The 57,671-nt window shown below is 47.7% G+C and carries 46 protein-coding genes, 11 tRNA genes and 1 rRNA gene (2 of these 58 cut by a window edge); 6 read left to right on the top strand and 52 right to left on the bottom strand.

The window, feature by feature from the left end; all coding sequences use genetic code 11:
* The 9 genes from smpB to MKY97_RS00900 form a co-directional block, all read right to left on the bottom strand.
* Nucleotides 1–359, bottom strand: the 5' portion of a protein-coding gene (gene smpB, locus MKY97_RS00940) for an SsrA-binding protein SmpB (RefSeq protein WP_342553708.1). The gene continues 124 nt to the left of window position 1, outside the view; 359 of the gene's 483 nt are visible here — the first part of the coding sequence; it begins with the start codon at nucleotides 357–359; its stop codon lies off the left edge, out of view.
* Between the two features lie 269 nt (nucleotides 360–628).
* Nucleotides 629–3,442, bottom strand: coding sequence for a ribonuclease R (gene rnr, locus MKY97_RS00935; RefSeq protein ID WP_342553707.1), 2,814 nt, complete (start codon nucleotides 3,440–3,442; stop codon nucleotides 629–631).
* Nucleotides 3,443–4,042: 600 nt separating this feature from the next.
* The gene (secG, locus tag MKY97_RS00930; RefSeq protein WP_111270229.1) at nucleotides 4,043–4,276 is read right to left on the bottom strand and encodes a preprotein translocase subunit SecG; all 234 of its coding nucleotides are present in this window, start codon (nucleotides 4,274–4,276) and stop codon (nucleotides 4,043–4,045) included.
* A 269-nt stretch (nucleotides 4,277–4,545) separates the two neighbouring features.
* The gene (gene eno / locus MKY97_RS00925; protein ID WP_123066178.1) at nucleotides 4,546–5,832 is read right to left on the bottom strand and encodes a phosphopyruvate hydratase; all 1,287 of its coding nucleotides are present in this window, start codon (nucleotides 5,830–5,832) and stop codon (nucleotides 4,546–4,548) included.
* A 277-nt stretch (nucleotides 5,833–6,109) separates the two neighbouring features.
* Nucleotides 6,110–7,654 (bottom strand): 2,3-bisphosphoglycerate-independent phosphoglycerate mutase, encoded by a 1,545-nt coding sequence (gene gpmI / locus MKY97_RS00920; protein ID WP_342553706.1) that lies wholly within the window; start codon nucleotides 7,652–7,654, stop codon nucleotides 6,110–6,112.
* 1 nt (nucleotide 7,655) lies between these two features.
* Nucleotides 7,656–8,408, bottom strand: coding sequence for a triose-phosphate isomerase (tpiA, locus tag MKY97_RS00915; RefSeq protein WP_342553705.1), 753 nt, complete (start codon nucleotides 8,406–8,408; stop codon nucleotides 7,656–7,658).
* 33 nt (nucleotides 8,409–8,441) lie between these two features.
* Nucleotides 8,442–9,623 carry a phosphoglycerate kinase gene (locus tag MKY97_RS00910; RefSeq protein WP_342553704.1) on the bottom strand — a complete coding sequence of 394 codons (1,182 nt, stop codon included), beginning with the start codon at nucleotides 9,621–9,623 and terminating at the stop codon, nucleotides 8,442–8,444.
* A 149-nt stretch (nucleotides 9,624–9,772) separates the two neighbouring features.
* A complete protein-coding gene (gene gap / locus MKY97_RS00905) occupies nucleotides 9,773–10,780 on the bottom strand; it encodes a type I glyceraldehyde-3-phosphate dehydrogenase (RefSeq protein ID WP_154959906.1) in 1,008 nt (335 codons plus the stop codon).
* Between the two features lie 122 nt (nucleotides 10,781–10,902).
* On the bottom strand, nucleotides 10,903–11,928 hold the full coding sequence (locus MKY97_RS00900; RefSeq protein ID WP_342553703.1) for a sugar-binding domain-containing protein: 1,026 nt from the start codon (nucleotides 11,926–11,928) through the stop codon (nucleotides 10,903–10,905).
* Between the two features lie 494 nt (nucleotides 11,929–12,422).
* Here MKY97_RS00900 and MKY97_RS00895 point away from each other — a divergent pair.
* Nucleotides 12,423–12,497, top strand: a tRNA-Arg gene (locus MKY97_RS00895).
* 180 nt (nucleotides 12,498–12,677) lie between these two features.
* Entirely contained in the window at nucleotides 12,678–13,274 is a 597-nt protein-coding gene (clpP, locus tag MKY97_RS00890) for an ATP-dependent Clp endopeptidase proteolytic subunit ClpP (RefSeq protein WP_090924795.1), read from the top strand.
* A 268-nt stretch (nucleotides 13,275–13,542) separates the two neighbouring features.
* Here clpP and MKY97_RS00885 read toward each other — a convergent pair whose 3' ends face one another.
* From MKY97_RS00885 to MKY97_RS00855, 7 genes are all read right to left on the bottom strand, one after another.
* On the bottom strand, nucleotides 13,543–14,640 hold the full coding sequence (locus tag MKY97_RS00885) for a stalk domain-containing protein (RefSeq protein ID WP_342553702.1): 1,098 nt from the start codon (nucleotides 14,638–14,640) through the stop codon (nucleotides 13,543–13,545).
* Nucleotides 14,641–15,012: 372 nt separating this feature from the next.
* Complete coding sequence (locus MKY97_RS00880; RefSeq protein ID WP_342553701.1) at nucleotides 15,013–15,768, bottom strand: SIMPL domain-containing protein; 756 nt, start codon at nucleotides 15,766–15,768, stop codon at nucleotides 15,013–15,015.
* Between the two features lie 173 nt (nucleotides 15,769–15,941).
* Nucleotides 15,942–16,211: an HPr family phosphocarrier protein gene (locus MKY97_RS00875; RefSeq protein ID WP_342553700.1), complete on the bottom strand. Its 270-nt coding sequence runs from the start codon at nucleotides 16,209–16,211 to the stop codon at nucleotides 15,942–15,944.
* 151 nt (nucleotides 16,212–16,362) lie between these two features.
* Nucleotides 16,363–17,301 (bottom strand): DNA-binding protein WhiA, encoded by a 939-nt coding sequence (gene whiA, locus MKY97_RS00870; protein WP_342553699.1) that lies wholly within the window; start codon nucleotides 17,299–17,301, stop codon nucleotides 16,363–16,365.
* A gap of 6 nt (nucleotides 17,302–17,307) precedes the next feature.
* Nucleotides 17,308–18,294, bottom strand: coding sequence for a YvcK family protein (locus MKY97_RS00865; protein ID WP_342553698.1), 987 nt, complete (start codon nucleotides 18,292–18,294; stop codon nucleotides 17,308–17,310).
* A 13-nt stretch (nucleotides 18,295–18,307) separates the two neighbouring features.
* Nucleotides 18,308–19,207, bottom strand: coding sequence for an RNase adapter RapZ (gene rapZ, locus MKY97_RS00860; protein ID WP_342553697.1), 900 nt, complete (start codon nucleotides 19,205–19,207; stop codon nucleotides 18,308–18,310).
* Nucleotides 19,208–19,258: 51 nt separating this feature from the next.
* Nucleotides 19,259–20,209: an ROK family glucokinase gene (locus MKY97_RS00855; protein ID WP_123066169.1), complete on the bottom strand. Its 951-nt coding sequence runs from the start codon at nucleotides 20,207–20,209 to the stop codon at nucleotides 19,259–19,261.
* A 365-nt stretch (nucleotides 20,210–20,574) separates the two neighbouring features.
* Between MKY97_RS00855 and MKY97_RS00850 the strand changes: the two genes are divergently transcribed.
* From MKY97_RS00850 to MKY97_RS00835, 4 genes are read left to right on the top strand one after another with little or no spacing between them, the layout of a single operon-like run.
* The gene (locus MKY97_RS00850; protein ID WP_342553696.1) at nucleotides 20,575–21,489 is read left to right on the top strand and encodes an ABC transporter ATP-binding protein; all 915 of its coding nucleotides are present in this window, start codon (nucleotides 20,575–20,577) and stop codon (nucleotides 21,487–21,489) included.
* A gap of 1 nt (nucleotide 21,490) precedes the next feature.
* The gene (locus MKY97_RS00845) at nucleotides 21,491–22,228 is read left to right on the top strand and encodes an ABC transporter permease (RefSeq protein ID WP_342553695.1); all 738 of its coding nucleotides are present in this window, start codon (nucleotides 21,491–21,493) and stop codon (nucleotides 22,226–22,228) included.
* Between the two features lie 9 nt (nucleotides 22,229–22,237).
* On the top strand, nucleotides 22,238–23,377 hold the full coding sequence (locus MKY97_RS00840; RefSeq protein WP_342553694.1) for a sensor histidine kinase: 1,140 nt from the start codon (nucleotides 22,238–22,240) through the stop codon (nucleotides 23,375–23,377).
* Nucleotides 23,374–23,976, top strand: a complete 603-nt coding sequence (locus MKY97_RS00835; protein WP_342553693.1) for a response regulator transcription factor — start codon at nucleotides 23,374–23,376, stop codon at nucleotides 23,974–23,976. Before MKY97_RS00840 ends, MKY97_RS00835 begins: the two co-directional genes overlap by 4 nt.
* A 112-nt stretch (nucleotides 23,977–24,088) precedes the next feature.
* On the opposite strand, the gene MKY97_RS00830 is transcribed toward MKY97_RS00835, so the two are convergent.
* The 36 genes from MKY97_RS00830 to MKY97_RS00655 form a co-directional block, all read right to left on the bottom strand.
* Complete coding sequence (locus tag MKY97_RS00830; RefSeq protein WP_342553692.1) at nucleotides 24,089–25,120, bottom strand: AI-2E family transporter; 1,032 nt, start codon at nucleotides 25,118–25,120, stop codon at nucleotides 24,089–24,091.
* Nucleotides 25,121–25,285: 165 nt separating this feature from the next.
* Complete coding sequence (gene trxB / locus MKY97_RS00825) at nucleotides 25,286–26,245, bottom strand: thioredoxin-disulfide reductase (RefSeq protein ID WP_342553691.1); 960 nt, start codon at nucleotides 26,243–26,245, stop codon at nucleotides 25,286–25,288.
* 192 nt (nucleotides 26,246–26,437) lie between these two features.
* Entirely contained in the window at nucleotides 26,438–28,180 is a 1,743-nt protein-coding gene (locus MKY97_RS00820; RefSeq protein WP_342553690.1) for a tetratricopeptide repeat protein, read from the bottom strand.
* 201 nt (nucleotides 28,181–28,381) lie between these two features.
* Nucleotides 28,382–30,136, bottom strand: a complete 1,755-nt coding sequence (locus MKY97_RS00815; RefSeq protein WP_342553689.1) for a hypothetical protein — start codon at nucleotides 30,134–30,136, stop codon at nucleotides 28,382–28,384.
* Between the two features lie 142 nt (nucleotides 30,137–30,278).
* Nucleotides 30,279–31,232 carry a TIM barrel protein gene (locus MKY97_RS00810; RefSeq protein WP_342553688.1) on the bottom strand — a complete coding sequence of 318 codons (954 nt, stop codon included), beginning with the start codon at nucleotides 31,230–31,232 and terminating at the stop codon, nucleotides 30,279–30,281.
* Between the two features lie 54 nt (nucleotides 31,233–31,286).
* The gene (locus tag MKY97_RS00805; protein WP_342553687.1) at nucleotides 31,287–32,159 is read right to left on the bottom strand and encodes a carbohydrate ABC transporter permease; all 873 of its coding nucleotides are present in this window, start codon (nucleotides 32,157–32,159) and stop codon (nucleotides 31,287–31,289) included.
* A 75-nt stretch (nucleotides 32,160–32,234) separates the two neighbouring features.
* Entirely contained in the window at nucleotides 32,235–33,131 is an 897-nt protein-coding gene (locus MKY97_RS00800; RefSeq protein ID WP_145335912.1) for an ABC transporter permease subunit, read from the bottom strand.
* A gap of 102 nt (nucleotides 33,132–33,233) precedes the next feature.
* Nucleotides 33,234–34,811, bottom strand: coding sequence for an extracellular solute-binding protein (locus tag MKY97_RS00795; RefSeq protein WP_342553686.1), 1,578 nt, complete (start codon nucleotides 34,809–34,811; stop codon nucleotides 33,234–33,236).
* A 505-nt stretch (nucleotides 34,812–35,316) separates the two neighbouring features.
* Nucleotides 35,317–37,578 carry a helix-turn-helix domain-containing protein gene (locus MKY97_RS00790; protein WP_342553685.1) on the bottom strand — a complete coding sequence of 754 codons (2,262 nt, stop codon included), beginning with the start codon at nucleotides 37,576–37,578 and terminating at the stop codon, nucleotides 35,317–35,319.
* 276 nt (nucleotides 37,579–37,854) lie between these two features.
* Nucleotides 37,855–38,802: a ribose-phosphate pyrophosphokinase gene (locus MKY97_RS00785; protein WP_342553684.1), complete on the bottom strand. Its 948-nt coding sequence runs from the start codon at nucleotides 38,800–38,802 to the stop codon at nucleotides 37,855–37,857.
* Between the two features lie 87 nt (nucleotides 38,803–38,889).
* A complete protein-coding gene (gene hisJ / locus MKY97_RS00780; protein ID WP_342553683.1) occupies nucleotides 38,890–39,729 on the bottom strand; it encodes a histidinol-phosphatase HisJ in 840 nt (279 codons plus the stop codon).
* 14 nt (nucleotides 39,730–39,743) lie between these two features.
* A complete protein-coding gene (hisIE, locus tag MKY97_RS00775; protein WP_342553682.1) occupies nucleotides 39,744–40,490 on the bottom strand; it encodes a bifunctional phosphoribosyl-AMP cyclohydrolase/phosphoribosyl-ATP diphosphatase HisIE in 747 nt (248 codons plus the stop codon).
* Nucleotides 40,483–41,244, bottom strand: a complete 762-nt coding sequence (gene hisF, locus MKY97_RS00770; protein WP_342553681.1) for an imidazole glycerol phosphate synthase subunit HisF — start codon at nucleotides 41,242–41,244, stop codon at nucleotides 40,483–40,485. The genes hisIE and hisF overlap by 8 nt, the downstream gene beginning before the upstream one ends.
* 30 nt (nucleotides 41,245–41,274) lie before the next feature.
* Nucleotides 41,275–42,009 (bottom strand): 1-(5-phosphoribosyl)-5-[(5-phosphoribosylamino)methylideneamino]imidazole-4-carboxamide isomerase, encoded by a 735-nt coding sequence (gene hisA, locus MKY97_RS00765; protein ID WP_342553680.1) that lies wholly within the window; start codon nucleotides 42,007–42,009, stop codon nucleotides 41,275–41,277.
* A gap of 145 nt (nucleotides 42,010–42,154) precedes the next feature.
* Entirely contained in the window at nucleotides 42,155–42,781 is a 627-nt protein-coding gene (gene hisH / locus MKY97_RS00760; protein WP_342553679.1) for an imidazole glycerol phosphate synthase subunit HisH, read from the bottom strand.
* 3 nt (nucleotides 42,782–42,784) lie between these two features.
* The gene (gene hisB, locus MKY97_RS00755) at nucleotides 42,785–43,426 is read right to left on the bottom strand and encodes an imidazoleglycerol-phosphate dehydratase HisB (RefSeq protein WP_342553678.1); all 642 of its coding nucleotides are present in this window, start codon (nucleotides 43,424–43,426) and stop codon (nucleotides 42,785–42,787) included.
* The gene (gene hisD, locus MKY97_RS00750) at nucleotides 43,419–44,723 is read right to left on the bottom strand and encodes a histidinol dehydrogenase (RefSeq protein ID WP_342553677.1); all 1,305 of its coding nucleotides are present in this window, start codon (nucleotides 44,721–44,723) and stop codon (nucleotides 43,419–43,421) included. The genes hisB and hisD overlap by 8 nt, the downstream gene beginning before the upstream one ends.
* A gap of 134 nt (nucleotides 44,724–44,857) precedes the next feature.
* Entirely contained in the window at nucleotides 44,858–45,517 is a 660-nt protein-coding gene (hisG, locus tag MKY97_RS00745) for an ATP phosphoribosyltransferase (RefSeq protein ID WP_342553676.1), read from the bottom strand.
* 1 nt (nucleotide 45,518) lies between these two features.
* Nucleotides 45,519–46,712: an ATP phosphoribosyltransferase regulatory subunit gene (locus MKY97_RS00740; protein ID WP_342553675.1), complete on the bottom strand. Its 1,194-nt coding sequence runs from the start codon at nucleotides 46,710–46,712 to the stop codon at nucleotides 45,519–45,521.
* A gap of 579 nt (nucleotides 46,713–47,291) precedes the next feature.
* Nucleotides 47,292–47,834, bottom strand: coding sequence for a DapH/DapD/GlmU-related protein (locus MKY97_RS00735; protein ID WP_342553674.1), 543 nt, complete (start codon nucleotides 47,832–47,834; stop codon nucleotides 47,292–47,294).
* Nucleotides 47,831–48,487, bottom strand: coding sequence for a pyrophosphatase PpaX (ppaX, locus tag MKY97_RS00730; RefSeq protein ID WP_342553673.1), 657 nt, complete (start codon nucleotides 48,485–48,487; stop codon nucleotides 47,831–47,833). Before ppaX ends, MKY97_RS00735 begins: the two co-directional genes overlap by 4 nt.
* A 6-nt stretch (nucleotides 48,488–48,493) precedes the next feature.
* Complete coding sequence (gene lgt, locus MKY97_RS00725; RefSeq protein WP_342553672.1) at nucleotides 48,494–49,528, bottom strand: prolipoprotein diacylglyceryl transferase; 1,035 nt, start codon at nucleotides 49,526–49,528, stop codon at nucleotides 48,494–48,496.
* Nucleotides 49,529–49,704: 176 nt separating this feature from the next.
* Complete coding sequence (hprK, locus tag MKY97_RS00720; protein ID WP_342553671.1) at nucleotides 49,705–50,643, bottom strand: HPr(Ser) kinase/phosphatase; 939 nt, start codon at nucleotides 50,641–50,643, stop codon at nucleotides 49,705–49,707.
* Nucleotides 50,644–50,978: 335 nt separating this feature from the next.
* Nucleotides 50,979–52,103: a sn-glycerol-3-phosphate ABC transporter ATP-binding protein UgpC gene (gene ugpC, locus MKY97_RS00715; RefSeq protein ID WP_110898810.1), complete on the bottom strand. Its 1,125-nt coding sequence runs from the start codon at nucleotides 52,101–52,103 to the stop codon at nucleotides 50,979–50,981.
* Nucleotides 52,104–52,206: 103 nt separating this feature from the next.
* Nucleotides 52,207–53,406 (bottom strand): helix-turn-helix domain-containing protein, encoded by a 1,200-nt coding sequence (locus tag MKY97_RS00710; RefSeq protein WP_342553670.1) that lies wholly within the window; start codon nucleotides 53,404–53,406, stop codon nucleotides 52,207–52,209.
* Nucleotides 53,407–53,561: 155 nt separating this feature from the next.
* A tRNA-Lys gene (locus MKY97_RS00705) sits at nucleotides 53,562–53,634 on the bottom strand.
* Between the two features lie 7 nt (nucleotides 53,635–53,641).
* Nucleotides 53,642–53,727: transfer RNA gene (locus tag MKY97_RS00700), tRNA-Tyr, on the bottom strand.
* Nucleotides 53,728–53,738: 11 nt separating this feature from the next.
* Nucleotides 53,739–53,811, bottom strand: a tRNA-Phe gene (locus MKY97_RS00695).
* A 20-nt stretch (nucleotides 53,812–53,831) separates the two neighbouring features.
* Nucleotides 53,832–53,909 (bottom strand) — tRNA-Asp (locus MKY97_RS00690).
* 9 nt (nucleotides 53,910–53,918) lie between these two features.
* Nucleotides 53,919–53,994 (bottom strand) — tRNA-Thr (locus tag MKY97_RS00685).
* 5 nt (nucleotides 53,995–53,999) lie between these two features.
* A tRNA-Val gene (locus tag MKY97_RS00680) sits at nucleotides 54,000–54,075 on the bottom strand.
* A gap of 9 nt (nucleotides 54,076–54,084) precedes the next feature.
* Nucleotides 54,085–54,161, bottom strand: a tRNA-Met gene (locus MKY97_RS00675).
* A gap of 43 nt (nucleotides 54,162–54,204) precedes the next feature.
* A tRNA-Ser gene (locus MKY97_RS00670) sits at nucleotides 54,205–54,296 on the bottom strand.
* An 81-nt stretch (nucleotides 54,297–54,377) separates the two neighbouring features.
* Nucleotides 54,378–57,321: ribosomal RNA gene (locus MKY97_RS00665) — 23S ribosomal RNA — on the bottom strand.
* 207 nt (nucleotides 57,322–57,528) lie between these two features.
* Nucleotides 57,529–57,604, bottom strand: a tRNA-Ala gene (locus tag MKY97_RS00660).
* Nucleotides 57,605–57,625: 21 nt separating this feature from the next.
* A tRNA-Ile gene (locus MKY97_RS00655) sits at nucleotides 57,626–57,671 on the bottom strand; it runs 31 nt beyond the window's last position.

Raw genomic sequence — 57,671 nt, 5'->3', positions numbered from 1 at the left:
GCATAGCCATTACGGATATAGATCTTCAGCGGCACAATGCTGTATCCATCCTGCTTGGACAGTCCAAGCAGCTTATGAATCTGCACTTTATGCATTAACAACTTACGTGTGCGTGTTGGATCAATTGGATTATGCCGATTCCCTTGTTCAAAAGGACTAATATGCATATTGTGAATATGAATCTCACCGTTGCGAATCGTCGCAAACGCATCACCGATATTCGCACGGCCGTTCCGAAGAGACTTGATCTCCGTACCGGTCAATACCATGCCCGCTTCATACGTATCTTCAATGAAGTAGTCATGGGAAGCCTTTTTGTTCTGTGCAAGCACTTTACTCTGTCCATCATTCTTGCCCATGTCCTCACTCCTTCTTCGTAAAATAAACCCGTACCACGCTGTATCAGTACAGCATCCATGGTGCACCAAAACACCTGTGCCAGACCTTAATTGTAGCAAGGACGGCTGTTAAAATCAAGAAAGAGGCAGCCTCTGCCGCCTCCTCTCATTACCCTTTTCAGCTCATGCGAAACGGCATCCCATATTGATGGTTTGCAGACTTATTGGTACTGAAACGCGAGCAGAAACGATTAGATCAACCGATTTTGCCCGCAGCGTCAACTTGGCTCTTACTTCTTTTTCTTGCGTACAAAAGCTGCCGTACTGTTTCCAGCTCCGCCTTTGTTCTTCTTCCGCTTGCGACGCGGTGCTCCGCCTTCTTGCGCGCCGCCCGGTGTAGCATTATCGCCGATAAAAATACCGCTGGGTGAGGTGTTCTTACGTTTACCTCCACTTTTGCCACCTTTACCGCTGCCACCCTTACCGGATTTGAAGCTTCCTTCTCCACGGCCACTTCCATTCAGGCTGCTTCCCTGACTACGCTCACCTGATCCGCTATCCTGACCCGCTGGGGATGAGCTATATCCGCCCTTGCCCGAGCCAAAACCGAAGCTCACTGCACCTTTACCACGACTACCTGAAGCACCTGCTCCGGCATTTGCATCACTCGCACGACGTTCACCTTTAGGTCTGCCGCTGCCTTTACCAGCAAATCCACCCGCTGATGAGCCAGCACCTGCTCCGGCATTTACCGTTCCGCCACGCCCACCGCGAGCACCTTTACTATTGTCTTCTGCCGTTCTGCCCCCGCGGTCACGTTTACCGCCTGCACCTGCTCCGCCGCCTTTGCCGCCACGGCTTCCACCGAAGCCACCTTTGGCTCCGCCTCGGCTGCCTCCGCTACCAGGACGACCACCTTTACCACCGCGAGCACCACGATCGAAACCGCCATCACGTTCTCGGCGAGGTTTCATATCCACCATTTCAAAATCGATCGTATATTCTTCCATGCTTACACGGGCTACACGAATCTTCACTTCGTCACCGATGCGGAACACCTTGGAAGTACGTTCCCCAATCAAAGCCATATGCTGATCGTCAAAATGGTAGTAATCATCTGTCAGGGCACTGAGGCGAATCAAACCTTCTACCGTGTTCTCCAGCTCAATAAACATGCCAAAGCTGGTTACACTGCTGATGATACCTTCAAACTCTTCACCAACTTTGTCGAGCATGTATTCGGCTTTTTTCATTTTCTCCGTATCCCGCTCAGCTTCAACCGCTACACGTTCACGTTCCGAGGACTGCTGTGCGATATCCGACATGCGGCTTGCCAAGTACTCCTGACGGTTTTCAGGTAATGCTCCGTTATTCTCAATGACCTCTCGAATGACCCGGTGAATAACCAGATCGGGATAACGACGAATCGGAGATGTGAAGTGACTATAGAATTCTGCCGCCAGACCAAAGTGGCCCGACATTTCCGAGTCATATTTCGCCTGTTTCATGGAACGCAGCATCATCGTGCTGATGACTGTCTGCTCCTTCGTGCCGTTAATATCCTCGAGCAGCGATTGAAGCGCTCGTGGATGAACAGAATTGCCTCTTCCTTTGACATGGTGTCCAAAATTCGCCGCAAAGGCGAGAAAATTTTGCAGTTTTTCCTGATCTGGGTCTTCATGCACACGATAGATGAACGGCACTTTGAGCCAGTGAAAATGTTCAGCTACTGTCTCATTGGCTGCAAGCATGAATTCCTCAATGATCTGTTCCGCAATGGAACGCTCCCGTTTCACAATATCCACCGGTTTACAGTTCTCATCGACAATAATTTTGGACTCTTCAAAATCAAAGTCAACCGCTCCCCGGCGCATACGCATCGCACGAAGCTTCAAAGCAATCTCTTTCATCAAGTGGAAGTCATCCACCAAATCTTTATAACGCTCAAGCAGCTCCGGTTCTTCGCCTTCGAGTATTTTACGTACGTTAGAGTACGTCATACGTTCTTTCGTCTTAATGACACTTGTGAAAATATCGTGCTTCACAACTTTCATCTGATCGTTAAATTCCATCTCACAGGACAATGTCAGACGATCCACCTGCGGATTCAAACTGCAGATCCCGTTGGACAGCCGCTGCGGCAGCATCGGAATAACCCGGTCAACGAGATACACACTGCATCCACGGTTATACGCTTCTTGATCCAGTTTGGAGTTCTCACGCACATAGTAACCCACATCCGCAATATGAACACCCAGACGGTAGTTTCCGTTTGGCAGTTTTTCCACGTTAACGGCATCATCCAGATCCTTCGCATCCTCACCATCAATCGTAACGATGTTCAGACCACGCAGGTCACGGCGTCCCTGCTGAATAATCTCTTCATCTGTAATGGAATCCGGGGCTTTTTCCGCTTCTTCCATCACTTCTTCCGGGAAAGCTTCAGGCAGCTGATGCTTGCGAATGACGGACAAAATATCAATACCCGGCTCATCCTTGTGTCCCAGAATCTCAATAATTTCCCCCTCAGCTGCCGCACGGCCTTCCGGGTAACTGACAATTTTGGCAACGACCTTTTGTCCATCCACTGCACCAGCAAAATTCGTACGCGGGATAAAGATATCACGATTAATCCGTTTATCATCCGGAATGACAAATCCATACACTTCGTGGCTCTGGAAAACACCCACAACTTGTGTGATTGCACGCGTCACAATCCGTACGATCTCACCTTCAAGACGGCCACCGGACGGCCCTTGAGAAGTCACTTTGACAAGCACCGTATCTCCATTCATTGCACTTTTCATATCGTTCGCATGGATATATACATCCGGGTGTTCCCGATCTTCAGGAATAAGAAAAGCAAACCCTTTTGCATGCGCCTGCAGGCGCCCACGCACCAAATTCATGCGTTCCGGCATGCCATAGCGGTTGTTACTTGTGAGCAAAATTTGGCCGGATTCCTCCAGCGTATTCAGCATAATCAAAAAGGCTCGGAAATCAGCAGCATCTTCAATCTGAAAGTGCTGTTCCAGCTCCTGATAAGTCATTGGTTTATAAGCGGTCTCCCGCATGAAATCGAGTAATTGTTGTTCGGTTATCATTATTTTTCACCTCGGGAAACGTAAGAGTGTAGTCTGTTCTCTTCTCTTTATGTATCGGAATCCGTGCCGTATTCGAACAGATGCCATACGGTTCATTTGTTGATGAATTTCCGAATACCGCGGCCTTACTATCTCATACCCTAGTATACACGAATTCAATCCAGCCCATCCGTACCTGCTCAAAAAACAAAACCACCTTTAGCTGACTGCTGCTTCCAGCCTGACATTTAAGTATGGCTGTTTCAAACAGTTTATGCAGGGAGTACACTGCCCGATCTGATCGGGAACAGACTTTTTGGAAAAATCAGTACAATGCAAGAAGGTACCATTAGAATGCGCAGCGACTGGCAAGGACATGCCTGCCTTACTAAAGGAACTTTTATTAGTGAAAGGGGCATCGAACGGAGTGAGAAGTCAAACCAGTGTTTAGAGTTTTAGAGTTTACATGGAGGACTTCGGCGACGAACAGCATTGTTGTTTTGGTAAACTTTGGGTCAATAAAATTCTATTAAAAAACCTCCGTTTCTGCACGAAACGAAGGTTTATCCGTTAAGCCATTGGCTTCAGCTATTCGATTTGATTCGACGGCTTAAATCCAAGTTACTTGGAGACCACCGTAACAATAATAGCCAAGATCATAAATCCTGCACCCAGTACTACTGTTGCACGTTGCAAGAAAAGATCCAATCCGCGCGCTTTCGTTTTACCGAAAAGATGTTCCGCACCACCGGAGATGGCACCCGCCAAACCAGCGCTTTTCCCGTGCTGCAGCAATACTACAGTGATTAGACCGATCGAGAAAACAACGAGCAGCAATTTCAAAGCAATATCCATTCTTTCCACCTCCTACCCATGTGGGCATAACATCTCACCATAAAAACAGTTACTTTAATTGTAGCACAGCTGTGGTTGTACTACAAGTAGTACAATGCATGCGATTTCTATTTGAAATAGCCATCTTACAGCTTCTGAAAGGCATGCCATATCAAACTTTATCCACGTAATAACCTGCCTACTCATTAGACCCAGCCTCTTACCTGCTGCACCATCATCAAAAAAAGACAAGCCGGTACCCGGCTTGCCCGAAAAGCTGTGTAAACAGCTTATTTTTTGAGGTTGTAGAACCCTTTAAGACCATTGTATTGAGCAAGCTCATCCAATTGATCTTCGATACGAAGCAATTGGTTGTATTTTGCGATACGGTCTGTACGGGAAGGAGCACCTGTTTTGATTTGACCCGCGTTAGTTGCAACAGCAATGTCAGCGATTGTGCTGTCTTCGGACTCACCGGAACGGTGAGAGATTACAGCTGTATATCCTGCACGTTTAGCCATTTCGATTGCATCAAATGTTTCAGTCAATGTACCGATTTGGTTTACTTTGATCAGGATGGAGTTACCGATACCTTGCTCGATACCTCTAGCAAGACGCTCAGTGTTCGTTACGAACAAGTCGTCACCAACGAGCTGTACTTTGTCACCCAATTTTTCAGTGAGCAATTTCCAACCATCCCAGTCATCTTCGGACATACCGTCTTCGATTGTGATGATTGGGTATTTCTCAACCCATGAAGCCAGAAGGTCGACATACTCAGCGGAAGTGTAGGATTTACCTTCACCAGCCAAAGTGTATTTACCATCTTTGTAGAACTCGGTGGAAGCAACGTCCATACCCAGGAATACGTCAACACCTGGTTTGTAACCTGCTTTTTCGATTGCTTCGATGATTGTAGTGATTGCTTCTTCGTTAGACCCCAAGTTTGGTGCGAAACCACCTTCGTCACCTACAGCTGTGTTCAAGCCTTTGGAGCTCAGTACGGATTTCAGGTTGTGGAAGATCTCTGCGCCTACGCGAAGAGCTTCTTTGAAGCTTGGTGCGCCAACTGGCAGTACCATGAACTCTTGTACATCGATGTTGTTGTCCGCGTGCTCACCACCGTTGATGATGTTCATCATTGGTACTGGCAGTGCTTTTGCGTTGAATCCGCCCAAGTAAACATACAGCGGCAATTCCAGAGCGTCAGCAGCAGCACGCGCTACAGCCATGGATACAGCCAGGATTGCGTTTGCACCCAATTTACCTTTGTTTGGCGTACCATCCAAAGCGATCATCAATTTGTCGATACCCAGTTGATCCAACGCATCCATACCGATAACTTCTGGAGCGATGATTTCATTTACGTTTTTAACAGCTTGCAGAACGCCTTTACCGAGGTAACGGGATTTGTCACCATCGCGAAGCTCAACAGCTTCGTGGGCACCAGTGGATGCACCGGATGGAACGATTGCGCGTCCGATTGCGCCGGACTCCAGGTATACTTCAACTTCAACTGTAGGGTTACCGCGGGAGTCGAGGACTTCGCGAGCGTACACGTCAGAAATAATAGTCATGTGTGATAATCTCCTTTAATTTTGAATTTATTTTAATACGTTCAGAATAGGTGAGTTTCACCAAGCCACTCCGCATGCAGCACCATCTTCCAATCGCTGTTATCCCCGGATTCCTTTGAACTTATTTTCATAAGTTGGAATCATGTGATAAAGGCGAAGCGTATGCTTACGATGCCAGCTTTCTTTCGAAAGCTTTTAGCTAACGCTTCTTCAGATTGGTTCTGCCCGCTTCGTTCCAAGTTCCACTCTGTCTTATTCGACAACCTATTAAAACGAATTACTTACGAGTAGCAATAACGGACGTTCCCGTCATTTCTGCCGGTTGTGGCAGCTGCATCAGGTCAAGAATGGTTGGGGCAATATCGGCCAAAATTCCGCCCTCACGCAGCGTTACATTTGGATCAGTCACAATAAATGGAACCGGGTTTGTGGTATGAGCTGTGAACGGGCGTCCCTGCTCATCAAACACCATATCCGCGTTACCGTGATCCGCAGTGATCAGCACTACTCCGCCTTTGGCAAGTACCGCGTCTACAACGCGACCCATGCACTCATCCGTCACTTCAACCGCTTTGATCGTTGGCTCCAGCATACCGGAGTGTCCAACCATGTCGGGGTTAGCAAAGTTCAGGATAATCGCATCGTGTTTATCCGCTTCAATCTCACGGACTGCTGCATCTGCTACTTCATAAGCGCTCATCTCTGGCTGCAGGTCATACGTTGCTACCTTAGGTGAGTTGATCAGCACGCGAGTTTCGCCCGGAAGCTCTACATCGCGGCCGCCGCTGAAGAAGAAGGTTACATGCGGGTATTTCTCAGTTTCAGCAATACGCAGTTGTTTTTTGTTGTTCTGTACCAGCACTTCACCCAGCGTATTGTCGAGGTTCTTCGGCTCGTAAGCCACATAACCTTCAACCGTCTCGCTGAACAATGTCAGGCACACAAAGTGCAAGCCCACTGGGAACTTCGGTCCACGATCGAAACTGCGGAAGTCGGAGTTCGTGAATACTTGCGACAACTGGATTGCACGGTCAGGACGGAAGTTCAGGAAGATAACGGAATCGCCGCTCTCTACCAGACCTACGGGTTCACCATTCGCTTGAACGATAACCGTCGGTTCAACGAACTCGTCAAATACCGATTTCTCATACGATTCTTCAACCGCTTTGAGTGGGTCAGTGTATTTCGGTCCATCACCATAAACGATAGCGCGGTAAGATTTCTCCACACGCTCCCAACGTTTGTCACGGTCCATAGCATAGTAGCGGCCTTGAACCGTTGCGATTTTACCTACACCCACTTCATCAATCTTAGCGATCAGCTTCTGCATGAAGTCTTTACCACTGTCCGGCATAACATCACGGCCATCCAGGAAGGCATGAATATATACTTCGTTCATCTCTTCTTTTTTAGCCAGATCCAGCATAGCGAACAAGTGGTCGATGTGACTATGTACGCCACCATCGGACAACAAGCCGTATAGATGAAGCTTTTTACCGTTCTGTTTCGCTTCGCGCACCGCTTTGACAAGTGTTTCATTGTCGTAGAACTCGCCATCGCGAATCGATTTGGAGATACGGGTCAAATCCTGATATACGATCCGGCCGGCACCAATGTTCAGGTGACCTACTTCGGAGTTCCCCATTTGGCCTTCCGGCAAACCTACAGCCTCACCGCAAGCAGTCAAAGTTGTATGTGGAAACTGGCTCATAAAACGGTCATAGTTCGGTTTTTTGGCTTGCGCTACCGCATTGCCTTCCACCGTGTTACGCAGACCGAAGCCATCCATAATGATCAGTGCTACAGGTTTTGGAGCTGTCATCTTACTTCGCCCCCTCAACAAGCGCGATGAACGAAGCCGGCTGCAAGCTGGCACCGCCAACAAGTGCGCCGTCGATGTCGCTTTGTCCGAGGTATTCTGTTACGTTTTCCGGTTTCACGCTGCCGCCGTATTGAATACGAACCGCATCTGCAACCTGCTCGTTGTACAGATCCTTCACCAATGTACGGATGTAAGCAATAACTTCATTCGCATCTTGGGATGTAGAGGATTTACCTGTACCAATCGCCCAGATAGGCTCATAAGCGATTACAACTTGCGCTGCTTGCTCAGCAGTCAAACCAGCCAGAGCTGCTTCCGTTTGTACCTTGCATACGTCTTTTGTTTGGTTTGCTTCGCGCTCTTCAAGCGTTTCACCGAGGCAGAAGATTGGAGTCAATCCATGACGGAATGCTGCATGCAACTTTTTATTGACAGTCTCATCGGTTTCCGCAAAATATTGACGGCGCTCCGAGTGACCGATAATCACGTAATCTACACCCAGTTCTTTCAGCATGATACCGCTGATTTCACCAGTGAATGCACCGTTGTCTTCGAAGTGAAGATTTTGTGCACCGATTTTGATGTTAGTGCCTTTCACAGCTTCTACCAGGGATGGCAGGTTTGTAAAAGGTGCGCAGATTACTGTTTCTACGCCTGCGACTTCCGCTTTTCCTTTAACTTCCTGAATGAAGTCATTGGATTCGGAAACCGTTTTGAACATTTTCCAGTTACCCGCGATAATTGGTGTTCTCATTGGTTTCAACTCCTTCATGCTATAGCTTAAAGCTTACTTGTCGTTCAATGCAACTACGCCTGGAAGCACTTTGCCTTCCATGAACTCGAGCGATGCACCGCCACCTGTGGAGATGTGGTCCATTTTGTCAGCCAATTTGAACTTCTCAGCTGCTGCTGCAGAGTCGCCTCCGCCGATTACGGTGTAAGCAGATGTTGTAGCACAAGCTTCTGCTACTGCACGAGTACCGTGGGAGAATGGCTCGATTTCGAATACGCCCATAGGTCCGTTCCATACAACCAGTTTGGAGTTTTTAACTACGTCAGCGTAGATCTCACGTGTTTTAGGACCGATGTCGATACCTTCCCAATCTGCAGGAATGTCGCCAACTTCAACGATTTTCGTGTTTGCGTTCGCACTGAAATCGTCAGAGATTACGATATCCACTGGCAGGTAGAAGTTTTTGCCCAGTTTTTTCGCTTTTTCGATAAAGCCAAGTGCTACATCCAATTTGGACTCATCCAGCAAGGATTGACCTACTTCGTGGCCTTGAGCCTTCATGAATGTGTAAGACAAACCGCCACCGATGATTACGTTGTCTGCAATGTTGAGCAGGTTGTCGATCACATCGATTTTGTCTTTTACTTTGGAACCGCCGATAATTGCCGTGAAAGGACGCTCAGGGTTGGAGATCGCTTTACCCAACACATCAAGCTCTTTTTCCATCAACAAACCGGACACTGCCGGAAGCAGGTGAGCGATACCTTCTGTAGAAGCATGTGCTCTGTGAGCCGCACCAAACGCGTCATTAACAAACACGTCAGCCAGTTCGGCGAACTGTTTAGCCAATTCTGGATCATTCTTCTCTTCGCCTGCGTGGAAACGAACGTTCTCAAGCAGCAATACGTCGCCATCTTTCAATGCCGCGACTTGAGCTTTAACCGCTTCACCAACGGAATCATCCGCTTTGGTAACCGGCTTGCCCAGCAATTCAGACAAACGCTCAGCTGCTGGCGTCAAACGCATGGATTCTACAACTTCGCCTTTTGGACGACCCATGTGGCTTGCCAAGATGATTTTAGCACCTTTTTCAATCAGATAATTGATTGTAGGCAGTGTCGCACGAATACGTTTGTCATCTGTAATTTTACCATCTTCAAGCGGCACATTGAAATCTACACGGACGAATACCCGTTTTCCATTCAATTCGATATCACGTACACTTTTTTTGTTCATCTCTATTTCCTCCGCACCCATGTATTTGGTGAACCTTTCAAGAGCTTAATGCCTTGTCAGTCCTGGTGTTCATGAGAAATTTGCAAAAGTTCCATATATAAAGAGCGGAAACAATAACAATCTGTTTCCGCTCTATGTTATTACAGATATTACTTGATCATTTTTGCAAAGTGCTCCAATGTGCGAACCAATTGAGCTGTGTAGGACATTTCGTTGTCATACCAAGCTACAGTTTTAACCAATTGTTGGTCGCCCACTGTCAGAACTTTAGTTTGAGTCGCATCGAACAGGGAACCGTAAGTGATACCCACGATGTCGGAAGATACGATTTCGTCTTCAGTGTATCCGAAAGTTTGTGGATCGGAAGCTTCTTTCATTGCTGCGTTAACTTCTTCAGCTGTTACTTTTTTGCCCAGTACAGTTACCAGCTCAGTCAGGGAACCTGTTGGTGTTGGTACGCGTTGAGCTGCACCATCCAATTTACCTTGCAGTTCAGGGATAACCAGACCGATCGCTTTAGCAGCACCAGTTGTGTTAGGAATGATGTTTTCAGCTGCTGCGCGAGCACGACGGAAGTCACCTTTAGGGTGTGGAGCATCCAATGTGTTTTGGTCGCCAGTGTAAGCGTGAATTGTAGTCATCAAACCTTGAACGATTCCGAATTTGTCCTGCAGTGTTTTTGCCATAGGAGCCAGGCAGTTCGTTGTGCAAGATGCGCCGGAAATTACTGTTTCAGTACCATCAAGGATGTCATGGTTTACGTTGTAAACGATCGTTTTCATGTCGCCAGTAGCTGGTGCGGAGATAACAACTTTCTTAGCTCCACCTTTCAAGTGTTTCTCAGCTGCTTCTTTCGTTGTGAAGAAACCAGTACATTCCAGAACGATATCTACACCCAGGTCTCCCCAAGGCAGTTCTTCAGGATTGCGGTTAGCCAGTACTTTAACTTCTTTGCCGTTCACTTTGAAGAAGCCGTCGTGTACTTCAACATCGCCATCGAAGCGACCTTGAGTTGTATCATATTTGAGCAAATGAGCCAGCATTTTAGCGTCAGTCAAGTCGTTGATTGCTACAACTTCAATGCCCTCTACATTTTGAATACGGCGGAATGCCAAGCGACCAATACGTCCAAAACCGTTAATACCTACTTTAATCATGAGTAAGTTCCTCCCAAGTTTTGATTTAATTTTTTGATAAAACTATATATTCAAGACAGACGGTGAAGTCCGTCAAGACAACAAAATTTGTGTGAAGAAAAAGGTCGTCTCTGATGATCAACCTATTCCATTTCAGCGACGATGATTTCGGCCGCAGCCTCATCTATAATCAGAATATCTTCCTGACCGAAACGCAGTACGGAATGAATGGCAGCCGCCTTGCTCTTGCCGCCCGCAATGCCGATCACCACATCAGTGCGTTCGATATCCTGAAGCCGCATACCCAGTGTAAGCATGGTATGTACCACCTCACCCTGACCATTAAAGTAATACCCGAAGGACTCCGATACAGCACCCTGTTCCTGAAGTTCATCGATGATCTCCGGTGCAAGCTTGCGTCTCTTCGCCATCTCCACAGCATCACCAATACCATGGATCACAATGCGTGATTGCCTGATCAGCTGTAAAATCTCCTGAACACCCGGGTCCTGGATCAGTGATTCATAGGCATGGTCACTAAGCAAATCCGGTACATGCAGGAGTTTATACTGGGCTCCTACCCGCTTTGCCATCGTGGATGCGATCGTATTGGCCTGAATTTCCAGGCTTTCTCCCAGTCCGCCGCGCGCTGGTACAAACCAGACACCCTTAAGCGAAGTAGGTGGCGTGAGTTGTTCAGCGACTTCAGCCGTTGTAGATCCACCCGTAACGGCGACAACGTCGTTGTCACTCATAATACTGCCGAGAGCCTTTGCTCCGGCCCTTCCAAGTTCCCTCTTGGCGTAAGGAGATACGTCCGAATCACCGGGAACGACAACTACCTTTTGCAGACCGTAGGCTTGCTTGATTCGCTCTTCCAGCTCGGATAATCCAAACAGCTCTTTCGCGACAGGTTCTAACTGCTGCAGCAGATTGGAACCCGCCTCACTGATCTTCATACCGGCGCTATCAATTTCGATAAGTCCCTGAGCCTTTAACAGATCGGTCTCAGCTCTCAGAACCCGCTCGGTCATCTGCATGGAATTGGCTAACGTTCTACGCCCAATCACATCCGATAACATGATCTGGTGCAGAATTGTATACCTTTTTTTCAAGACATCCATGAGATCAGGCAGAAGCTGCTTTTGCACTTCTAAAATCGTTCGCATGCTTTCCACTCCCGCAAGCTTCTCGCTCCAAGCTTCTTTCATGGCCCTAAAATGTCCCGGGTTAACTTTTTAAGTCCCACGTTCATTCTACCTAAAACTGACGCGATATGCAAGTGTTTCGAATGCTTATTTCGACACGTTCATAGGCTTCTGTACGCGCCTATTTTCACAACCTCTGCTCATGAGGATAAAATATGAGTTTTCACACCATATATAGAAGAAGGACATCAATCTCATCTATATCTTGCAACCTTCATATTTCATATGGCATGTCCAAAACCTCTTATAGCATGTACCTAAACCCAAGCTTTATCCATTCTTAATTATCATGATCATATCCGAAGCAATTCAAACCACCTGCAAAACAGCTTATAGCCCGTATAGAAGAATGATAATTTTATCGACTGCCAAAAAATCATGCGCCCTTTACTACAAGCAGCAGCTTGCAATTCACCACTTCATAAGCTATAATCATTATTGCTGTCACATTATTTGCGCCCGTGGTCCAATGGATATGACGTAGGCCTCCGAAGCCTGAGATCCAAGTTCGATTCTTGGCGGGCGCGCCATCTAAGTTTTAACAGCTCATAATGCAATTAACCAACGAAACCGGAAAGGTTTCTTTTTTTTCAAAGTTAGTTTGACTTTCTTTGACTTTTTGTTTGAGATTGTTTATGATGTGGTTAATACGGTAACAGTTTAAGTATAAACACCAATTTAACTTTTACATTTCCGAGGAGGTTTTTCACGTGAGTTATATTCCAATGGTCGTTGAACAGAGCAACCGGGGTGAGCGCGCCTATGATATTTATTCCAGATTGCTGAAGGATCGTATCATTTTTCTTGGCAGCGACGTGAATGACGTTGTGGCGAATGCCATCATGGCACAGATGTTGTTCTTGGCAGCCGAAGATCCGGAGAAAGACATTCACTTATACATCAACAGCCCAGGCGGATCGATCACAGCGGGTATGGCAATCTACGATACAATGCAGTTCATTAAACCGGATGTATCTACAATCTGCGTAGGTATGGCGGCATCCATGGGTGCATTCCTGCTGAATGCCGGTGCAAAAGGCAAACGTTTCGCGCTGCCGAACAGTGAAATTATGATCCACCAACCTCTCGGTGGTGCACAAGGTCAAGCATCGGATATCGAAATCCGTGCACGCCGCATCCTGAAAATGCGCGATACGCTCAACCGCATCATCTCTGAACGTACGGGCCAACCACTGGAACGCATCGAAAAAGATACAGATCGTGACTACTTCATGAGCGCTGCTGAAGCAGCCGATTACGGTATCATCGATAAAGTAATCCAAAATGTAGGCTCCCAAGGCATCTAATTCGCGGCCTGTAGGCTTGCAGTGTTATCCCGGGGCGGGCTTCACCAATATATGGTGAGTCCGCCCCGCGTTTATGTCTGGCAGCGAGACAGCATCACCACTCGCCACTGGAGTGTGCTGTCTGTACAAATAAGAAGCCCCTTTCACAATATAGTGAGAGGGGCTTCTTATTTTATATTTTGCGAGAAGAAAGAATAAGTGCTGTTAATTGAGCGTAGCTTAGACGATTTTACAGCCCACTTACTTACTTACTTACTTACTTACTTACTTACTTGTCGGATGCGGCACTGCCAAATGGTTCAGTACCCTTAGGCAGAATTTCCTTATAAGTGAATTTCATCTCAGGAAAACCTTCGGCATATGCTGTGTACTCATACAGCTGGAAGAACACCACTACACCAGATGGGGTCACATAGAAGTCCTGATCTTTGTTGAGACCTTTGTAGCCGCTCAAATATCCCGTGTTCGCTTTCAGCTGCTCGCCAACTTTTTTGCTGATGGTTTCACGCATGGATTTGCTGTTTCCAATCACGTCATCCAGCGTCAATTCCTTACCTGTATCGAGTGCAAATGTGTGCCCTGTGCGATACGTCATACCGTGCGCTCCTGCATAGTCTTCGTAACGCTGCGTAATCAGACCCAGCACGCCGTTCTCATTATAAGTCACCACATACGACGTTTCGAATGCATATGGGCGTTCCGCCGTAGCTCCGCCGAATTCAGACGTCTGTTTTTTAAAAGCAGCTGCTGCCTTATCCACCTCATCTTTGAGCACTTTGTTGATTGCCGCTTCAGCCTCTTTGCTCGCCAGTCCGCTCACCTGCGGATACTGAACATCCACCTCCGCGTTTTTAACCGTCATATTTACTTTTGTTGACTTCACCTTCACGTTGTTCTGCTTCACTTTGCTCAGGGTCAATGTTTTCGTTTTGGCATCCCAGCTGCCCTGCACGCCCAAATAATCTCTCATGGCAGAGAAGGGAATATACAACCGGCCCTGGATCAATTTTGCTTCCACCTGAGGATAAAAACCGTTAATATACACGTTTGGCTGCCCATCCATCAGACTAACGGTCATGGCGTTATTCGCCGCGGTAACCGTGTATGACTTCGTTTTGGCATCATATTTCAATGTACCACCCGCCACATCCTTAACCGCTGTCAGTGACACCCATGTCGAACCACCTTGGAGCAGGCCTTTTTGCGTCAGCGTTTTACCACCTGATTTTAGCGTCACCTCAGCTGGTGCGGTTACTTTGGAAGATACGGATGCCGCTTGAACAGATTGGTCCACCCATGCGGTGCTTCCTCCCATAATTACACCTGCTGCCAATAATGCACTCGTCCACTTTTTCCATGTTTTCATCTATAAAAACTCCTCTCTGATATTCCAATAGGTTTATTGCGTATGTAAAAATATAGTTTAGATTGCATAGGCCATACGCTTACCTCTTTATTATAATTAACCCTCTTTCGGAAAGGTTTACATCTCCAGTTACAATGTTGATGAAAATCATGCTGAAAAAAAAGCAGAAAATGAACATTTTGTCACGAACAAATAGACAAAAACGACACGATTTTCCCCACCATTCTGTTGGCTTTCCGTACGAAGCGCTCGCTCGCTTCCTCAAAGTGTGCATGTGCAACAAAAAAAGCACTGCCTGAGCGGCAGTACTTTTGTCATTATTTTAAAATCTTGATATTTAATCATTTCAAGTCTGCGATGGGGCAGATTTCATTATTTCATCTCATAAGTGATATTCAGAACGGTGCTCACTTTGACCTGACCGGCTTCGATCTGCGTGCCTGCGTTAGAATCACTTTCTGATTTGGACATCAAAGCTTCGTTCGCATAGAGCACGGGGACATTAGCGTCTGGCTGACTTACCGAAAGCACTGTGCCGAGCTCGCGTTTAACCGCTTTGGCAATAGCTCCTGCTTTTACATCTGCATTGGCTACAGCCTTGGCAATTACCTCGGATTCGTATCTCTCGGGATTCTCTACCGTGAAGCGTACGTTCTCAATATTGTTAGCTCCCGCCTGGGATGCTGCATCCAGCAGTTCGCCAATCTTGTCCATATCGCGGTATGTCACCGTCAATGTATGATGTGCTGTGTATCCTTTGACTTTTTGTCCATCTTTCTCATTGTACGTGTAGTTCGGCTGCACGTAGAATTGGCTTGTTTGAATATCATCTGCATTGATCTTCCAAGTGTTTTTCAGCAGATTGGTCACTTTTTGAATTTTAGCGGCATTCGCTTTTTGGGCTGATGCTGCAGTCTCGGCTGCGCTGTTCACACCGATCGAGAGATAAGCAATATCCGGCTTCACCTGAATCTCACCTTTACCTACAACATTAATGACATTCTGCTGAACTCCCTGAACTTCCGCTGCATACGCATAGTTTCCTGGAGCAACATACGCTGTCCCTCCAACCAGCAGCGAACTGGCCACAAGCACTGCACCAAACGGTTTCATCCATTGTTTAGCCATTATGATTAGCCTCCTCATTATGTTAACTTCTCAAACTTGAAGCGATTTGATACCTTAACAGACGGGACAAATTCCATAATGTTGCACTTGACGGTGCTGATTATATACAATTTTATATGAAACGCAAAAAAGCCCCTTGCGGGACTTCTTCATTCGTTCACTGGTGTTAAATACTATTGGTTTTCAAGCTCTTCCTTGCTTACCAGACTAACTAAAGCGTTTACAGCCTGATCGGCATCCGCGCCTTCTGCACTGATCTGGATTTCCGTACCTGTACTGATCGCAAGGCTCATGATTCCCATGATGCTTTTTGCATTCACTTTTTTATCGTCCTTCTCGACGAACACTTCAGATGAGTACTTATTCGCCTCTTGCACGAACAGTGCCGCAGGTCTGGCATGGAGACCCGTTTTCAAACGGACAACTACCGGGTGCTTTGTCATAGAAACTTACCCCCTATTATAAAATCTGGACATTAAATACACAATTATATTTATACAACATTATACCATTAACCGGTGCAGGACACTAGAAGAAAAAACGCAGCCTGCTTCTGCGGGCAGAAAGCAGCTGTCACATTCTCTTCACAAACGGTTAACTGTATCGTTCTGCACGCACTTTCTCAGCCAATTCATCAATTTTCCGCAGTCGATGGTTCACTCCTGATTTGCTCACCGTACCCTTCAGCAATTCGCCAACTTCCTTCAGATTGATATCTGGATGAGCGAGCCTGACCTCTGCTACTTCACGCAGCTTATCCGGCAGCGACTCCAAACCTACTTCTTTCTGCAGTAATCGGATATTGTCAATCTGTCTGACCGCTGCCCCGATCGTCTTGTTCAGATTGGCTGTCTCACAGTTAACGATCCGATTCACCGAATTACGCATGTCCCGCATAATTCGCACATCCTCAAATTTGAACAGGGCCTGGTGAGCTCCTATGATGCTGAGCAGCTCAATGATTTTCTCACCTTCCTTAATGTATAGGATGAATCCTTTTTTCCTTTCTATACACCGGGCATTGAGATGAAATTCATTGGCCAGATCCACTAGGGCCTGGCAGTGCTCCTCATACATCGAGGCGATCTCCAGATGATATGACGAACCTTCCGGGTTATTTACCGATCCTCCTGCCAGAAAGGCACCGCGAAGATATGCCCGCTTACAGCAGTTTTTCTTCAACATCTCTTCGTTAATGCCTGGCGTAAACAGGAACCCTTCGGAAACAATTCGGAGCTCCTTTAAAATCTCCTGAACCATCGTCGGAACACGAACAATATATACATTGTTCTTTTTCAGCCGCATTTTCTTGCGAACCAGCAATTCCGTATGCACTTGAAAATGCTTTTTAAGCAGAGAGTATGCCCTTCTTGCGATCGCAGCATTCTCCGTCGAAATATCCAAGATGACTTTTTTATTCGATAACTGCACCGCACCTAGCATACGGATGAGGGCTGAAAGTTCCGCCTGTTCGCAGCACGCTTCACTCTCGATCATCGTTAATTCTTTTTTGGTTTGTGCTGCAAATGACATGGGACTTCACCTCTTCCGTAACATCCAATTTTGAACCAGCTGATAAATATGATGACTGAGCTTATCAGCATCATGGCGCAGATAGGTTTTGAACAGAACCAGCGTGTCTGCAACAACCTGATACCCTGAGCTTTTAAGTACATTCATATCAAGTACAACCGGTTTTGCACCTTTTTCCGCATATTTATTCTGCACCTGCAGCGGAATATCCCCATTGTTTACGATCACGTAGTCAAAAAGCTGATGCCCAATGTGCTCGTGAACAGCCTTAAGATGATCACTTACCGTATAATTATCGGTTTCACCCGGCTGTGTCATTACGTTGCAGATAAACATCTTCACTGCATCTGCCTCCACAACTGCTTCTGCCAGTTTGGGCACAAGCAAATTCGGAAGGATACTTGTATAGAGACTGCCGGGGCCAATCAGAATCGCATCAGCCTGGCGTATTGCCTCTACAGCCTCTGGCAACGGCTCCACGTGATCCGGTTCAAGGAAAACGCGTTTAATGCGTCCGCCGGCTTCCGGGATTTTGGACTCGCCTGTAACAATCGATCCATCCTCCATCTCGGCATGCAGCACAACAGCCTGACCTGCTGCAGGAAGTACCTGACCCCTAACGGCAAACACGCGGCTAAGCTCCCGCACAGCGGTTACAAAGTCGCCTGATATATCCGTCATTGCAGCCAATATTAAATTCCCCAGGCTGTGGCCTGCAAGCCCCGCGCCTGTGTTGAAACGATATTTTAACATGTCCGAAAGCAGTGGTTCAACATCTGCAAGCGCAGTAAGCACGTTACGAATGTCGCCTGGAGGCGGCATTTGAAGCTCACTGCGCAGGATGCCTGAACTCCCACCGTCATCTGCAACCGTAACAATGGCCGTGATATCCATCGGTTTTTCCTTCAAACCGCGCAGCATCACGGATAACCCGGTTCCACCGCCCATTACAACGATTCTCGGACGTTCTCTACGTGGTCCGGCCTCTTTCATCCCTTCACCCTCTTCAATGACGGTCCCGGTCAGCGTCGCGATGGCTTACGGTAACAGCTTCAGTCTCACTGCTTCCGAGCATTTTGCCCAAATATTCCGATATCGCTACCGAACGATGCTTGCCTCCGGTACAGCCGATTCCAATAATAACCTGGCTTTTGCCTTCCTTCCGGTATTGCGGAATCAGAAAATGCAGCATATCCAGCAGCTTGGTCAGAAACGCCTGTGTTTCAGGCCATTTCATGACGTATTCATATACTTCACTATTCTGCCCCGTATTTGGCCGCAAATGATCAATATAATGCGGGTTCGGCAAAAAACGAACATCAAATACGAGATCTGCATCAATCGGGATACCGTATTTGAACCCGAAAGACGTTATATTCACCGACAGCATCCGGCTCTCCAGGTGTGAGAAACGCGAAATGATACGCTCCTTCAATTGAGCTGGCTTCATCGTGCTGGTATTCAGCACCTGTGTTGCTGAATTTTTGAGCTCCTCCAGCATTTTGCGCTCCAGCTTGATCCCGTCGAGCGGCATGCCCTCGGGTGCCAGTGGATGTCTGCGTCTGCTCTCTTTATAACGCTGCACCAGCACAGAATCCGTTGCATCCAGAAATAAAATTTCGCAATGAATTGTAAAATGGTCCTTGATATAATTCAAAGACTCGGACAATGCCGTGAAAAATTCCCGTCCCCGCAGATCGATAACAAGTGCTACTTTACCGATCTTGCCATTGGACTGTTCAATCAGTTCCGCGAATTTGGGAATCAAAACAGGCGGTAAATTATCCACACAGAAAAAACCCAGATCCTCCAGGCTCTGCACAGCTATCGTTTTACCCGCTCCGGACATACCCGTAATGATAATGAGCGTGGCGCCTGTGCCTGGTGAGCCTTCACCGTCAAGCATAAATGTCCCCTCCTTATCATATTGCTGTCGGATTATCGTGCTGCGAGGTTACTACGAACGCAAGAGGAGACCTGCCGCACCTACGATACCTGCATCATTCCCCAGTGTAGCTTCCAAAATCTGAACACCCTGCTGCAGCGGCTCCGGCGTCAATTGAGCGAACACGGTGCGGATCTCATCAAACAGGAAATCCCCCGCTTTGGATACACCACCGCCAACAATGAACAATTCCGGATTCAGTACCGCTGCTACTGTTGCCATGGATTTACCTAAGTAGTATGCCGCACGGTTTACAATCCGCAGGGCTACTTCATCACCCGCTTTGGCCGCATCAAATACTTCCTTGGCAGCAATTTTGTCTACCAAAGCAAGTGACGTATGGTCGCCACGCTCTACGGCATCCTTCGCCATTCGAATGATTCCCGTTGCAGACGATACCGTCTCCACACACCCCATTTTGCCACAGCCGCACTTGATCGCTTCCAGATCGGGCACCACACTGATGTGTCCCAGTTCCCCTGCCATACCGGAAAAACCTTGATAGATCTTACCATTGAGAATGAGACCGCCGCCAACGCCTGTACCGAGTGTAAAGCATACACAATTGTCTACACCCTTGCCTGCTCCAGCCCAAGCTTCACCGAGAGCAGCAACATTCGCATCATTATCTATTTTGACAGGCTTGCCCAGACGTTCTTCCAGAACCGAACGAATGGCTACATTCCGAAATCCGATGTTAGGAGCATGAACAATAATCCCCTCGCGTACATTCGTGAAACCGGCAACTCCTGCACCGACACCTTCAAGCTGTTCCCAGCTGTATGGCGATTCGGCTACAATATGACGGACATACTTCTCGATGTTGGCGATAACCGTGTCAACGCCCTGATCCACTTCAGTCGGTCCTTCATACGTATGCATAAGCTGACCTTGATCATCACATATACCGACCTTGATTGCTGTTCCGCCGAGATCGACCCCAACGTAGATTTTCTCAGACATGCTGCAAGCCACCTTTATCTATCTAAAATAGTTTAAGTCCTACGTACCAACTATAATTGAAGGATACGCCGGGGTCAAGACGAGAAGACCTCACGCACATCATGCTTTGGCAGGGTTGTGAACGATATCACCTTCCCTTTTTGAATACGTATACATTCTTCCTGTACTCTATTAAAATGCCTCGCTTCCTCCCTCCCTATTAGAAAAGGAATCCTCTCAACTCATGATATTTCATCGTCACGCGTTCCATTCATACAAAATGACAATTGTCATCTGATATTCATGACAATGTTTACTAAACCCTTCACGTCCTCACAAGTAAGATAAATGTATAACATTTGACCAGACGAAGGACGTGATGATACATGAATTCACCTAAAACTGTGATACAGCTGGATAATGTCAGCAAACAGTTCGGAAATAAACAAGCTGTCCACCAAGTTTCACTCAAAATAAACCGAGGATCAATCACCGCTATTCTTGGCCCCAACGGTGCAGGCAAAACGACCACCATCAAGATGATGCTGGGTCTTACCAGCCCTTCTGCAGGCGAAATTACCATTCTTGGCATGCCCCCGGGTCACAAGCAGGTGCTGCAGCGAATCGGCGTCATGATGCAGGATGTCAGTGTGATGGACTTCCTTACCGTACGCGAGATTATTCGCATGGTACGAAGTTACTATCCGGCTCCGCTTGATACTGCATCACTTGAGAAATTAACCGGGCTTGCCCCGGCTGATCTGAACCGAAGAGCAGAGAAGCTGTCCGGGGGACAGAAGCGCAGTCTGAATTTTGCTCTGGCTATGACCGGCAACCCCGACATTCTTTTTTTCGACGAGCCTACTGTTGGCCTGGATTCAGAGACCCGCAGAGCATTCTGGGCCAAGATTCGAACCCTTGCACAGCAGGGCAAGACCGTAGTCTTCACCACGCATTATTTGCAGGAAGCCGATGAAGCGGCTGATCGGATTATTCTGTTTAATGAAGGGGCTATTGCCGCAGACGGAACGCCTGAGCAGATCAAAAGCGGTATGACCAAGCGAATGTTGTCCTTCACCTATGCTCCTTTTCTTGAAAATCAAACCTGGATCGAAAAATTGTCCGGCGTAGATCGCGTGCAGTATCACCAGAATCGGTGCATTCTTCATAGTAAAGACACCGACGCGCTGATTCGCCAGATTATAACGATGCAGCTTCCCGTTCAGGATATCCGCATTGAAGCCGGACAGCTGGACGATGCCTATGCATCGATGATTAATAAAGCGAAGGAGGAGCAGTAACATGTCCATGCTGATTGCCCAATCCCGTGCGGAGATGGTTCGAATGATCCGCAACGTCTACTTTGTATTCTGGTCCTTGCTGATACCGGTCCTGTTTTACATTCTATATACACGTATATTTACAACAGACGCTGTAGATGCCGAGGCCTGGAATGCACATTATCTCATGTCCATGACCTGCTTCAGTGTGATGGGCTCGTCCATTATGACTCTAGGCATTCGCCTCGTGCAGGAAAGAGCCCATGGCTGGGTTACTTACCTGAGGGTTACGCCGCTCCCGAATTCCATTTATTTTGGAGGCAAAATGATCGGCCAGACCTTCATCCACATATGCTCGATTATAGTCATCTTCACATCAGGTTACTTGATTAACGGTGTCTCTCTTACTTTTTCACAGTGGGTCGGTTCTGCACTCTGGATTCTTGCAGGCTCCCTGCCTTTTCTTGCCCTAGGCACATGCATTGGCACGCTGCGCCGAGTAGATACGGCGAGTGGATTAAGCAACGCCATATATCTCTCCCTCGCCCTGCTCGGAGGGATGTGGATGCCGCTTGACGTGATGCCAGAATGGCTTGCACAGATTGGCCGCTGGCTCCCTTCTTATAGTTTTGGCAATGGTGCATGGGTCATTATCAGTGGTGATATGCCGCAATTGCGGGACATCCTTCTTTTAGGAGGCTATCTAGCGGTATTTATGTTACTATCCACATATATCCGCAGCAGACAGAAGGAGGCGTAAACTCGGCACATGCGTCAAGGATTTGAGCTTTTCCCCAAACGATTCGGAATTTATCCGTACATCTGGATGATCTACTTAGTGATGCCGGTTTATTACCTGGCGAACGCTCATGGATATGAGCAATACATCGGAATTACTGCTTTTATTGTGTTTGTTCTAACCTATCGCCAGCTGTATATGACAGCAGGAAAACTTCTTTTTTCCTACTGGCTTGTGCTGCAGATGTTATGTGTTCTGATTCTAACTCTGTTCGTTGATCTGAACATGTTTTTTCTAGCATTCTTTACTGCCAATTTCATCGGGTGGTATACCGAAAAGCGGCTCTTCCGACTATTTTTATTGGTATTTGCCATCATTCAGACGATTCCGATCTCTATCGCTACAGTTCAGAACCAGCTAAGCACCGGACAGCTGTTGTTTTTCGCTCCCTTTTATATCATTATGCTGGTCTCTCCCTACGGCATTCGGACCATGCTTGATCGGCAGCAGCTCGAAGCCAAACTTGATGAAGCACAGCAGCATATCAAAGAATTGATTAAACGCGAGGAACGGATGCGCATTGCCAGAGACCTGCATGATACAATGGGACATACACTCTCGTTGATTACGTTGAAAAGTGAACTGGTAACCAAGCTGATCACCAAAAACCCGGAACGAGCAATCCAGGAAGCCCGCGAGATCGAACGCACTTCCAGGGCTGCACTGCGTGAAGTGCGGCAGCTTGTCTCCGATATGCGAGCAATTAGTATTGCAGAAGCACTAGCCGATGCCAGTGAAATGCTGCGCAGCGCAGATATCAAGCTGCAGCTGTCTGCTCAGCAGGAGAGCTGCAGTGATGTACCCGATTTGACTCAGAATATGGTCAGCTTGTGTCTGCTTGAGGCTGTAACTAATATTGTGAAGCACAGCAAGGCAACCTGGAGCCTGATTCTGTTGAAGCGAGAAACAGATGGGATATATATTACAATTCAAGATAACGGAACAGGCATATCCATGGACCAGCAGCAGGGTAATGGCCTGAAAGGCATGTCGGAACGGCTTCATCTTATTGATGGCTCCCTCCGGATCGACTCGGATACCAAAGGCACCCGGCTGGCACTTTTCTTCCCTATCGTTGTAAACAAACCGCAAGGAGGTGTGTCCGTATGATTCGTATTTTGATCGCGGAGGATCAGCGTATGCTTCGGGGGGCTTTAGCCTCCCTGCTTGATCTTGAGGATGACTTCGAGGTCATTGGTGAGGCCGGAAACGGGGAGGAAGCCCTGCAGCGTATCGTTTCACTACAGCCCGACCTGTGTCTGATGGATATTGAGATGCCTGTCATGAGCGGATTAGATGTTGCTGAACGGATGCAGCAGCTTGGGTTGACCTGCCGCATCATCATTCTCACAACCTTTGCGCGCCCCGGATTTCTGGAGCGAGCCGTACAGGCAGGCGTGCAGGGCTATCTGCTCAAAGACGAACCCAGTGACCGTCTGGCCGAAGCTATCCGCCGTGTCATGAATGGAGGCCGTGAAGTATCGCCAGAGCTTGTTTTTGGTGCAGCCAAATCAGTCAATCCGCTCACGGAGCGGGAAAAGGAAGTCCTGAAACTGGCGGCAACCGGCATGAACGCCAATCATATCGCCGCTTCACTGCACCTGTCTTATGGAACTGTACGCAATTATTTGTCAGAGGCCTTTGCCAAACTGGACGCCAAGAACCGGATGGAAGCTGTCGCTATAGCGGAAGAAAAAGGCTGGCTGTGAGCACAGGCAATCTACTGCAGGAAACAAGAACCTCCCTTCGTTCGGCAACCCAAAAACGCCTTCCAGCAAAACACTGGAGGCGTTTTTGGGTTGCCATTCAGTTAAACATGAATTACAGCTTCGTCTCCACACGTACAGGCTCATCGGTTTTCTCCATCTTGTTTACATCCAGAATATCCAGCATGAAGACAAAGATTGGAATACCAATAATCAAGCCCCAGATTCCGAGGAAATGCTGCGACAGAATCAGGACGATAAAGGTGTAAAACATCGGCAGTTTAGTTTTGTGCGCCATGAGCTTTGGATTCAGGAAATACGTTTCCAGTGCGTGAATGATGATGATCATAATAATCACGATGATACCCATCTGCAGTCCGCCCATCTGATACCCGATCAGACAGAGCGGTACAAGGGAGATCATAACCCCCGCCACAGGCACCAGACTAAGCAGAAAGACCATAATGGTCAATGCGAACAGATAAGGGTAGCCTAAAATCCACAATCCGAGCATCGTCAGCACCGTATTAAATACAGCAATAAGCAGCTGTGCTTCAATGACTTTACCAAAAGAAGATACAAATTTGTCGCCCAGGTACGCTACTTCATTATAGAACCAGCCAATTTTGCTCGTTTTGAACTTGGACGTAAATTTATAGATTTCTTTTTTCTGCAGCAGGAAGAACAGGCTCAAAATAATAACCAGCAGGATGAATTCCAGCCATTTGCTCAAGGCAAAAATGTATTTCAATGCTTCGTTGGTATAATTTTTGATATCAAAGGACTGCAGATAACCAGCGATCTTGGAGGCAACATTATCACCATCCGCTGTGTCAAGAAACTTCATAATTTCATTTGTCAGCTGCACAACCTGATCCACAATCCGTGGTGAATATCTGGATATACCCAGCACGATCCCGGCAATCACGATCATATACAGCAGAATGACCACGACTTTATAATTAACCGGAAAAAAGCGATTCAACCCTCTTGTAATGAGGTGCTGCAGCCTGTTCATGACGTAAGTCACCAGGAACAACAGCAGAATCATATGAAGCATACTCCCCATACTGAACAAAATTAAACAGAACAACAGCAGGATCAAAAACCGCCTAACTGTCGCGTTCTGCAGCCAATCTTTTATCATTTCCCCCAACATCTTCACCTCACAGCTAATATACCCCTTATGTATACGAATCCATGCCCGCCATCGTTTCAAAAAAAGAGAAGCCCTCCGGCTTCTCTCACTTTATGAGACTTCCCGTTGTCTCTTATGACTAGCTTATTCCAAACCATAGGGATGTCATGCTTGTTACTTATCCAGCGTTTCACTCCAATCGTGAACGATGCTTCCCTCCAGGAACTTCTCACAATCCATCGCCGCCATACATCCTGAACCCGCCGCTGTAATCGCTTGACGATATTTCGTATCCTGCACATCTCCACAAGCAAACACACCTGGAATATTGGTCTCGGTTGTACCAGGCTTAACCACGACATAGCCGTGCTCATCCAGTGTGATGGCATTACCAAGGAATCCGGTGTTTGGTGTGTGCCCGATCGCAACAAATACACCATCTGCTTCAATCAGCTCTTCTTGACCCGTCTCATTGTTGCGCACCTTCAAACCTTTGACTCCCATCGCTTCAGGCACAACTTCAAGCGGCGTACGGTTTAACGCCCACTTTACCTTCTCGTTGCTTCGGGCCCGGTCCTGCATAATCTTGGATGCACGGAGTTCATCCCGGCGGTGAACCAATGTAACGTCTGTAGCAAAACGAGTCAGGAAGCTTGCTTCTTCCATCGCCGAATCACCGCCGCCCACCACAACAATCTTTTTACCGCGGAAGAAAAATCCGTCGCAGGTTGCACATGTACTTACTCCACGTCCTACGTTCTCCTGCTCTCCCGGAATGCCGAGATAACGGGCTGAAGCACCTGTGGAGATGATGATGGAGTCTGCCTCCAATTCACCGATTCCGCCAACGCTGACTTTGAAAGGCTGCTTGCTGAAATCGACCTCTTCCACCCAGCCGTTCTTGAACTCCGCACCAAAACGCTCCGCTTGTTTTCGCATGTTGTCCATTAGTTCAGGCCCCATGATGCCTTGAGGGAAGCCCGGAAAATTCTCAACTTCTGTCGTCGTCGTTAACTGCCCACCTGGCTGGAGACCTTCAATCACCAGCGGATTCAGATTCGCACGAGCTAGATATATCGCTGCTGTCAGACCCGCGGGTCCGGTTCCGATCACAATCGTTCTGTATTTAGACATATAGATACAGCCTCCTTCATCAGGTTGAGAGTGTGTAATGGTCACGAATAACTTGTCAAGATGATATCCTACAGGCATTTTGAGACCTATTCGTTAAGTTTACCCGTTTTCCCGGTTAATGTATCCTTCTCCTCCGGAGAACCATGCTTATGAACTAAACCTCGCCTCGTCTTTACAGTTAAATCGCTGTACTTACCCTTTTGGCGGGGTCATGCCGCATATCTGATTAAGCTGTCTCGCATACTTGCTGACGGTTGCTGCAGATATGCCGTAACGTTCGGCAATGCTTTGATACGTAACAGGCCGGCTGTGATTTTTCGAAGCCAGATACTCCAGTCCTGCGGCCCATCCTTCGATCTGTTTTGATCCGGACAACTCCAGATGGACTCTCGAGACATAGTCTGCCCAGAGCCGTTCCATTTCCTGCTGCAGTTCGGCTTTGGCCTCAGACATCTGAAGCGCCCGATCAACGACAACCTGCCAGTGGGGCGAGGCTCCCGTTTTTGACTGACTGCCTGAACGATCTGCTTTTTCCACTGCACGTATAGAGTGAAGAGTTTCACCGGAAAAAGGTCTGGACACTTTAGCTTCCTGTCCATGAGGCTCCGCCATTCGCAGATTACTTAAGACATCCTCTGCAGCCTTAACAAGGGCTGGTTCTTCACCAGGCTCTTCAATAAATGACTGCAGTGCCTGCTGCACCTCGTAATCTCCGATCATTCCAAGCGCATGTATAACCTGCAGTTTGGTTGCCTGATCCCCGTGCCGCAGCGCCCAGAAAAACGACGAACGAATCAACGGATCATTTTTCATCTCTTCCGGAATGCCGCTGCCGTAGTCCTCCCACTGCTTGAACTGCTCATCAAAAGGCAGATGATAGTGATAACTCAGCATATTTGGCTCCTGTGAGCCTTGAAGCACCGCCTCGAGACCATTCAGATAATAACGAGACACCTCTGAGCCAGGGTCAAGTTTGTTTACATGATGCCACAGCCGCTTCGCAATGTCATAACGTTCTGTATTGTACGCCGCCACTGCAGCATAATGCGCAAGGGCCGGATCAGCCGCCGTTTCTTCATTCTTGAGAAGCCTGCGGAAATGAACATATGCCGCGTCATGCTGTCCCAGAATCCCCATCGTCGTAGCCAGCTTGTATACCTGTTCATGCTGATACGGCACGATCACACGCAATTTTTTGATCAGCAGCAGTACCTGATCTGTCCGATTCTCATTCTGATAGAAGATGGCCAGATTACAGAGTGCATGCAGATTGCCTGGTTCCTGTTCAAGTACTTCGGCGATGGTTTCTTTTGCTTTGGAGAAGAGCCCCATATAATAATAAGCAAGAGCCAGATTGTTACGGGCGGCAAAATAATCAGGATAATCGGGTGACATGCCTTCGAGCAGCTCTGCAGCCTGGGCAAACTTGCCCTCTTCGAGCAGTTCACGTGCCTGATCATGCTCCACGACACCTTTGCGTGACTTGATTCGATTTATTTTAGCCGGGCGATCCAGCTCATAATATAGAAGTTCCATCATTTCTTCGGCTTCAGTCATAAACTGGCCCTGCGTATCTTCCTCCAGGTAAGTCACCAGCGCACGCTCAGCTTCCTCAAAACGATCCATATTGGCGTAGTTGTTTGCCATATAGAAATAACATTCGGTCATGGACGGGTCGACCACATCCAGCACGTTGGCCAAAATAGCGTTGGAGGCCTCGTAGTCCCCCTTCTCTGATAATATACCCGCCATATTACAATGATTCACCGGATTGTCCGGCTCGTATTCAACAGCTTTGCGAAAATATTTCAATGCCTTGTCGACATGATTACGGTCCAGCGAGCGGACAGCTCTTTCAAAAAAGAAAGAAGCATCCAAGTGAATCGGTATAATATTGGCAAGGTGACCCTCGGTCCGCACTAGCTTGCCCTTCATCTTGCAAGGCACCTCCTCTTTGCTTTCATTCATACTCTTCAGTATACCACATCTTTAGGCCCTCTTCGCTATATGTAGTTTCATGTCGTTTATGAAAAAAATACAAATAAATAAAGACAGCATCTCATCCGTTCCATGAATGAAATGCCGTCTATATTTCAGATGCTCTGTCAATCAATTATATCTTCAAGAAGTTGAAATTTAATCTTTTTTCTCCAGTGAAGGAGATAGCGTTATATTTAATGTTTTATCGAACGGAGTCATGAAGTTAACCAGCACAACTTTGCACTTCTCCGGCATTTTGGCTTCACGGACCGATGCTGACAGATGCCCCATTTCGCCTCCGTCCATCTCAAGCCAGTCTTCTCCGCAGCTGTAACGAAGCTTGCCGCCTCTCCACAAAATGCTTCCATCACTTGCTTCTATACCATCCTCGCAGCTGAGTTCGCCTTCGCTTCCAAACACAAAGGATAACTGCATCATGATGTCCTGCGGCTCTTCTCCGGTGAGATGCATTGTCCAGCCGCCGCTTTCTGTCTGCACTACCTCGGCACCAACGCGGAATGTCTGCTCATGTGTAAGTGCACGGCTCTGATGAGGGAGCAAATACCACGGACTGATGGCTGAGGAAGCCGATGCCGGTAAATCTCCCGTAGGAACAGGGCCGTAATACCCTTTCTTTTGTTCACCGGTCAACTGATATCCTTGAGGAACACGGGTCATCCTCTGCATCGGTATATAACCCGGGTTGAAGTAAGAAGCCAGCTGCACCGCGAGCAGACGTACCCTGCCGTGACGAAGTGCAAAAAATGGCGGAACCTCTGTCATAACGGTTACACTAGTCTCCTCATCACGGATTCGGGCAACCGGGGCACCGAAATCTGTGTGCATACGGCTGTGCGATATCTGCCCATGATGACCGACATTCTCCATCTGGCTCACATAATTCTCACGCACAAAGTGCTCATTGATCAGCACTTCATATTGAACCGGAAGCGCATCCGTTGTTCCATCGATCTGTTGGAGCTCGGGTTCCAGCAGCAGTCGAACGAGAGCATTCACCGAACATACACCCGGATCTGTAAGCGTACTGTCTGCCCAAGCTGCCATACCTGCAAAAATCGGGTCCTCGTCCAACCGTGCCAAGATGGCATAAGGCAGGTAATAGGATGACAAATCATGGATGCTGCCCAGATCCTGACGACCTGAATAATCCGTCACAATCTCACCCGCCGGGTGTACCAGATATACCATCATCCGAAGGTTCAGCCGTACCGGCTCCAGCAGTTCAGGGCGGTCCAGCAGACGGGCTGCATGGATCAGCATAATATCACTCACCGCATTGTAGATTCCGTTACTGCGTTCCGTCCATTCGCCGTCTGGTGTAATATCAATGCCTTCCGCCAACCATTGCTCTGCACGCTGCACGGCTGCTTCTATACCAAAGATTTCATGCAGGAAACCAAGCGCGGCGCACAGCACCCAGCGGTGGTTTGGTGTATGACAGCCTCCTGTTAACATCACCGGAATTGTCCGTTCCAGGAACAGGCGCATATTATCCAGAACAGGCTTCAATGGAGCCCAACCCTGCTGGTCCAGAAGCTGGTACAGCTGCGAATACCCTACAACGACAAACGCAGTGTCGGGCGGAGAATGATAGTTGGTCCAGCCAGGTGAGATGGAGCCATCATGATGCTGCTGACGCAGTACAAATTCACTCGCCAATCTCAGTCTTTCTAACAAAGCCTCATCCCGGTAATACTTCGAATCAGGATTAGAAAGGGCGGCACCCCAGAAGCACATATCTGTCGGTGTTCCTGTCGTATGATTCACCCAGGCCACGCCTGTAGAAGGATCAATCGTTCCGCCATAGTAACGATTCTCCGCATCAAGCATCTGCCGGGTCATCCCTCGTTCTGCCGCTCTGTCATTGCTTTCTACCAGTTGTCTGTACATCTGCGTTCCCTCCATTCAAGGCCCTTCCATGCATAAAAACTAAAAGCTTTTTCATTTATGCAATCCGTCCCTATTCAAAAGATAAGATCAGAAGGCTGTGCGCTCTAACAGCCCAAGCCAACCGATCTTATCGCTTACTTACCTATGCTTCTAACGCATCGAGCTTCTGCATCAGCAGATGATGACTTTCGTGAATAGCATCCGGCTCACACGCTGATTTCAATTCATATACCTTCACCTGTGCCTTGCGGATCATCGGAAGGTATGCATCATAGAAGTGCATATCCTTACTGTGAACATACGGGCACCAGTGATCGGATAATCCCAGCGTTTCATGAATATGAACACCAACGATATCATCCATTAACCCCTGCATCTCACCCACACTGTCATACAGCCCTAATCGATCCATCATGATTGCATGACCTGTATCATACCAGATGCCAACTGGAGCACCTTTGAGAGCCTGAATGATTGTTTTCGCTTCGGCCAGAGTAGGGATTTGCTGGGGTCTTGAGCGGGTCTCAATTCCGAAACGGACCTTTAATCCTTTGGATACGGACCGATTACAGACCTCATCCAGACTGACGATTATTTTCTCGATATATCCTGCACTCAAGGCTTCGCGCCGTTCCATCAATTCCGCCCATTTGCTGCGATATTGCGGCGAATCGGTCCCTTCTTCCCTGTACAGCTTCTCCAGGTCCTTGCTGATGTCATGAGGGAAAGGCACCTCACCAGGGTGCACCACGACAGCTTCCCCTCCATAACGATGTGCATATTCTGCCGATCCAACCAGCAGATCAATGGCCCGCTTACGCTTCACTTCATCCTCGAAACCGAGCAGCACGGAATCCGTTCCATAGTCAGGATCAGGATCATGAGGGAAGGTATTGTGTACACTGGACACCCCAATCTCTCCTCGCTCGATCATCGGCTCAATGGTAGTGAGCATCTCCTTCGTTACATTATAGTTAAGTTCCACCCGGTGAAATCCGAGATCTTTGATCTCTCGAATCATGTTCTCACCAACAGGATGCCTCCTGATATTCCAGCATGTCGAGAATGAGTATTCTCCCTTGTCAATTCCCTGCATAATACATTCCTTCTCCTTCCCCGATTGTGATGTTTGTGTGTAAGGGGATGCGAATTAACCTTTAACTGCTCCCTGCATTGCGCCGCTAACAAAATACTTTTGCAGCCATGGATACACGAGCAGGATCGGTACTGTTGCGAAAACAACCGTAGCCGCCTTGAGGCTCTCTGGTGTTAACCTTGTACGACTTGCACCCTCCATCAATGTGAGCTCACTTACCATGTTGTTCTGCACCATCTGATACAGCTTCAGCTGCAGAGGATATAATTTCGGATCGGTAATGTACATCAATGAATCCTGGAAGCCATTCCAGCGTCCAACCGCATAAAACAGAGCCAAGGTAGCAAGGACAGGCAAGGACAGTGGCAAAATAATTTTAAAGAGTGTATGCACATGAGAACTTCCGTCAATCTCGGCAGACTCTTCCAGACTATCCGGTATTCCGCGGAAGAAAGAGATCAGGATGATCAGGTTAAACGGACTCACCAGCCCGGGTAGAATCAACGCCCATACCGAGTTCAGCAAATGAAGGTCACGAATCAACAAATACTCAGGAATGATACCACCACTGAAGAACATCGTGATGATAATGATGTACATAAACAGCTTGCGGCCTTTTAATTTTTTCTTTGTCAACGGGTATGCTGCAGCAATGGTAAACAACATACAGCAGAAAGTGGTTATAATTGTAAGGATCGTTGTAAATCCTAGGGAATAAATCATGGAACTATCTGAAAATACTTGACCATATGCATCCCAGGTGAACTCTTTTGGAAAGATCGTTACTTCACCTGATGTAATGGCCCGGTTCGAACTCATCGATATGGCAATGGTGTGCAGAAACGGAGCAAGACAGAATATAACAAACAAAGTAATAAAGGTGATATTAATAATATCGAAAATCCGGTTCGAGGTGCGGTCACTCATCTGCGCACAACTCCTTTACTAATGGTGTACATATACAACAAGCCGAAGGACTTACATCTTATTGCTCTTTTGAGGTTAAAGGATACCTTCTCCTGTCGTTTTCTTCGAGATATAGTTGGAACCGAGGACAAAGATCAATCCAACAACCGCCTGGAATAAGCCTACAACCGTTGCAAGTGTATACTGTCCGGATTGTATACCCATTCTATATACGAAGGTACTAAGTACATCGGAATATTCGCGAACAGCCGTATTACCAATAACGAAAGGCCGGTCAAAACCGATGCTGACCATATTTCCAAGGTTAAGAATAAGCAGTGTTACAATGGTTGGTTTAATACTTGGCAGTGTAATATGCCAAATTCTCTTCAGCCGCGTTGCACCATCAATCTCTGCTGCTTCGAACAATTCCTTGTTCACACCCGTTAATGCAGCCAGATAAAGAATGGTTCCCCACCCAGCACTTTGCCACACACCTGTGAACAGGTAGGTAACAAGCCAAGGGTTCTTTTCAGTCAAAAATGGAATTGAATTCAGGCCCATGCTCTCCAGTATACCGTTGACCATACCGGATTGATTTCCAAATAGTTGGTATACAATCCCCCCGATGATAACCCAGGAGATAAAGTGAGGAATGTACAGAATAGTTTGTGAAATTTTCTTAAACCATTTGAACCTTACCTCATAGAGCATAATAGCCAGAATAATTGGAGCAGGGAATGAAACGATCAGATCAAGAAAATTCAGCATAAACGTATTGCGTAATGTAGTGTAGAAATCCGGCATTGCGAATACCTCGCGAAAAGCATCGAAACCGATCCACTCACTACCGTTAATCCCTTGAAACAAGTTGAAGTCTTTAAACGCGATCTGCACACCATACATCGGTCCATAACGGAAAATGATAAAGTAAATCAGAGGCAATGAAATTAACGCATACAGCTGCCAGTATCTCTTCAAGTATGTGGTCATGTCTCTCTCTCCTCCTCACAAACGAAGAAACGTTATGCCGCCGCCTGAGCGGCGGCACAAGCCTCCTCGAAACACTTCAATTTACAGACATTTCATTTCTGCTTATTGTTCAGCAGCTTCCAGTTCTTTCTTCAGCTCTGATCCGCCCAAGGACATGTAGTCAGCCATTTCTTTTTCGTATACGGCATCAAATTCTTCAGGTTTTGCCATTGCTGTTTTTACGATAATAACGTCCAATTTGTCTGTCAGTGCTGTGCTGTACTTCATCTCTGCTTGAATCGGCTTGCTGAAGACAATTGGTCCAACCATATCTGTATTTGCGACTTCAAGAGCTTTTTTCAAAATTTCCTGGTTCGCTGGCGGGAATCCCATGATCCATGCTTTTTCGTTCATTGCTTGATCACCAAGGTTTTTACCATTGGAAATAATCGCTGTATCCCCTGCATTGAACAGACGATCTTTTGCTTCTTGAGTAGCGTCTGCTTTAGCTACTGGAATACCATCTACCAGATCATAGTTCTCGCCTTCTACACCATCGTAGATGTCAGTGAGGTTTTTGTCAGATGCCATCCAATCCAGATATTTAATCGCTTCTGCTGCACGTTCACTGCTCTTCGGAATCATGATGTACATCCCATTTGATCCATAACGGGATTTGATGTGTTTTCCATCCGCATTAGCATTGGTGTATGCATCCAGTGGAGCCAAGTTGCTGTCCGGTTTGTTCTTTTTCAACAATTCATAAGATCCATCCGGCCAGAAAATGGAGTCAACATCTTCAGAGAAGAAACCAACATTTCCATTTGCAATGTCTTTATTTAACTGGGTTTTATCTTTATCCAAGCTGAAATCCTTGCTGATCAGACCTTCGTTGTACAGCTTGTTCAGGAATTGCATGGACTCTTTGAATCCTTCATGCAGAGGCAGCTCATAGCGTTGAGCATATGTCTTGTCTCCAGCAATTGGCTTAATGAAAGAATAAATCAACGGCTCATAAGAAGCTGGAGCCAGTCCCATACCCATAGGGATGTTTTGGCTTCCCATTTGGCCAGGATCTTTTTCTTTGAATGCTTTCAGTGTCGCATACAACTCATCTGTTGTTTTAGGTGCTGGCATTCCCAGTTTATCCAACCAATCTTGACGAATGAAGGAACTGTAACGAGCGGTAATCGCACGTTTACCCGGAATAGCAAACTGCTGTCCTTCCACTTGACCGAACTTTAATGTATCTTCGCCCAAAAACTTTTTCAGATTCGGTCCATACTGATTAATCAGATCACCTACATCTGTCAAGCCGCCCTGCTGTGCATAGCGGTAGAACACGCTGGAGTCATAAACGAAGACAATATCCGGAACGTCCGAAGCACTAGCCATAAGAACGTTCAGCTTGGTTACTTCCTCAGAACGTTGAACAGGTACGAATTGTACGTCAATGTTGTTCGGGTCACCAAAGTTCTTTTGAATCATTTGAGAGATAAAGTTGTTGGAGATCGTGTACTGAGAAGGTGTTTTACCACGGTCGAAAAGCTCCACCTTTAATGTGACGCGTTTTCCATCACCAGCTGCTCCGCCTTCTGCTGATTTGTTCTCTGAAGATCCGCACCCCGCAAGTAGTGAGACACCCATTACTGCTGTAAGTGCCAAACCCATTAACTTCTTTAGACTCCCTTTTCTTGTCATTCTGTTCATCCCCTTTGGCTTTACGTGAATGTTTTAAAGCTTGCCCTGAGTATTCCATACTAATGTGCAGCCTGACAACAAACTAAATTCGGGTAGAGCGCTAAACGTGTTATGGTTTGCATGATGGCCTATTTTCGCAGACTGCTGAAATTCCAGAAAACCGCATGGCATCAGGCTTTACTGGCACTATATACCCTTATTCCGAACAGATGGCGACAAACCATTTTCCCACACTGCCTAAATTCGTATCCATCAAAAGGCAATCCTTATGACACATCTCCTGACATAACCATGAAAGTTATGTGTTTGTTTCGCAATTTTTCAAGCGCTTTCATTTTTGCGGAGCTAAAATAAAACAAACAGGGTAAATCAAAACGTATGATATCTCTCCTGCTTATGGAGATTCACGTTTCAATTCACCCTGCTTTTTTTGAAACTTGGATTCATCATGTTCGAATTAATGACATACGTCTATTTCATTTTACCGCAGCGCAGCACAGATCAATTACTCCTCTGCTGCTTTTTGATCTCTTTTCATCCGGCGATAGTCTCCGGGTGTAATGCCTGTCACCCGTTTGAATACCCGTCCTAATGTGATGCCATTCGCATAGCCCACCTTCAGTGCTATATCCTGCAAGGAATGATCTGTATTGAGGAGAAGCTTCTCCGTTTCTTTCATCCTCAGTTCAGTCACAAAGTCAACAAACTTCATGTTGAATTCAGTCTTGAACAGATAACTGGCATGTTTACCGGAAATTTGAAAACGGTCACTCAGATGTTTTAGCGACAGATCCGGGTTCATGAACTGCTCCTCAATATAATTTTTCATTTCATTAACCATTGCTTTGTAGCTCTTCGTTTCAGTAACCGCCACGTATGTGCGGAAGAGATCCGTCAGACTGTCAAACAACAGCACCTTCACATCTTCTAAAGACTCTGCTTCTTCCATGGCATGCAGCCAATTATTGATGTTTTCCTCTGACAGTTCTTTTTGCAATCCTTCCGACATCATGGAAACTTCCCGGCTGAGCATCTGGAGCATGGCTTGAATCAGGGATCGAATTTCATCATCCGGCAGTTTGTTTCGCTCGAATTCTTTGAAGATATCCTCCAGCTGCTCTCTCCACTGTCCGCTCGACATCCTGAAACGCTTAACAAAGTCCGCAATCATCTGCAAATAGGTGTAGGTCTCCAGCAGAGGATGCTGCATCTCGCTTGCCTCTGCTTCACCCACATCACCGTTCATCAGCAATTTACGCTGCATCACCGCTTCAGCCGCGGTAAACGATTGATGAATTGCTCCAATCCCTTCAGCAACAGGTCCAATACCAAAGCTGAGGGAAATTCGGAGATTCTGCTCTACCCAGGATTTACATTCCTCAGCGACAAGCCGAATTTGCTTGGACAAGTCCTGGCCCTGCTGCCCATCTTCTTTTGAAAAGAACAGAATAGCAATACGATCAGCACTGATCCACTCCGTCCAGCACTGTACCTCCGTATCCCGGGACAGCTCCTGTAATACATTCATCAGAGCGAATTTCAGTGTATTTTGCTCACCTCTGGTGAATTTCTCCTGAAATCCTTTTTCATAACGGTTAATATCCCCGACAACCACGATAAAACGAGAAGCTTCATGAGCCCCATCAAATGGGGACACCTCATACAGCTGCCCAGCAGCATTGTCTACGTGCTCACCATGCAGCAGCGCGCTAAATAGTTTACTTCGCTGCATCAGCACGTTTTCCCGGCTCTTTTTATCATAATCCATCATATGATTAATCAGGTTTTCAAGCACGCCATCGATCATCTTCATCTCATCCATACGTGCACCGGATTGCTCAAATGCGCGAATTTGTTGAGATTCAATCCGGTTCATAATGATCTGGATCGGCTTGTAGTTACGCCGGGTCACATACACGATATAGATGATTGCGCAAATCACGGTCAAGACCGCAATGAACACCCACACATACGAAACGACAGATACCCAGCCAAACAGATTCCCAGCTTTGATCCCACTGCTCAGAGTCCAACCAAATCTCTCCAAAGTTAATTCATTTAACTTGGTACCTTCGGCAGCACTCTCCCGATCCGAATGGGCATCATAGATGACCCTGCCCTCCTGATCGGTTATCGTCAGGAAAGAGAGTTTCCCATTGACCATGCTGTCCACACTCTGCTTGATACTGCTCATCTTGATATTGATGACCAATACACCCTCTGAGCCAAAAGGCAGTGGCATTTCTTTATTTACCGTCAACACCTGCACAGGTGTCCTCTGCACATCATCCCATTCAATCTCCCGAACAGGCTGCCAGCCCTGACCTGTAGAACCACTTAGAATCCGATCAATCCATGCCTTATCTCCAAAACTCTCCACTTCTCTGGAGCCGCTTACCGTTATAACACGCTCGTTCTGCTTGTCATAGAGATATATGGACTGAATCCAGGAAGAAGAGTTAATCATCTCACGCAAATTTTGTGCAATAGTATAAACCGTGTCCGAATTATTCGGATTGTTATTGTTAAAATACAGCCTGTACGCCGGCTCGTACTGTACTTTTTCTGTCACAGCCAGTTCAATGTCACGTATTGTATGATCCAGCGTAGTGGCAAGATAACTGGAAGATATCCGATCAGCCTTCCGGGTTTCTTCCCTGGAGATATCATTAATAAAAACAAAAGCAATAAAAATGAGTATGGTCATTGTAAAGAAAAATATAGGGAAGTACGAAAAGAGCAGCCGATAATACCAGGTGCGCGACAATAGACCCCACTCCTCACTCCACGATGCCAATGTCCATCAGCCGTGGTTCTACTGTTTATTATCCGTAACAATTCATTTCCAGATCCATGTATATAAAACGCTATCATTTCTTGGTTTTATGTTATTATATCACAAGCTCTCGAACAGCAAAGCACGGAATTGGATTCGTGGATTTTTAAGGGGTCAAAACAAAAATACCGTGCTGAGCAGGATGAACTCAGACACGGTATTTGAGACAGGATCGGGCCGTAGAATACCCGGGTATATTTGATGGAATTAGATACCTGAATCCTTAAACAGTGTAGCCATAGAGCCGCCGTCGACTATGATGCGTATGGCTCGTGACAGCATTGGTGCAACAGGCAGTACTTTAAAACATTCCGGGTGATCCTCTGGCAGTGCAATCGAATCTGTCACCACAACCTCAGTAATCGATGGATGATTCAGTTTGCTGACCGCCCCATCCGAGAACAAGCCGTGAGTTGCGCAAACATACGCGTTCTCTGCACCTCGCTCTTTCAGACCTTCAACTACATTCACAATGGTTGACCCGGTATCAATCAGATCCTCGATAATAATCGGTGTTCGCCCCTCAACATCACCGATCACATGCGTAATGATGGATTCATTATGACTTGGGCGTTTTTTAATCATGATTGCAAAAGGTGAATCCAGACGGTTCGCCAGCTTCTCCGCCATCGATGCTCGTCCTGCATCAGGAGAAACCACGACTGGATTTTGGATTCCTTTGCTGAGCAGGTATTCACTGATCAAGTCTAGTGATGTCATATGATCTACCGGAATGTTAAAGAAGCCCTGGATAGCTGCAGCATGCAGATCAATCGTAACCACCCGGCTTGCTCCAGCTGTCGTTAATACATCTGCCACCATCTTGGCCGAGATTGGCTCACGCGGAGCAGATTTCCGCTCCTGACGAGCATACCCGTAATACGGGACAATAATGTTCACCGTGCGTGCCGATGCTCTTTTTGCCGCATCAATCATGACAAGCAGCTCAACAAACAGCTCATTAATGGGATGAGACAACGACTGTATTAGAAACACATCACAATTGCGGATCGTTTCTTCGTAATGGACGTATATTTCTCCGCTCTTGAACCGGGACAGTTTAATCTTGCCCAGTTGTACGCCCAGCTTGTCGCATACCTGCTCTGCAAGCTTAGGGTTAGATGAACCGGAAAAAATACGTAACGAATGCTGCATAATGCCCTCCCGAGGGGTATCCCCTATCATATTCCCTTATAGTTAAGTTGAAGAATCCAACCTGTATAAAAGGTTCATTTTCCCCTATTATACTCCACTGTTGGCTGCATTTAAAGGAATGAACGAACGCTGGCGGCTTTCAAAAACAGCAACTTGCTCACATCCAAGTTCATGTAAAAGTTTCTCCGCTTCAGGCAGATTATCGCCCAGCTTCATTGGGTCATGTGCATCCGATCCCATCGTAAGAGGAACACCCAATCGAATTGCTTCGGTCAGCATTCTCCGGCTTGGGAACATCTCCGCACATGGCTTGGACAAGCCTGAGGCATTCAGTTCCATAGCACAGCCGCTTTTGGCCACAGCTTGCAGAGCCGCATCCTCCAGTGCAATGCGTTCCTCGGTCTGCTCAAGCGGCGGTACATAACCAAACCTTTTGATGACATCCGAATGTCCTATAATATCATACAGACCAGAAGCAGCCGATTTGCTCACAGCATCATAATATTGTCGGTATACCTCAAGGATATCTTTGCCTTCCCAATGGTGAGTCTGACGGAAATCGGTAATATCCCATTCACCCAGAAAATGAACGGAGCCAATGACATAATCCCATGGATAACGTTCAATGATCGAACGAATCTCTGATTCAAAGCCTTCGATATAATCACCTTCAAGACCAACACGGACATCAATCTGCCCACGGTATCGTTCCTTCAGAGAGAAACACTCCTCAACATATCGCGGCAGCTCATCCATAGGCATAGCCATCTCGGGATAGTATTCAGCCGGATCCACATGCAGGAGCGGCATATGATCAGACAATCCAATCTGGGACAGACCGATAGCGATTCCGCGCTGCACGTATTCTTCCAGCTTGCCCACCGCATGTCCGCAGCGTTCATGATGAGTATGGTAGTCTATGCGCATTAAAGATTCGCCTCCTAGTCGCGGCGCGGCCGTTCGTGTCGGCGGCTCAGCTCAGACATGATGTCATCCAGAGGCAGCTTGCGCTCCTGCAGCAGCACGAGCAGGTGATACATCAGGTCACTGACCTCGAGACGAAGCTCGTCATTATCTTTGTTTTTGGCAGCAATAATCGTTTCGGAAGCTTCCTCACCGATCTTTTTCAGGATTTTATCGACACCTTTATCAAACAGATACGTGGTATATGCACCTTCCGGACGTTCGCGCTCACGCTCAGCAATGACAGATTCCAGTTCTGCCAATACCTCAAAGCGTCGCTCAGCAGCAGTTGAAGAGGCCTTGTTGGAGTTTGCCGAGCTCCCCGCTTCTTCTTTGTTATCTTGGTCTGACTCACTTTCTGGTAAACCGATAATTTCATTATGGAAACAAGTTAATGCACCTGTATGGCAGGCCGGTCCCTTCGGTTTAACCTCAACCAGCAGCGTATCGCCGTCACAGTCATATTTCAAGGAAACGATCTTCTGGACATTGCCAGAGGTTGCTCCTTTATTCCATAGCTCTTGGCGCGAACGCGACCAGAACCAGGTTTCTCCAGACTCCAGCGACAGCTTCAGCGATTCACGATTCATATAAGCCATCATTAATACTCTGCGGGTATCCACATCCTGCACAATGGCAGGAACCAATCCTTCATCCCAACGGATGTGTTCCACAACCTGCTCCAAGGAGAGCTGTTCCTTGATCTCATCACTTACTTTAGTCACGGATTTCCACTCCTTGTTCTCTTAATTGTTGTTTTAATGCCGGTACGCCAATTTCTTTGTAGTGAAAGATGGTTGCGGCCAGACCTGCGTCCGCTTTGCCTGTTGTGAAAACATCATAGAAGTGAGACTCCTTGCCTGCACCACCTGACGCAATGACTGGAATACGTACCGATTCCGAAACAGCAGCGGTCAGCTTCAAATCAAAACCGTCCTTCGTACCATCTGCGTCCATGCTGGTTAACAGAATTTCTCCCGCACCCAGCTCCTCGGCTTGTTTAACCCACTCCAAAGCTTTAATGCCGGATGGTTTCCGTCCGCCATGGGTATAGACTTCCCACTCGCCCCAAGCTTCGTTATACTTGGCATCAATGGCAACGACGATACATTGCGAGCCAAAACGGCGTGCACCATCCGCAATGATCTGAGGATTAAGGACCGCCGCAGTATTTACTGCAATTTTATCCGCACCTGCACGCAAAATACGCTTCATGTCCTCTACTTTGGAGATCCCGCCTCCTACCGTAAAAGGAATCGCGATCTCACCTGCCGTCTGTCTTACAACTTCCTCCATCGTTTCACGGCCCTCCACCGATGCGGAGATATCGAGAAATACAAGTTCGTCCGCTCCCTCGCGGTCATACAGTGCCGCCAGCTCTACCGGATCACCCGCATCGCGGAGATTGACAAAGTTCACGCCTTTAACGACCCGGCCGTCCTTCACGTCCAGACAGGGAATGATTCTTTTTGCCAGCATGCTCCCTCTTCCTCTCTACCCGATTATCCGTTACTTGTTCACCAAACGCACTGCTTCAGCCAGATCAATACTGCCTGTATACAGGGCTTTGCCTACAATGGCTCCGCCAACACCATCAGATGCATGTTGACTCAAACGAAGCAAATCATCCATCACACTGACACCGCCAGAAGCAATAACTGTCCGTCCGCTTGCTTTGGCAAGGGACACAATCGCCTCAACATTAGGCCCCTGCATCATACCGTCACGGGAAATGTCCGTAAAGATAAATGTTTCCGCTCCATACGCAGCGAGTTCCTTCGCCAGCACTTCAGCCTGTACCTCGGAAGTTTCAAGCCATCCACGAGTGGCAACATAACCATTACGCGCATCAATACCAATGGCCACTTTATCTCCGTAACGTCCTAATACTTCTTCTGTAAAAGCACGATCCTCAATAGCAGCTGTCCCGATAATCAATCGGCTTACGCCTAGCCCCAGCAAACGTTCAACGTCAGTAATTGTACGAAGTCCGCCGCCAACCTGCACAGGTACATTCACAGCAGATGCAATACGTCCAATCAGCTCGTCATTAACCGGGTGTCCCGCCTTTGCTCCATCCAGATCCACCAGATGAACATATGTACCACCCTGCTTCTCCCAGTTAAGGGCAACCTGAACCGGGTCATCGTTATATACGGTTTCCTGATTATAATCTCCCTGCACCAATCTTACACATTTGCCGTCCCGGATATCGATTGCCGGGTATAAGATAAAAGATGACATACAAGGCCTCCTAAGTGTAGATTCGATTGAATTTCGATTAAACTTTCATGTAACTTCAAGTTGAATACATTTAAAAACAGGATTCAATTCTAATGAAATTCGATCATAAGATAATACAAATCTTGTTTAGATAGACAATTATAAATTAGGCTGTTCCCGATGCCCCCGTCAAAGACAGGAAATTGCTGAGCAGTTTCATGCCAAGTTCACCGCTCTTCTCAGGGTGGAACTGCATACCGAAGTTTGATCCTCGGCCTACGATCGCAGTAACCGGATGTCCGTAATCCGTAACGGCCAGCAGATCGTCCTTGTTCTCGGTAATTGCATGATACGAGTGTACAAAATAAACATGCCCGGCATCCAAACCCGCGAAGAGCGGATTTTCAGGATGTAAAAATTCCAAACGGTTCCATCCCATATGAGGAACCTTCAGTTCACTTGGTGCGAAGCGCACTACTTTTCCCGGCAAAATGTCCAGTCCCTCATGCTCGCCGTGTTCCTCACCCGTACTGAACAGCAGCTGCATGCCCAGACAGATGCCAAGCAGCGGTTTCAGTCCGGCAGCCGCTTCTTTTACGACGCCATCCAGACCTGTTTCTCGCAAATGCACCATTGCATCACCAAAGGCACCTACCCCCGGCAAAATAACGCCATCAGCGGCAAGAATAGCTTCCCGCTCACCTGTGACCAGCGTTTCATAGCCAAGACGTTCGACCGCTTTGCCGACGCTGTGCAGGTTCCCCATACCGTAATCGACAATTGCAATCGCCATTGTCTACAGCACTCCCTTCGTGGAAGGCACGCCGGTTACTCGTGGATCGATCATCGTCGCTTCATCCAGCGCACGTCCGAGAGCCTTGAAGACCGCTTCAATCATGTGATGTGTGTTCTGACCGTAGTGCACAATGACATGCAGCGTAATCCGCGCTTCGAGCGCCAGTTTCCAAAGAAATTCATGCACCAGCTCTGTAGAAAAGCTGCCTACCTGCTGCGACGGGTACTCGGCCCGGTATTCAAAGTGCGGACGGTTGCTCACATCAATGATAACCTGAGCAAGCGCTTCGTCCATCGGTACAAACACACTGGCATAACGTTTAATTCCGCGTTTATCGCCCAGCGCCTGATACAGCGTCTGTCCCAGACAGATGCCAATGTCTTCAACCGTATGGTGATCATCAATATCGATATCTCCCCGAGCCTGTACGTTAAGATCGAATTGTCCATGCTTTGTGAACAGATCGAGCATATGATTCAGAAACGGTACATCCGTCTCAATATTGGATTGTCCCGTGCCATCTACGTTGAATGACAGCTGGATATTCGTCTCGTTTGTTTTGCGATCTACCTCTGCCTGACGCACTGTCCCTTGATTTTGAAGCTGCACTCCGTTTTCTGCACTCTTATTCTGATTATCCATTGTCCGATTCCGCCTTTCCTTCCTGTTGTAAGCGTACAGCAATTGCGCGAGCATGTCCTTCAAGCCCCTCATGTCGGGCTAATTCGATGATAGCTGCACCGTTCTGCAGCAGTGCCTCTTTACTATAATAAATCAGACTCGATTTTTTGATAAAATCATCCACGTCTACCGGTGAACTGAACCGGGCAGTTCCATTGGTCGGAATAATATGATTCGGTCCGGCAAAGTAATCGCCCACCGGTTCGGAGCTGTACGGCCCGAGAAAGATTGCACCGGCATTCTCGATTCGGCCGGCGTAAGCCATCGGCTCCTGCACCATAATCTCCAGATGCTCGGGTGCAAGCCGGTTCACAACATCGATTCCCTCATCGATCGAATCGACGACGATAATCGCCCCATGCTGCTCCACGGAAGCAGCAGCAATATCGCGCCGCGGCAGCACTTCCAGCTGCCGCTGCACCTCGGCCTGCACAGCTTCCGCCAGCACGGCCGAATTCGTGACGAGAATGGCCGATGCCATCTCGTCATGCTCCGCCTGCGACAGCAGGTCCGCAGCGACATAAACAGGGTTCGCCGTATCATCGGCGAGCACCACAATCTCACTAGGCCCAGCGATACTGTCAATATCGACGGCCCCATACACCTCGCGCTTCGCGAGCGCCACGTAGATGTTACCCGGTCCACAGATCTTGTCGACCGGGGCAATACTCTCCGTGCCGTAAGCAAGAGCGGCGATCGCCTGCGCGCCGCCTACCCGGTACATCTCGTTCACACCTGCTTCCGCGGCAGCCACGAGAATGTACGGGTCAATGCCTTCTCCACCGTTCGTCGCCGGCGGTGTGACAAGCACAATCTCCGGCACGCCTGCAACCTGTGCCGGAATGACATTCATCAGCACCGACGATGGATACGCTGCTTTCCCTCCAGGGACATACACGCCGACTCGTTTCAGCGGCCGAATAATCTGGCCGAGCAGACTGCCGTCCGGCTGCCAGTCCATCCACGAATTGCGTTTCTGCTTCTCATGAAACGCACGAATATTGCCGGCGGCTTGGCGAATCGCCGTCACAAACGATGGCTCCACGGCTTCATACGCCGCCTGGAGCTCCTCCTGCGGCACGCGCAGTCCCGCAGCCGTCAGCTGTGTGCGATCCAGCTGCTCTGTATAACGCAGCAGCGCTGCATCCCCTTCACGGCGAATGTCTGCGACAATGCGCCGTACCGCTTCATTTTGCTCCGGCGTACCGTACTCTACTTCCCGCTTCAGATCAAATTGCCGTGCTGGTACAATCTTCATTCGTACAACCTCCTTACGTTATCTATTTCCTATATAAATAGTACCGTTCACATATCTATGTGCTGTTGACTCTATTCCTATCTGCTATCCTTGTTTACCTGACTTGTGCGCATCATTCTTTACTTATCTGCTCATTATCTTCTCGCACTTCCCGTAGAAACTTCATTACCGCTCGGAATCACCATTTGAAGTGCATCACACAGGGACTGAATTCGGGCATTTTTCATGCGATAACTGACGCGATTTGCAATGAGACGGCTGGTAATATTCAGAATCTCCGTCATCTCCACAAGCCCATTCTCACGCAGCGTCTGTCCTGTCTCGACCAGATCGACGATTCGGTCAGCCAGACCGATCAGGGGAGCAAGCTCGATGGAACCATTCAATTTAATAACCTCAACCTGCTGTCCCTGCTCACGGAAGTACTGGGAAGCGATGTTCGGATATTTCGTAGCAACCCGCTGCTGGATACCCGCCTTCCAGTCCGGAAGCCCAATCACAGACATACGGCACTGCGCAATCCCCAGATTTAAAAGCTCATACACATCCCGATCTTCCTCAAGCAGCACGTCTTTCCCGACAATGCCAATATCGGCAACACCGTACTCCACATACGTTGGTACATCGACAGGTTTGGCCATAATGAACTCCATCCCGGCTTCAGGTACTTCGATAACCAGTTTACGGGTATCATCTACATCCTCAGGAATATCAAGTCCTGCTTCACGAAACAGCTTGGAGGCCTTTTTATAGATACGGCCTTTGGGCATAGCCACCTTGAGAATATCCGACATCTTATTGTCCTCCTTGTTTTGATCCATAGATAATGACCTGTTCAGCCTGTTTCGCATCTGTCCCACTTGCCACTGCTTTTGGCCTTTTATCATCAAGAAGAGATGTGACTACATTCTGACCCAAACTGCGCAGTCTTGCTGCTTCGGCTAAGGCTTCCGCTCGCCGCTCCGGGCTGTATTCGATACGAACCGGCTTCTTTTCCTCAATACTAATGCCGTGAACACCATCAATAATACGATTCGTTTTCAACGCAAAGCCGGTAGCCGGAAGAGCACGCCCGAACTGCTGCAGTAGATTGTCATATCGCCCACCGCTGCATACCGGAGATCCCAGCTCTGCTGCGTACCCTTCAAATGTCATGCCTGTATAATAGGAGAAATCCCCGATCATCGTCAGATCGATCAGCACATGTTCCGAGACCCCATACGCCTCCAGCACCTCAAATACGGCGCACAAATGTGCAATGGACTCGGCCGCTTCAACACTTGAGCTGAGCTCGCCTGCATGGGTGCAGATTTCTTTCCCGCCGCGCAGACGCAGTATTGCTTCAAGCTGTTGTTTTTGCTTTGACTCCAGATGTAATGCTTCGATGGATTGGCGATACCCGACATAATCTCGTCCCAGCAGCCCTTCCTTCAACTGCTCCTGCTCAGCCGTCTGACCTGGAATTACTTCCTCCAGCAATCCGTTCAGAAAGCCCATGTGTCCCATTGCTATCTTGAAAGAAGATACACCCGCTGCCTGTAGTGAAGCAATTGCAAGTGCGACCACTTCCGCGTCGGCCTCCGGGGAATCGTCCCCTACAAGCTCCACACCTGTCTGGAAAAACTCAGCCTCACGTCCGGCTTCCTCTTCTATGGAGCGAAAAACATTCGCATGATAGGATAAACGCAGCGGAAGTGCCTCATCCTTGAGCATCGATGATACCACCCGCGCTATCGGAGCAGTCAGATCAGATCGCAGTACCAGTGTCGTTCCCCGGCTGTTCAGCAATTTAAACAGTTTGCGGTCCGATGTCGAACTGGCTACCCCTACTGTGTCGTAGTATTCAATTGTTGGTGTTATAATCTGGCGGTATCCCCAGCGTTCCATGCATTCCAGTACATTTCGTTCAATCATTCGCAGTTTGGATACTACATGTGGTGTATAATCACGGAAGCCGGTTGGTTTTTCAAAGCCTTTTGGTTTGGACATTGGTATGATTCACCCCGAGTCATGGATTTGAATGATGGATTAGAATTATTACATACATTGATCTAAAGATACTTGTACCTACACCTCGATGAACGAATAATCTTTTTAACCGCAGATTGTGTTCGTCATCATTTATATCGCTCTATCTCCACAGGATTTATGTATGACAAATCCCCATTCTATGTTAGTTACCCTGATTCACCGTAAAGCCTCATGCATCTTTTAACTTAACAAAGGCCTTAACGTTCACACATTTTATACATTAGTCCGGTCTTCACTATTACTTGTTAATCACTAACCATATACTTTCGTATGGTAAAGTGCTAACAAACTAAAGGATATGGGATATGATAACATGAATGCCGCTCGATCGTCAACAAAACTACCTTTCACACATGATCATCCAGCCCAAGCTCGTCCAGCCCGATGTTCTTTAAATATGCTCCTGGTTCATTGGTTATATGTGAAGTTTTGTATACGAAAAAAGCTGCCCTCAGCAGCTCTTCCCTTCATCCTTTGCATCATGTATCTTTTTATGCAGCATTGTCTATGGTTAATATGGTTTGACGATCTCCAAACTTAATGAACCTTTCGCTGCGAAGGTTCATCCGTTTTGAACACCATTTCTTCCGGCAAGTCTGCCGGACGTGATAAATCACGCAAAGGATTACCTCCAACAAAAGCGCCTGGAGCCACGTTCTTATGCACGACAGCCCCGGCAGCAACTACCGCTCCGTCTCCGATCGTTATCCCTGGAAGGATGGTTGTATTGGCCCCGATCAGTACATTATCTCCGATAATGACTTCACCGAGTCTGTACTCCTTAATGAGATACTCGTGAGCCAGAATCGTGGTATTGTAACCAATGACTGAGTTTTCACCAATCGTTATTTTCTCCGGGAAAAATACATCCACCATCACCATCAGACCAAAAGCCGTATGGTCCCCCACCTTCATACCGAGCATTCGCCGATATATCCAGTTCTTAAGGGGCAGCACTGGGCAGTACCGCGACAGCTGAATCCAGATAAAATTACGCACGCCCTTCCACGGGCTCACGGTTTTGTAGATATGCCAAAGTGCATTCTGACTTTCTACCGGATAGCGGGTTACTTTTCTCATGAACGGCCCGTTCCTGTAAGAACCATGTCCAGCAAATCTCTCATATCATGCAAAATGTAATCCGGTTTATATCCGCTCAGTACCTGCTCTCCTTTAAGTGACCAAGCCACACCGGCCGAGAGTGCACCCGCATTTTGTGCCGATTGAATATCAACAGGGCTATCACCCACCATCAGGGTGTGGGCGGGGTTGGAACCCAATTCTGCCATCGCTTTTTGAACGGGTTCCGCATGCGGTTTGGGATGGGTTACATCCGTCACTGTGACAATGGACTTCATATATTTAAGCAGATCAAAGCGCTCCAGCACTTTTAATGTGGAAGGGCGAATCTTGGTAGTTACCACACCCATTGTGATGCCTGCCTGATCCAGAGCCTCTACAACCTCGATTACATGGGGAAAAGGTCGAACCATCGCTTCATGGTGAATATCATTATAGGCACGATATCCTTTAACGTATTCTGACACCTCTTCCTGACCTGAAAAGGTTCGCATTTGCTGCTCCAATGTGCCTCCCATATGCGGAATGATCTGTTCCCTTGTCCATGGGGAAGCATGATTCCAGCCTTCCATAACATGCAGGAATGAGTTGATAATCAGCTCATTGGTATCAATAATTGTTCCATCCAGATCAAACAGTACCGTGTTAATCACACTGCATTACTCCTTTTTATCTTCAACTTGCTTTGAATCATCTTCAGCAGGGCTTGAGGTTGCTGTTCCCTTTTCCCCTACGCCAGCCGCCTTACCTGTGTGCTCTAAATCATCAGCAGGAACTTTCGACGAAACAATCGGATCACTGTAACGGGCATTTGCTTTCCCCGTCACTCTTCTTACCACAATAAACACAACAGCGGCAGCAATAATGCCCAGAGACAGTAGCTGCGAGATTCTGACGTTACCATATGCCGGGTCCAGATATCCTTGCTCGAACCCCAATGCAGTCATTGGGGACCACAGTCCGTTCACAAATGAAGCGATCCAGTCCGGAGCTTGGAATGCGAGACTGTCCGTACGCAGTGCTTCAATAAAGAACCGGCCGACCGAATACCAAATGAAATAGGACATGAACAGCTCGCCTGAACGCATAAACTTCTGACGGCGAAGCACAAACAGCAGAATTAATCCGACAAAACACCATACCGACTCATACAAGAAGGCCGGATGACGGAATACACCCTCCACATTCATTTGATTGACAATAAAGTCCGGCAGGTGAAGCTTGTCTCTTAAAAAGGACTCTTCAACAGGACCGCCATATGCCTCCTGATTGACATAGTTTCCCCAACGTCCGATCATCTGTCCAACAAGCAGCCCAGGTGCACAGATATCCGCCATACGCCAGAAGTTATATCCTTTGTGACGGAAGAAAATGAATCCACATATAACGGCACCAATGAGGGCACCGTAGATTGCAATACCACCGTTCCATATTTTAAATACATCCCAGAAGTTATCTTTATAATCCTCCCATTTAAATGCCACGAAGTAGATGCGGGCGGAAATAATGGCAGACGGCACACCCCACAAAACCATATCCATGAATACTTCTTGGGGAATGTTATATCGCTTGCCCTCCCGAATAAGCAGCAGCAGACCCAAAAGTGCCGCAGTACCCAAGATAAGTCCATACCAGTGAACCTTTAATGCGCCTATAGAAAACGCAATCGGGTTCAACAGTAATAATGTATCCATTCATTCACACTCCTATCAATTCACATCTTTAAGCATGACCTTGTGCAGCCTGACCCCATCTTCCTGTTTGAAAGAGTTCAGACTGCCATGTGTCATGCTTCCTAATGACATTGCAGCTTGATATGTTCTATCTTTCTATTGCAGCTGATCATGTGAAGTACTTCACTCCATCTTTCTTAATCCATATCTTCCATATCTTCTGAAATGGTTGCTGTCAGCTTGTTTGTGAACTGGAGTGCGGCGTTAAGTCCCATCTGTTTCAGGCGGTAATTCATACCCGCTACTTCAATGATTACAGCCAGATTTCGTCCCGGTCGAACGGGAATCGTAACCAGTGGTACATCGGTATCAATAATACGTGTTGTCTCTTCATCCAATCCCAGACGGTCATACTGTTTATCCTGCTGCCATGCTTCCAGGCGCACAACTAATGTGATCCGTTTGTTGTTTCGTACAGCCCCTGCACCAAACAACGTCATTACATTGATAATACCTACACCCCTGATCTCCAGCAGGTGACGGATCAACTCTGGTGCGGTACCGTGCAGCTGAAAGTCCGACGTTTGGCGGATCTCCACCGCATCATCGGCAATCAAACGGTGACCCCGTTTTACAAGTTCAAGAGCCGTTTCACTCTTACCAATACCACTGCTGCCTGTGATCAGCATACCTACACCATATACATCACACAGTACACCGTGAATCGTCGCGGTAGGTGCCAGCTTACCTTCGAGAAAACCAGTGATCCGGCTCGAAAGAATGGTCGTAGCCATGTTGCTCCGAAGTACGGCCAGATTCTGTTCTTCACTGATATCTATCAGTTCCTGTGGAACTTCCAATCCGCGTGTAACGACAATACAAGGTGTCTCCTCGGTACACAGACGCTGCATACGTTCACGACGCTCATGTTCAGGCAGCATGGCAAAAAAGGCCAGCTCTGTTCTTCCCAGCAGTTGTACCCGCTCTTTGGGATGATATTCAAAGTAACCTGCCATCTCCAGACCAGGACGGTTAAGGTCATCTACCGTAATATATCTTTTTAATCCCTGAGAACCCGAAACAACTTCCATCTGAAACTGCTGTACCAATTCGGATACTTTCACTTTTTTCGCCATTTGTCTCTTCCTTTCAGCATTCGCTGTGCCTCTATGTACCTCAATTCGTGTATCATTTCTTTCCATTATTAGCGCATTCACAACATGATTCACAGACAAGTCATTTTGTCCTTGAAATGGCACTCTTGTATACACCAGCGTGCGGCATTTATAGGACAGACCTTCAAATAATCTTAAATGAATTTTGGATCGATTGCAATCGCCGAAGTCCCGTATTCCTGCTCTTCAAGCTCTTTATAAAAAAGCCCCTTCCAGCATAAACGGAAGGGGCTCGATTTACATTATATAATTGCGTTACTTCCAGATTTCGTCGTTTCCGAGAATCTTCAGTAAAATTAGTCTTGAAGAAGTACGTTTACTTCAGTCTCTTTGTCAAAGATATGAACTTTGTTCATGTCGATGGCCATTTTAACTGTAGAACCATCACGAGTATTGGAACGTCCGTCTACACGTGCGATTGTAGTGTCATTACCTACACCGCTCAAGTAGAGGAGCATTTCGTGACCCAGGTTCTCTGTTACATCTACGTGAGTAGAGAATACAGAGTTCGGGGAAGCTTCCAGGAATACCGGCTCTTCGTGAATGTCTTCTGGACGAACGCCCATGATCACTTCTTTAGCAGCATATCCTTTGGATTTCAACACTTGTGCTTTACCTTGTGGAATCTCAACGTCCACACCAGGAGCTACAAAGTGCAGGCTTGATCCTTGCTCAGCCAGTTTACCCGAGATGAAGTTCATTGTCGGGGAACCGATGAAACCAGCTACGAACAGGTTCGCCGGGTGATTGTACAGCTCTTCAGGAGAAGCTGCTTGTTGGATGATACCATCCTTCATAACGACAATCCGATCACCCATCGTCATTGCTTCGATCTGGTCATGCGTTACGTAAATAACGGTTGTTTCCAAACGTTTAGCAAGCTTAGTGATTTCCGCACGCATCTGTCCACGGAGTTTAGCATCCAAGTTGGAAAGCGGCTCATCCATCAAGAAGACTTGTGGGTCACGGACAATCGCACGTCCCAAAGCGACACGCTGACGTTGACCACCGGACAATGCTTTAGGTTTACGCTCAAGCAAGTGCTCGATATCGAGGATCTTAGCTGCTTCACGTACACGTTTGTCGATCTCGTCTTTTTTGACCTTACGCAATTTCAAACCAAATGCCATGTTTTGATATACGCTCATATGCGGATACAAGGCGTAGGATTGGAATACCATCGCGATATCACGGTCTTTAGGTGCAACATCATTCACGACACGGTCACCGATATAGAGTTTACCTTCAGAAATTTCCTCAAGGCCTGCGATCATACGCAGTGTTGTTGATTTACCACAACCGGACGGACCTACCAGTACCAGAAACTCTTTGTCTTTAATGTCCAGGTTAATGTCAACTACAGTTGCTTTATCAGAACCCGGGTATTTTTTGAAAATATGCTCTAAACGTACTCCTGCCATGATTGTTGCCTCCTCAGAGATCATTTTGTAATCGAATACAATTTGTAGTTTTATAATACCCTATCGCTTGGTTATCTGACTATTCGCAAACTGCACAAAAATATCAGCTCTTTTTCGTCACTTTGTACATCAGCAGTAAAAGCTGCACAATCATCGCACTTTTGAAGTGTCTGACATCATAACCAATCTCCTGTTTAATCTTATCCAAACGGTACACGAGTGTATTGCGATGGATAAATAAGCGCTTAGCTGTCTCGCTAACGTTACAGTCCAAACCAAAGAATGTCTCCAGTGTGGCGATTGTCTCGCTATCATTAAAAATAAGTGTACCCTTGCCGGTTTCCTGAATAAAGCGTATCCGCTGCTGCTCTGATATACTTGCTACCAACTGCTCCAGCTGCAGATTCCAAGGAAGATGAATATGCTGCGTAACATGAAAGGAGCGACCAAGCTGCATACTCTCCTGCAGAAGAGAAGCTGTCTGTACCAAAACCTCTTTGGGAATACACGGTAGCGAAGCAGATAGATGAAACACACCTGCAAACTCACTCGCCACCAGCTCGTACAACCCCAAACAAAATGCATGGAGCGAATCTTTTCTGGCCTCTGCGGTGTCATCATCCGCTTCCCCAGTAACAATTTCTTCATTGCCCATGAAAATCCATTCCTGCTCCCCAAGGGGAATTAATGTAATTTCTTCGCCAAAATAACTTTCTAACAGCTTGTTCAACACTTTCGAGTCTACACGCTGAGAATCAGGAGTTTCCCCCTGCAGCAGGAAAATAATTTTCTCTTCCTGAAAATCAGAAAAAGCAGTATATGGATCGGGCAGTGGCTTGTGACTGCCAGTTCGATAAGCTTTAATCTGCTCCTGAAGCCATACACCCAGTGATGATAACCGCTTGTCTGTGTCACTATGTTGGTTTATAACATTGATAGGGGACAGCCGCTCATTACTGATAATCAGTAGCTCAATCAGGCGTCGTGTCTCTATTGTTAGAGAGGCAGCGTTACAGCCCCAGCATACAACGGTATTCTCCTGCTCGTTTATACCAACTTTAAAAAAGATACGTTCACCATGGTGTAAACTAACCATATTTAAATCTGAGGATATATATGATTTTGCTGCGAAATCAAGTTCTCGTTCTCCAGGTTTGCTTCGAATAAAGCTCCGCTTGTTTTCGTCTAAGCCGCTCAAATTTTCAATAGACTGCATCCACTCGTACATCGTAATTTCATATTCATCCAATGTGGTGCCTATAACGCCTTCAATTTGCTGTTTTAGATCGGGTATGAGCTTCATGTATGGAATGTCACCACTCTGCGTGTTTTTTTATCATTATTTTATCATATCTTGATGTGCGCCGCTCTGTATCCGTCAGTCTGACATACTTTAGTCTAAATAGACAAAAAGAGAGTGACCGATCAAATTAATGATCAATCACTCTCTAATTAAGATGAGTCATGAAGGATTCGAACCTTCGACACCCTGATTAAAAGTCAGGTGCTCTACCAACTGAGCTAATGACTCGTAAAACTGGTGGAGGATGATGGATTCGAACCACCGAACCCGTACGGGAGCAGATTTACAGTCTGATGCGTTTGGCCACTTCGCTAATCCTCCAGGATTAAAGGTGGCTCGGGACGGAATCGAACCGCCGACACGAGGATTTTCAGTCCTCTGCTCTACCGACTGAGCTACCGAGCCTTATTTGATTGTAAAATTAATGGCGGAACCGACGGGATTCGAACCCGCGATCTCCTGCGTGACAGGCAGGCATGTTAGGCCAACTACACCACGGTTCCAAGCATTAATGGTGCCGGCGAGAGGACTTGAACCCCCAACCTACTGATTACAAGTCAGTTGCTCTACCAGTTGAGCTACACCGGCGTATATGGTGGAGGCTGAGGGGATCGAACCCCCGACCCTCTGCTTGTAAGGCAGATGCTCTCCCAGCTGAGCTAAGCCTCCTGGGTAATATGGTAGCGGCGGAGGGGATCGAACCCCCGACCTTACGGGTATGAACCGTACGCTCTAGCCAGCTGAGCTACACCGCCATATTATGCATGTTTTGATTGCTTGTCCATCCTTAGGTAAAGATGGCGGAGAGAGAGGGATTCGAACCCTCGCACCGATTACTCAGCCTAACCCCTTAGCAGAGGGTCCCCTTATAGCCACTTGGGTATCTCTCCAAAGACAATCTCAACGTTGTTCAAGGATTGCTCCTTGAAAACTAGATTCGAAACGAAACTTACGCGGCTTAAAACCTGCTATTGGATAAGCCCTCGACCGATTAGTACTGGTCAGCTCCATGCATTGCTGCACTTCCACCCCCAGCCTATCTACCTCGTCGTCTTCAAGGGGTCTTACATACTGGGAAATCTCATCTTGAGGGGGGCTTCACGCTTAGATGCTTTCAGCGCTTATCCCGTCCGTACATAGCTACCCAGCGGTGCTCCTGGCGGAACAACTGGTACACCAGCGGTACGTCCATCCCGGTCCTCTCGTACTAAGGACAGCTCCTCTCAAATTTCCTACGCCCACGACAGATAGGGACCGAACTGTCTCACGACGTTCTGAACCCAGCTCGCGTACCGCTTTAATGGGCGAACAGCCCAACCCTTGGGACCTACTTCAGCCCCAGGATGCGATGAGCCGACATCGAGGTGCCAAACCTCCCCGTCGATGTGGACTCTTGGGGGAGATAAGCCTGTTATCCCCAGGGTAGCTTTTATCCGTTGAGCGATGGCCCTTCCATGCGGTACCACCGGATCACTAAGCCCGACTTTCGTCCCTGCTCGACTTGTAGGTCTCGCAGTCAAGCTCCCTTATGCCTTTGCACTCTTCGAATGATTTCCAACCATTCTGAGGGAACCTTTGGGCGCCTCCGTTACTCTTTAGGAGGCGACCGCCCCAGTCAAACTGCCCACCTGACACTGTCCCCGTACCCGCTAAGGGCACCAGGTTAGAACCTAGATACGATCAGGGTGGTATCCCAACGGTGCCTCCACACAAGCTGGCGCTCATGCTTCAAAGGCTCCCACCTATCCTGTACAGATCGTACCCAAATTCAATATCAAGCTGCAGTAAAGCTCCATGGGGTCTTTCCGTCTTGTCGCGGGTAACCTGCATCTTCACAGGTATTAAAATTTCACCGGATCTCTCGTTGAGACAGCGCCCAAGTCGTTACGCCATTCGTGCGGGTCAGAATTTACCTGACAAGGAATTTCGCTACCTTAGGACCGTTATAGTTACGGCCGCCGTTTACTGGGGCTTCGGTTCACAGCTTCGGATTGCTCCTAACCACTCCCCTTAACCTTCCAGCACCGGGCAGGCGTCAGCCCGTATACTTCGCCTTACGGCTTCGCACAGACCTGTGTTTTTGCTAAACAGTCGCTTGGGCCTTTTCACTGCGGCCCCCTCGTGCTATTCACACTACCGGGGCACCCCTTCTCCCGAAGTTACGGGGTCATTTTGCCGAGTTCCTTAACGAGAGTTCTTCCGCGCGCCTTAGAATTCTCTTCTCGCCTACCTGTGTCGGTTTGCGGTACGGGCACCTTCATCTGGCTAGAGGCTTTTCTTGGCAGTGTGAGATCATGACCTTCGCTACTGTAATTTTCACTCCCCATCACAGCTCAGCCTTACGATGTGCGGATTTGCCTACACATCAGCCTCACTGCTTGGACAGGCATCCATCAGCCTGCGTCACTACCCTACTGCGTCCCCCCATCGCTCGTAACGATTTACGGTGGTACAGGAATTTCGACCTGTTGTCCTTCGACTACGCCTTTCGGCCTCGCCTTAGGTCCCGACTTACCCTGAGCGGACGAGCCTTCCTCAGGAACCCTTAGGCTTTCGGCGGATCAGATTCTCACTGATCTTTTCGTTACTCATACCGGCATTCTCACTTGTATGCTCTCCAGCGCTCCTTACGGTACACCTTCAACGTACATACAACGCTCCCCTACCCCTGATGCAAAGCATCAAGCCATAGCTTCGGTGGTGTGTTTAGCCCCGTTACATTTTCGGCGCAGAGTCACTCGACCAGTGAGCTATTACGCACTCTTTCAATGATGGCTGCTTCTAAGCCAACATCCTGGTTGTCTGTGCAACTCCACATCCTTTCCCACTTAACACACACTTGGGGACCTTAGCTGATGGTCTGGGCTGTTTCCCTTTTGACAATGGATCTTAGCACTCACTGTCTGACTCCCGGAAGTAAGTCTATGGCATTCGGAGTTTGACTGAGCTTGGTAACCCTTGCGGGCCCCGCACCCAATCAGTGCTCTACCTCCACGACTCTGTTTTCCGAGGCTAGCCCTAAAGCTATTTCGGGGAGAACCAGCTATCTCCGAGTTCGATTGGAATTTCTCCGCTACCCCCACCTCATCCCCGCATTTTTCAACATGCGTGGGTTCGGGCCTCCAGTGCGTGTTACCGCACCTTCACCCTGGACAGGGGTAGATCACCCGGTTTCGGGTCTACGTCCACGTACTATGTCGCCCTATTCAGACTCGCTTTCGCTGCGGCTCCGGCTCTTCACCTTAACCTTGCACGGGAACGTAACTCGCCGGTTCATTCTACAAAAGGCACGCCATCACCCTGTTGACGAACAAGTTCGCAACATAGGGCTCTGACTTTTTGTAAGCACACGGTTTCAGGTTCTATTTCACTCCCCTTCCGGGGTGCTTTTCACCTTTCCCTCACGGTACTGCTTCACTATCGGTCGCTAGGAAGTATTTAGCCTTGGCAGATGGTCCTGCCGGATTCATACGGGGTTTCACGTGCCCCGCACTACTCGGGATCCGTCTCGGAGGGAACAGACTTTCAATTACAGGGCTTTTACCTTCTTTGGCGGGCCTTTCCAGACCTCTTCGCTTAACCGGTTCCTTTGTAACTCCATGTGAGACGTCCCACAACCCCAAAGAGCAAGCTCTCTGGTTTGGGCTTCTCCGCGTTCGCTCGCCGCTACTGACGGAATCACTATTGTTTTCTCTTCCTCAGGGTACTTAGATGTTTCAGTTCCCCTGGTATGCCTCTGCACAACCTATGTATTCAGTTGTGAGTAACTGGATATTACCCCAGCTGGGTTTCCCCATTCGGACATCCCCGGATCAAAGCTTGCTTACAGCTCCCCGAGGCAGTATCGTTGTTCGCCACGTCCTTCATCGGCTCCTAGCGCCTAGGCATCCTCCGTGTGCTCTTAGCAGCTTAACCAGATTGCTCCGGTTTCGTTCGCTCGCTTCCCTTGTTTTGCTTACGCAAAGCCAAAAGTCACTCCCATCCGATACCATCGCAATTGCATTTAACTACCGTTTTTATTAAAACTTGTTTAACACAAGTTCAGCTAAAAAGGAATGTTCTAATTCGCGTTTGTTTCGTTTCGATATCTAGTTTTCAAAGAACAAGCTTGTAAAATCTTGTTGGTGGAGCCAAGCGGGATCGAACCGCTGACCTCCTGCTTGCAAGGCAGGCGCTCTCCCAGCTGAGCTATGGCCCCATATCGTATTAGATTAAGAAATGGTGGGCCCTGGTGGACTCGAACCACCGGCCTCACCCTTATCAGA

The organism is Paenibacillus sp. FSL R7-0652 (genome assembly GCF_038595045.1).
Classification (GTDB): domain Bacteria; phylum Bacillota; class Bacilli; order Paenibacillales; family Paenibacillaceae; genus Paenibacillus.
This window is presented reverse-complemented; position numbering and strand designations above follow the sequence as displayed.

Excerpts from the sequence above, each read along its gene's own strand:
- rapZ (WP_342553697.1), bottom strand. The coding sequence starts at position 19,207 with ATGCTTGACGGTGAAGGCTCACCAGGCACAGGCGCCACGCTCATTATC.
- rnr (WP_342553707.1), bottom strand. The coding sequence starts at position 3,442 with ATGATAACCGAACAACAATTACTCGATTTCATGCGGGAGACCGCTTAT.
- MKY97_RS00865 (WP_342553698.1), bottom strand. The coding sequence starts at position 18,294 with ATGAAAGAGGCCGGACCACGTAGAGAACGTCCGAGAATCGTTGTAATG.
- eno (WP_123066178.1), bottom strand. The coding sequence starts at position 5,832 with ATGACTATTATTTCTGACGTGTACGCTCGCGAAGTCCTCGACTCCCGC.
- hisF (WP_342553681.1), bottom strand. The coding sequence starts at position 41,244 with ATGCTGGCAAAAAGAATCATTCCCTGTCTGGACGTGAAGGACGGCCGG.
- secG (WP_111270229.1), bottom strand. The coding sequence starts at position 4,276 with ATGGATATTGCTTTGAAATTGCTGCTCGTTGTTTTCTCGATCGGTCTA.
- MKY97_RS00840 (WP_342553694.1), top strand. The coding sequence starts at position 22,238 with ATGCGTCAAGGATTTGAGCTTTTCCCCAAACGATTCGGAATTTATCCG.
- MKY97_RS00830 (WP_342553692.1), bottom strand. The coding sequence starts at position 25,120 with ATGATAAAAGATTGGCTGCAGAACGCGACAGTTAGGCGGTTTTTGATC.
- hisB (WP_342553678.1), bottom strand. The coding sequence starts at position 43,426 with ATGGATAATCAGAATAAGAGTGCAGAAAACGGAGTGCAGCTTCAAAAT.
- lgt (WP_342553672.1), bottom strand. The coding sequence starts at position 49,528 with ATGGATACATTATTACTGTTGAACCCGATTGCGTTTTCTATAGGCGCA.
- tpiA (WP_342553705.1), bottom strand. The coding sequence starts at position 8,408 with ATGAGAACACCAATTATCGCGGGTAACTGGAAAATGTTCAAAACGGTT.
- MKY97_RS00885 (WP_342553702.1), bottom strand. The coding sequence starts at position 14,640 with ATGAAAACATGGAAAAAGTGGACGAGTGCATTATTGGCAGCAGGTGTA.
- gap (WP_154959906.1), bottom strand. The coding sequence starts at position 10,780 with ATGATTAAAGTAGGTATTAACGGTTTTGGACGTATTGGTCGCTTGGCA.
- MKY97_RS00740 (WP_342553675.1), bottom strand. The coding sequence starts at position 46,712 with ATGTCCAAACCAAAAGGCTTTGAAAAACCAACCGGCTTCCGTGATTAT.
- gpmI (WP_342553706.1), bottom strand. The coding sequence starts at position 7,654 with ATGACAGCTCCAAAACCTGTAGCACTGATCATTATGGATGGCTTCGGT.
- hprK (WP_342553671.1), bottom strand. The coding sequence starts at position 50,643 with ATGGCGAAAAAAGTGAAAGTATCCGAATTGGTACAGCAGTTTCAGATG.
- MKY97_RS00900 (WP_342553703.1), bottom strand. The coding sequence starts at position 11,928 with ATGCGAACGATTTTAGAAGTGCAAAAGCAGCTTCTGCCTGATCTCATG.
- MKY97_RS00795 (WP_342553686.1), bottom strand. The coding sequence starts at position 34,811 with ATGACAAGAAAAGGGAGTCTAAAGAAGTTAATGGGTTTGGCACTTACA.
- whiA (WP_342553699.1), bottom strand. The coding sequence starts at position 17,301 with ATGTCATTTGCAGCACAAACCAAAAAAGAATTAACGATGATCGAGAGT.
- MKY97_RS00835 (WP_342553693.1), top strand. The coding sequence starts at position 23,374 with ATGATTCGTATTTTGATCGCGGAGGATCAGCGTATGCTTCGGGGGGCT.
- MKY97_RS00710 (WP_342553670.1), bottom strand. The coding sequence starts at position 53,406 with ATGAAGCTCATACCCGATCTAAAACAGCAAATTGAAGGCGTTATAGGC.
- MKY97_RS00845 (WP_342553695.1), top strand. The coding sequence starts at position 21,491 with ATGTCCATGCTGATTGCCCAATCCCGTGCGGAGATGGTTCGAATGATC.
- MKY97_RS00820 (WP_342553690.1), bottom strand. The coding sequence starts at position 28,180 with ATGAAGGGCAAGCTAGTGCGGACCGAGGGTCACCTTGCCAATATTATA.
- MKY97_RS00735 (WP_342553674.1), bottom strand. The coding sequence starts at position 47,834 with ATGAGAAAAGTAACCCGCTATCCGGTAGAAAGTCAGAATGCACTTTGG.
- MKY97_RS00850 (WP_342553696.1), top strand. The coding sequence starts at position 20,575 with ATGAATTCACCTAAAACTGTGATACAGCTGGATAATGTCAGCAAACAG.
- MKY97_RS00800 (WP_145335912.1), bottom strand. The coding sequence starts at position 33,131 with ATGACCACATACTTGAAGAGATACTGGCAGCTGTATGCGTTAATTTCA.
- MKY97_RS00815 (WP_342553689.1), bottom strand. The coding sequence starts at position 30,136 with ATGTACAGACAACTGGTAGAAAGCAATGACAGAGCGGCAGAACGAGGG.
- hisH (WP_342553679.1), bottom strand. The coding sequence starts at position 42,781 with ATGGCGATTGCAATTGTCGATTACGGTATGGGGAACCTGCACAGCGTC.
- MKY97_RS00880 (WP_342553701.1), bottom strand. The coding sequence starts at position 15,768 with ATGGCTAAACAATGGATGAAACCGTTTGGTGCAGTGCTTGTGGCCAGT.
- MKY97_RS00805 (WP_342553687.1), bottom strand. The coding sequence starts at position 32,159 with ATGAGTGACCGCACCTCGAACCGGATTTTCGATATTATTAATATCACC.
- hisA (WP_342553680.1), bottom strand. The coding sequence starts at position 42,009 with ATGTCATCTTTTATCTTATACCCGGCAATCGATATCCGGGACGGCAAA.
- MKY97_RS00855 (WP_123066169.1), bottom strand. The coding sequence starts at position 20,209 with ATGTCTGAGAAAATCTACGTTGGGGTCGATCTCGGCGGAACAGCAATC.
- hisD (WP_342553677.1), bottom strand. The coding sequence starts at position 44,723 with ATGAAGATTGTACCAGCACGGCAATTTGATCTGAAGCGGGAAGTAGAG.
- MKY97_RS00875 (WP_342553700.1), bottom strand. The coding sequence starts at position 16,211 with ATGACAAAGCACCCGGTAGTTGTCCGTTTGAAAACGGGTCTCCATGCC.
- hisJ (WP_342553683.1), bottom strand. The coding sequence starts at position 39,729 with ATGCGCATAGACTACCATACTCATCATGAACGCTGCGGACATGCGGTG.
- ugpC (WP_110898810.1), bottom strand. The coding sequence starts at position 52,103 with ATGGCAGGAGTACGTTTAGAGCATATTTTCAAAAAATACCCGGGTTCT.
- trxB (WP_342553691.1), bottom strand. The coding sequence starts at position 26,245 with ATGTCTAAATACAGAACGATTGTGATCGGAACCGGACCCGCGGGTCTG.
- MKY97_RS00910 (WP_342553704.1), bottom strand. The coding sequence starts at position 9,623 with ATGAACAAAAAAAGTGTACGTGATATCGAATTGAATGGAAAACGGGTA.
- MKY97_RS00785 (WP_342553684.1), bottom strand. The coding sequence starts at position 38,802 with ATGCAGCATTCGTTACGTATTTTTTCCGGTTCATCTAACCCTAAGCTT.
- MKY97_RS00810 (WP_342553688.1), bottom strand. The coding sequence starts at position 31,232 with ATGCAGGGAATTGACAAGGGAGAATACTCATTCTCGACATGCTGGAAT.
- hisG (WP_342553676.1), bottom strand. The coding sequence starts at position 45,517 with ATGTCGGATATTCTCAAGGTGGCTATGCCCAAAGGCCGTATCTATAAA.